We start from the raw sequence: 57,671 nt of genomic DNA on the forward strand, positions 1-57,671 counted from the left end.
GACGCGGTCTGCGCCGCCGTGCGGGGCTGGCCCGAGCAGGACGTGGCGGACACCGTCCGCGACAACCGGGACTCCGCGCCGTACGTGCCCAAGGCGGTGGTGGTCCACGACGACGACGACTGGTACGACGACCAGCGCCCGAAGACCCCGTGGGCCGAGACCGTCCTGTACGAGCTGCACGTGCGCGGCTTCACCATGAAGCACCCGGGCGTGCCGCGCGAACTCCGCGGCACCTACGCCGGGTTGGCCCACCCGGCGGCCATCGGCCACCTGGTCGACCTGGGCGTCACCGCGGTCGAGCTGCTGCCGGTGCACCAGTACGCCGACGAGGACCACCTCCAGCAGCGCGGGCTGACCAACTACTGGGGCTACAACACCCTCGGCTTCTTCGCCCCGCACGCCGGCTACGCCGCCACCGGCAGCCGCGGCCAGCAGGTCGGCGAGTTCAAGCGGATGGTCCGGGCGCTGCACGCGGCCGGCATCGAGGTGATCCTCGACGTGGTCTACAACCACACCGCCGAGAGCGGGGTGATGGGCCCCTCGCTCTCGCTGCGCGGCATCGACAACGCCGGGTACTACCGGCTGGACCGCAGCCGCCGCGGCTACGCCGACTACACCGGCTGCGGCAACACCCTGGACACCCGCCAGCCGCACACCGTCCGGCTGATCACCGACTCGCTGCGCTACTGGGTCACCGAGATGGGCGTGGACGGCTTCCGCTTCGACCTGGCCGCCGCCCTGGCCCGCGGCTCGGACGGGGTGGAGATGCACCACCCCTTCCTCGGCGCCGTCTCCCAGGACCCGCTGCTCAGCCGGGTGAAGCTGATCGCCGAGCCCTGGGACGTCGGCCCGGGCGGCTACCAGGTCGGCGGCTTCCCGCCGCTGTGGGCCGAGTGGAACGACAAGTACCGGGACGCCGTCCGGGACTTCTGGCGCGGCGCCCGCCTCGACGTCCGCGAGCTGGGCTACCGGCTCTCCGGCTCCTCCGACCTCTACCAGCGCGGCGGCCGCCGCCCGTACGCCTCGGTCAACTTCGTCACCGCGCACGACGGCTTCACCCTGCGCGACCTGGTCTCCTACGACCACAAGCACAACGAGGCCAACGGCGAGCAGAACCGGGACGGCACCGACGACAACCGCTCCTGGAACTGCGGCGTGGAGGGCGAGACCACCGACCCGGCCGTCCGCTCCCTGCGGCTGCGCCAGCTCCGCAACATGATGAGCACCCTGCTGCTCTCCACCGGCGTGCCGATGATCACCGCCGGGGACGAGCTGGGCCGCACCCAGGGCGGCAACAACAACGCCTACTGCCAGGACAACGGGACCAGCTGGCTGGACTGGTCGCTGCTCGCCAGCCCCGAGTGGCGCGAACTCACCGCGCTCACCGGCCGGTTGATCCGGCTGCGGCGCAGACACCCGGTGCTGCGCCAGCGCGCCTTCTTCTCCGGCCGGGCGGCCGCCCCGGGTGGGCAGCGGGACCTGGTCTGGTTCAACGCGCGCGGCAAGGAGATGACCGAGGGCGACTGGTACGCCCCCGACGGGGTGCTCGGGATGCTGCTCTCCGGCTCCGCGATGTCCGAACGGGACGAGCACGGCTGCGAGTTGACCGACGACAGCTTCCTGCTGCTGCTCAACGGCGGCTCGGTCGACGTCCCCTTCACCCTGCCCGGCGACCCCTGGCCCTGCCGCTACGAGACGGTGGTGGACACCGCCCGCCCCGGGGACGGGGACCCGGGGCGGGGCGGGGCCGTCACGCTGGCCGCGCGCTCGCTCGTCCTGCTGCGCGCACCCGCCGACGGCCGCCGGGAGTGATCAGCCCTCGTGGTACTTCGGGCTGGTGCGGTGCCACTCGTGGTTGCCGCCCAGCCAGGCGTACACACCGGCCAGGTAGCGGGCCAGGGCCGGCGAGCCGGTCGGGACGAGCAGGGCCGCCTCGGCCTCGAAGGTCCGCACCAGCTCGTCGTGCACCTCGATGCTGCGCCGCACCGCCTCCTCCGTCGAGCACCCCTCCTCGGCGGCGACCAGGGTGGGCAGGTTGAAGTCGAGCGTGCCGGAGCGGCTCTCCTTCGCCATCGAGTACAGGTCGTTGACCAGCACACTGGCCAGCGAGGCGGTGGTGACCGCCCGGCGGACCCGGGGGTCGGCGTACTCGGCGGCCGGCAGCTCGTAGCCGCCGACCGGGTCGATCAGCGCGATGCAGGGCAGGAAGCTGTTCGGCTGACGGTTCACCAGGTACTGCCAGACCGGCGGCAGTCCACCGGTCATCCGCCAGGCCGCCTCGGCCCCGAAGGCGACGAAGATGGCCGCCAGCTCGTGCTTGAGCCGGGCCACCTGCTGCGGGGAGGCGTACCGGGCCAGGTGCTCCAGCGCGCTGCGCAACGCGACCAGCACCGGGTCCTCGCGCAGGCCGCGCTCCAGCCGGGGCGCGTACCGCAGCGGCAGGTGCGCCGGGTCGACGGCCGCGTTGGCCAGCAGCAGCCGGGCCCCGGCCAGCTCGGGGACGGCTCCGTCGGCCTCCTCGTCGCAGTAGTAGTCGTCCACCGCCCACTCGGCGAGCGCGCACTTGGCGGCCGCCAGCAGCCGGTCCGGGTCCTCGGTGTCGGGGTGGGTGAGCATCAGCAGCCGCCCGAAGTGCGCGGCCCGCAGCTTCTCCAGCCGGTCGGCGTAGATGCCGCAGTCGCCGGCCCAGGCGACCAGCCGCTCGTTCACCTCCTCGCCGAGCGCCGGGTCGTCCCGGACCGGCGGCGGGCAGTGCAGCGGCAGCCCGGGCCGGTCCGCGGCCCCGGGGGCGGGCGGCGGCCGGAACGCGCGGGCGGCCGAGGTCCCGAGCCCGGTCGGGCCGTTCAGCCGCGGCCGGGGCACCCCGCCGGGGCCGGGCGGGACGGGACTCGGGGCCGGACGGGCCAGGACCCCGGCGGCGACCGCCACCAGTTCGCCGACCGGGGCCCCGGCGAGCACCCGGGCCAGGGGGGACACCATCGCGGTACTCCTTCTTTCGCGCACCGGAGCGGCACGCTCCGAGGTGATCGAACCGCACCGGCCGGGGGCGCCCACAAGAGGCGGCCGTCGCGCGGCCTCCGCGCGGAGCGGCCCGCCCGCACCGTCCCGCCACGCCCCCTCCCAGCGGTGGCCGGTTCTCGCCGACAGGGCCGTAAAACCGGATGAGAAATGTCAGCGGATCGGCTTACCCTCTCGGCCGTGGCCGAGAAACAGCAGCTCAGTACCGTCGACACACCGTCACCTCCCGCCGCGCAGGCCCCGCCGAGACGGTCCACGGTGCGCTCGCTGCTGCGTCTGTGGCCGTACGCGAGGACCGCCCGCTGGCGGATCGCGGGCTCGGTCACCGCCGCCCTGCTCGCCTCCGGCAGCGTGCTGCTGGTGCCGCTGGTGCTCCAGCGGATCGTGGACGGGCCGATCGCCCACCGCGACATGTCCGCGCTCTGGCCGCTGGCCGGGCTGCTCCTGCTGCTGGGCTTCGCCGAGGCGGGGCTGTTCGGCGTCCGCCGGGTGATCGTGGCCCGTCCGCTCGCGGAGGTGGAGAGCGCGATGCGCGGCGACCTCTACGCCAAGCTCCAGCGGCTGCCGGTCTCCTTCCACGACCGCTGGCCGTCGGGTCAGCTGCTCTCCCGGGCCACCTCCGACATGTTCACCATGCGGCTGTTCCTCGCCTTCCCGCTGGTCTTCCTGATCGTCAACTCGCTGGTCTTCCTGACCGGTTCGGCGATGCTCTTCGTCCTGGACTGGCGGCTCGGGCTGATCATGCTGCTGCCGGTCGCCCCGCTGGTGCTGCTGACCAGCCACTTCGAGGGCCGGTACGCCGCCGCCGCGCGGCAGGCCCAGGACCAGACCGGCGACCTGGCCACCGTGATCGAGGAGTCGGTGCTCGGCATCCGCATCCTCAAGGCCTTCGGCCGCCACCGGACCATGGCCGAGCGCTTCAAGCGGCAGACCGAGGAGCTGCGCACCACCGAGATCCGCAAGGCCGACATGCTGGCCAACCTCTGGGCGGTCATCGTCGGCCTGCCCGAGGTCGCGCTCGGCATCGCGCTCGCGGTCGGCGCCGTCCTGGTCGCCGACGACCAGCTGACCGTCGGCACCCTGGTCGCCTTCCTCTCCATCGCGCTGGCCCTGCGCTGGCCGGTCGAGTCGCTCGGCTGGCTGCTGGCCTACGCCAACGAGGCCGCGACCGCCACCGACCGCTACTTCGAGGTGATGGACGAGCCCGAGGACGACCTCCCCGCCGCGGCCCCCGCTCCGCCGGCCGCCGAGGACCGGGGCATCCGCTTCTCCGGCGTCCGGTTCCGCTACCCCGACGCGCCCGCCGACTCCCCCGACCTGCTGGACGGGATCGACCTGCACGTACGGCCCGGCGAGACGATGGCCCTGGTCGGCTCCACCGGCTCCGGCAAGACCACCCTCACGGCCCTGCTCCCCCGGCTCTACGAGACCACCGGCGGCACCGTCACCCTGGACGGCCGGGACATCCGCTCGATCCCGCTGCCCGAGCTGCGCGAGCTGGTCAGCGTCGCCTTCGAGGAGCCCACCCTGTTCTCCGCCTCGGTCCGGGAGAACGTCCTGATGGGCCGTCCGGACGCCACCGAGCAGGAGCTGGCCACGGCGCTCGCCACCGCCCAGGCCGGCTTCGTCGACCGGCTGCCCGACGGCACCGCCACCGAGGTCGGCGAGCAGGGCCTGAGCCTCTCCGGCGGCCAGCGCCAGCGCCTGGCACTGGCCCGCGCCGTGGTCGGCGGCCCCGAGTTCCTGGTGCTCGACGACCCGCTCTCCGCACTCGACGTGCACACCGAGGCCCTGGTCGAACGCGCCCTGCGCCAGGTGCTGGCCGACACCACCGCCCTGGTGGTCGCGCACCGCCCCAGCACCGTGCTGCTCGCCGACCGGGTCGCGGTGCTGGCCGACGGCCGGATCGCCGACGTCGGCACCCACCAGGAGCTGCTGCACCGCTCCCCCGCCTACCGCGAGCTGATGACCGGTCAGGCCTCCGCCGACTCCGAAGCTCAGGAACGGAGCCTCGCCCGATGACCACCACCGTGCAGAGCCCGCCCGTCGAGGCCGAGGAGGAGCTGCCGCCGCCCTCCGACGACCAGGACATCCCCGTCCCGGCCGGCGCCCCCCGCAAGCTGCTCGGCGAGCTGCTCGGCCCGCACCGCCGCCGGATCGCCTTCGCCATGCTGGTGATCCTGCTCCAGCAGGCCGCCCTGCAGTCCGGCCCACTGCTGGTCGCCGTCGCCATCGACCGCGGCGTCCCCGCCCTGCGCGAGCACGACGCCGGCCCGCTGATCGCGGTGATCGCCGCCTACCTCGGCTGCGCCGCGCTCTCCACCGTGCTGCAGCGCGCCTTCATCCGGCTCAGCGGCCGGATCAACAACGACATCCTGCTCACCCTGCGCGGCCGGATCTTCCGCCACGCCCAGCGCCTCGGCCTGGACTTCCACGAGCGCTACACCTCGGGCCGGATCATCTCCCGCGCCACCAGCGACGTGGACGCCCTGCGCGAGCTGCTGGCCGAGGGCCTCCAGGAGCTGCTCACCGTCGGCCTCTCGGTGGTGTACATCTCCGCCGTCCTGGTGGTGATGGACTGGCGGCTCGGCCTGGCCGCGCTGCTCTCCTTCCTGCCGATGTACCTCACCGTCCGCTCCTTCCGCCGCCGCTCGCTCAAGGTCTACCGGCGCTCCCGGACGGCGGTCGCCTCGGTGATCGTCCGCTTCACCGAGACCATGAACGGCATCCGCCCGGTCCAGGCCTTCCGCCGCGAGGCCGCCAACCAGCGGGCCTTCGACCTGGTGAACCGTCAGTCCGCCCACGCCACCGCCGACGGCCTGCTGGAGATGGCCCGCTACGTCACCATCTCCCGCGCCACCGCCAACACCTGGATCACCGGCGTCGTCCTGCTCGGCGCCGTGCTGGCCGCCGACGGCGGCCTGGAGCTCGGCGTGCTCACCGCCTTCGTGCTCTACCTGCGCCGCCTGTACGACCCGCTGGACCAGCTGGCGATGTTCCTGAACAGCTACCAGTCCGCCGCCGCCGCACTGGAGAAGATCGCCGGCCTGCTGGCCCACGAGCCCAGCGTGGCCGAGCCCGCCGCCCCGCAGGCGCTGCCCGCCGCCGACGGCAAGGGCCGCGAGGTCGCCTTCCGGGGCGTCCGCTTCGCCTACCCCTCCGGCGCGGAGGTCCTCCCCCGCTTCGACCTGGTCCTCCCCGCCGGGCAGACCACCGCCGTGGTCGGCGCCACCGGCGCGGGCAAGTCCACGCTGGCCAAGCTGCTGGCCCGCTTCTACGACCCCAGCGAGGGCTCCGTCCGCCTCGACGGCGTCGACCTGCGCGACCTGCCCACCGAGGAGCTGCGCCGCGGAGTGGTGATGGTCACCCAGGAGTCCTTCCTCTTCTCCGGCACCGTCGCGGAGAACATCGCCATCGGCCGGCCCGGCGCCACCCGCGCCGAGGTCGAACAGGCCGCCCGGGAGATCGGGGCCCACGAGTTCATCGCCGCCCTGCCCGACGGCTACGACACCGACGTCCGCAAGCGCGGCGGCCGCATCTCGGCCGGCCAGCGCCAACTGGTCGCCTTCGCCCGGGCGCTGCTCGCCGATCCGGCGGTGCTGATCCTCGACGAGGCCACCTCCTCGCTGGACGTGCCGGGGGAACAGGCCGTCCAGCAGGCCATGCGGACCGTCCTGGCCGGACGGACGGCAGTGATCATCGCCCACCGCCTCTCCACCGTCGAGATCGCCGACCGCGTCCTGGTCCTCGACCAGGGCCGCATCGTCGAGGACGGCACCCCCGCCACCCTCATCTCCGGCCAGGGCCGCTTCGCCGACCTCCACCAGGCCTGGCGCGACAGCCTGGTCTAGGGACCGGCCTTCGGTGGGGCAGCGCTCCCGGGACGCGAGGAACGTACGGGGTGATGCCGGGGGCGCGGGGAACTGCGCGCGGGGGAACGGCAGCACCTGCAACTGGCTGACGGTGGGTCAGTTGCAGGTGAGCCGCCTTCCGACCCGCGCAGTTCCTCGCGCCCCTGGGGTCGCTGCCCTGCCGAAGCCCGGCCGATGCTCAGCCCAGGGGGTCGGCGAGGTTCCAGCCGGTCGCCAGGATCTCGTCGACCGCGGCCAGGGCCGCCGCGAGGCGTTCCGTGCGGGTGCCCGTCAGTTCGCGCCAGGGCACCGCCCCCGCGCCCAGCACCTCGCGGAAGCGCCCGGTCATCCACCCCCGCAGGTGCTCCCCGTCCCGCAGGCCGTCGTCGTCGAAGGGCACGCCCTCGTCCGAGGTGAGCAGGTACAGCGCCCGCGGCGGCAGCCCCCCGGCGAGGGCCCGCACCGGGTCCGTCACCGCCCCCACGTACCGCTCCTGCCAGACCGTCGTCGCCAGGGCGTCCGTGTCGCACACCAGCACCGGCCCCCCGTCCCGGGCCGCCCGGTCCTCCGCCTCGGTCTGGCGCCGGCAGACCAGTTCGAAGTCGGCGTCCGTCCACTCCAGGTCGAAGACCGTCGGCACCGGCCCGCCGGCCGCGGCCACCGCCCGCGCCACCGCGAGCTTCGCCACCGTCAGCTCCCGCCCGTACTCGGCGACCCAGCCGGTCCGGGCGTGCGGACCGCCGCGGGCCCGCAGTGCCGCGGCCAGGTCGCGGGAGAGCGTGGTGGTGCCGGTGGACTCGGCGCCGAGCACCACCACCCGCCGGGCCAGCCATCCCCGGACGGGCGGCTCCAGCTCTCCCCAGTGCGCCACCGGATCGGCCCGGACGGCGGTCCCCGAGACCGCGAAGGTCTCCCGGCCCACGTCCAGCACCACCGGCGCCGCCCCGAACCGCCGCGCCAGCTCCACCCCGTAGGGCTCCGAGCTGAACACCGCCTCGACCGGCCCGTCCCCCGCCGCCAGCGCCGAGCGCATCAGCGCGACGTGTCCGGCCCAGATCTCCTCGTCCTCGTAGTCCACCGGCAGGTTGTCGACCACCCCCGCCACCGTCGCCCCGGGATGGGCCGCCCGCAGCCAGGCCACCCGCTCGGCGAGCGGGATCGTCTCGACGTCCGCCGCCATCACCACCACCGTGAGCCGCTCGCAGGCGTCCGCGGCGGCCCGGACCAGGAAGTGGTGGCCGGCGTGCGGCGGGTAGAACTTGCCGATCACCAGGCCGTGACGGAACGTCATGCCGCCACCCCCACCGCGGGCTCCGGGGCGGCCGCGCGCCGCCAGCCGCGCAGCCCCGCCACGCACAGGCCGAGGAACAGCAGGTACACCACCGAGGTCAGGTAGAGCCCCTTCGCGGCGTACAGCGGGACGTACACCAGGTCGGCCGCGATCCAGAACCACCAGGTCTGCACCTTCTTGGTGTTCAGCAGCCACTGCGCCACCAGCGAGAGCGCGGTGGTCAGCGCGTCCCAGAACGGCGCGCTGCCGTGCGCCCACCCCAGCAGGGCGGCCAGCGCCGCGGTCACCGGGACCAGCAGCAGCCCCAGCAGCACCGTCTCCCGCGCCGAGGCGTACCGCACCTCGCGCCCGAGCCGCCGCTCCCCGCCGCGCACCCACTGCCACCAGCCGTGGGCGGCCAGGACCAGGAAGACCACCTGGAGCCCGGCGTCGGCGTACAGGCCGGCGCCCCAGAACAGCAGCAGGAAGAAGACGTTGTTGGCCATCCCGACCGGGAAGTTCCACACCTTCGCCCTGACGGTGAGCCAGACGCACACGGCGCCGGTGACGAATCCGAGTACCTCGGTCCAGGACATGACGACGACCCCTCCTGCTTAATGTCAGAGTGACGATAAGCGGGAGGGGTCAACCGCGCAAGGGATTTCAGCGCAGGACGCCGGTCTCCATCCCCGCCGTCTCCGCCGGGAGGGCGACCAGGCCGAGTTCGGCCGGGGAGGCGAGCAGGCGGTGGGAGGGGAGGACCCGGACCGTGTAGCCGAAGGGGCCGGTGCGGGAGAGTTCGAGGGTGCCCTCGTAGCGGTGGCGGCCGTCGAGGTCGGGGCCTCCGGTGGGCTTGAGGGCGAGGGTGACGGCGTCGGAGATGCCGTCGGTCTCGTCCACCCGGCCGGAGACGACCTGGACCTCGACGTCGGCGGCGTCCAGGGTGCCGAGCGCGACCTGCACCCGGACGGTCAGGGCGGACCCCAACTCCTGCGCCTCGGCCGAACCCTCGGCCTCCACGTGTTCGACCCGGACCGACGGCCAGGCCTCCCGGACGGCAGCCTTCCAGTCGGCCAGCTCCCGGGCGCCCAGGTGCCCGCCGGCGGCCAGCTCGCGCTGGGCCTCGGCGGCCGGGGCGTACAGCCGCTCGACGTACTCCCGGACCATCCGGCCGGCCAGCACCTTGGGCCCGAGGGTGACCAGGGTGTGCCGGACCATCGCGATCCAGCGGTGCGGCAGCCCGTCCGCGCCGCGGTCGTAGAACCGGGCCGCGACCTGGTGCTCGATCAGGTCGTAGAGGGCGGCCGACTCCAGGTCGTCCCGCCGCTCGGCCTCCGGGCTCTCCGGGTCGAGGGTGGCCGAGGCGCCGTCGGCGGTGGGGATCGCCCAGCCGTTCTCGCCGTCGTACCACTCGTCCCACCAACCGTCCAGGATGGAGAGGTTGAGGCAGCCGTTGAGGGCGGCCTTCATCCCGGAGGTGCCGCAGGCCTCCAGCGGGCGGAGCGGGTTGTTCAACCAGACGTCGCAGCCCGGGTAGAGGTGCCGGGCCATCGCCATGTCGTAGTCCGGCAGGAAGACGATCCGGTGCCGCACCTGCGGGTCGTCGGCGAAGTCCACCAGCTGCTGGATCAGCCGCTTGCCGCCCTCGTCGGCCGGGTGGGCCTTGCCCGCCACCACGATCTGCACCGGCGTGGTCGGGTGCAGCAGCAGGGAGCGCAGCCGCTCCTGGTCCCGCAGCATCAGGGTGAGCCGCTTGTAGGAGGGCACCCGGCGGGCGAAGCCGATGGTGAGCACGGACGGGTCGAGCACGGAGTCGACCCAGCCCAACTCGGCGTCGCCGGCTCCGCGCTGGCGCCAGGAGGCGCGCAGCCGGAGCCGGGCCTCCTCGACCAGCTGGCTGCGCAGGGTGCGGCGCAGCTCCCAGACCTCGGTGTTGCCGATCCGCTCCAGGCCGGTCCAGCGGCGGGCCTCGCCGGTGGCCATGGCCTCCTCGATCCGCTCCTGGCCGAGCTCCCCGGCGCCGAGCCGGACCACCGCGGGGTCGATCCAGGTGGGGGCGTGGACGCCGTTGGTGACCGAGGTGATCGGCACCTCGGTGGCGTCGAATCCCGGCCAGAGTCCGTTGAACATGCCCCGGCTGACCTCGCCGTGCAGGGTCGAGACGCCGTTGGCCCGCTGGGCCAGCCGCAGGCCCATGGCGGCCATGTTGAAGAGCTTGGGGTCGCCGCCGAGCCAGCTCTCCACCCCGAGCGCGAGCACCTGCTCGACGGGGACGCCGGGGAGTGCGGCGTCGCCGCTGAAGTGACGGGCCACCAGCTCCCGGTCGAAGCGGTCGATCCCGGCCGGGACGGGCGTGTGGGTGGTGAAGAGGGTCCCGGCGCGGACCGCCTCCAGGGCCGCGGAGAAGCCCAACTGCTCCGGCCCGTTGATCAGTTCGCGGATCCGCTCGACGCCGAGGAAGCCCGCGTGGCCCTCGTTGGTGTGGAACACCTCGGGCGCCGGGTGGCCGGTGAGCCGGCAGTACGTCCGGACCGCCCGGACGCCGCCGATGCCCAGCAGCATCTCCTGCAGCAGCCGGTGCTCGCTGCCGCCGCCGTAGAGGCGGTCGGTGACCTCGCGCTCGGCGGCGTTGTTGCACTCGATGTCGGAGTCGAGCAGCAGCAGCGGCACCCGGCCGACCTGGGCCTTCCAGATCTGCGCGGTGAGGCTGCGGCCGGCGGGGAGCGCGAGCTCGACCCGGCAGGGGGTGCCGTCGGGCCCGCGGAGCAGGCTGACGGCCAGCTCGTCCGGGTCGAGCAGGGGGTAGCGCTCCTGCTGCCACCCCTCGCGGGAGAGCGACTGACGGAAGTAGCCGTGCCGGTAGAACAGGCCGACGCCGACCACCGGGACGCCCAGGTCGCTGGCGGCCTTGAGGTGGTCCCCGGCCAGGATGCCGAGGCCGCCGGAGTACTGCGGGAGCGCGGCGGCGATGCCGTACTCCGGCGAGAAGTACGCGATCGCGGCGGGCAGCGCGCCGGCGCCGTCGCCGGCCGCCGGGGCGGACTGGTACCAGCGCGGTCCGGTCAGGTAGTCGCGGAGCTCGTCGGCGAGGTCGTTCAGCCGGCGTAGGAAGCGGCGGTCGGCGGCCAGTGCCGCCAACCGGTCCGCCGGCACCTCGCCGAGCAGCCGCACGGGGTCCTCACCGACCGCGGCCCAGACCTCCGGATCGACGGAGCGGAAGAGCTCCCTCGTCTCCGGGTGCCAGGACCAGCGGAGGTTGAGCGCGAGCTCGTGCAGCGGCTGGAGTTGTTCGGGCAGGACGGTGCGCACGGTGAATCTGCGGATTGCCTTCACGGCGTGCAGCCTAGACCCGGCGGGCGAGCTGAAGGTCCGTCAACTGACGTATTGGGCACCCGGATGGACCATTGATGAGATCGCAGCGGGCGCATTCGGCGGCATAGGGGCGCACGGGGGCGCATTCAATTCCGCGCCCGCCCCGGGGGCACGTGAACACTCCGCAACGCGCGCGTTTCCGCTGGCCGATTCACCCCTGCATACCGTCCGAAATCACCCGCTTACCCATCCGTAGGTCTTGCCGAGGGTGCCAGGATGGACAAAAGTCGGAGCTGCGGCGGGGAGTGCGATCCGGGTGGCGCCTCCTCTGCCTGCTTCACGTCCGGAAACCCTCCTTGCCGACGATCTTTCAATTTCCTTAGCCCATTCGGTCTGTGTGCTCGTGATCAGGCGTGTCCTCGTACACCTGCCCGTCGTTCTCGGTTGGGTTGGGTCGCACGGGAGCGCGCCCGATGCGACGCGCGCCGGGACGCGCGCGGGCAGGTCTCCGGAGCAGGTCCTCTCTCACCCACGCAGTCCCCCCTCGGGCAGGAGTCAGGCATGCACGGTGACACGCGGGATCAACCGACTCACGGCGCGGCGGCCCTCGAACCGCCGTCGGAACCGGAGCTCCCCGCCCCTCGGACGGCCCGCAAGGGCACCACCCCGCGCAGGACCACCACCACGAAGACCGGCGCCACCCCGAAGACCGCGGCCACGAAGACCGCGACCACCACCACGAAGACCGCCGCCAAGACCGCCGCCGCCAAGAAGACCACCGCCCCCCGGAAGACCACCGCCCGCAAGACGACAGAGAGCACCACCGTGATCGGCCGCATCCCCGTCCTGGACGTCTCCCCCCAGATCGACGCCGGGCGCCGCCCGGCCAAGGCGGTGGTGGGCGAACGGTTCCAGGTGACCGCCACCGTCTTCCGCGAGGGCCACGAGGCGGTCAACGCCAACGTGGTGCTCCGCGACCCGCGCGGCCGCAGCGCCCCGTGGACCCCGATGGAGGAACTCGCCCCGGGCACCGACCGCTGGGGCGCCCACGTCACCCCCACCGCGCCGGGCCGCTGGTCCTACCTGGTGGAGGCCTGGGGCGACCCGGTGGCCCACTGGCGCCGGACCGCCGGCATCAAGCTCCCCGCCGGGATCGACACCGCGGTGGTCCTGGAGGAGGGCGCCGCCCTGCTGGAGCGCGCCGCCGCCGGTGTCCCCAAGAAGGAGGGCCGGGCGCACGTGCTGGCCGCCGCCGACGCGCTGCGCGACACCGAGCTCTCCCCGCTCTCCCGGCTGGCCGCCGCGCTGGCCCCCGAGGTCACCGCCCTGCTGGAGCGCTACCCGCTGCGCGAACTGATCAGCTCCACCCGGCCGTTGCCGCTCCAGGTGGACCGGGAGCGGGCGCTCTACGGCTCCTGGTACGAGTTCTTCCCCCGCTCCGAGGGCGCCTTGGTCGACCCGGACGGCAACCACCCGCCGGTCTCCGGCACCTTCCGCACCGCCGCCGAACGGCTCCCGGCGGTGGCCGCGATGGGCTTCGACGTGCTCTACCTGCCGCCCGTCCACCCGATCGGCCGGGCCTACCGCAAGGGCCCCGACAACTCCCTGACGGCGGGTCGGCACGACGTCGGCTCCCCCTGGGCGATCGGCTCCCCCGAGGGCGGGCACGACGCGGTCCACCCCGACCTCGGCACCATCGAGGACTTCGACTTCTTCGTCGCCGAGGCCAACGCGCTCGGCATCGAGGTCGCCCTGGACTTCGCCCTCCAGTGCTCCCCGGACCACCCCTGGGTCAACAAGCACCCCGAGTGGTTCAGCCACCGCGCCGACGGCACCATCGCCTACGCCGAGAACCCGCCGAAGAAGTACCAGGACATCTACCCGATCGCCTTCGACCAGGACTTCGACGGCCTGGTCAAGGAGACCCTGCGGGTCCTGCGGCACTGGATGGCCCACGGCGTCCGGATCTTCCGCGTCGACAACCCGCACACCAAGCCGGTGCTGTTCTGGGAGAAGGTGCTCGGCGACATCGCCCGCACCGACCCCGACGTGGTCTTCCTGGCCGAGGCCTTCACCCGCCCGGCGATGATGCACACCCTGGGGAAGGTCGGCTTCCACCAGTCCTACACCTACTTCACCTGGCGCGAGACCAAGGACGAACTCACCGAGTACCTCACCGAACTGACCGGTGACGCCGCCTCCTACATGCGCCCCAACTTCTTCGCCAACACCCCGGACATCCTGCCCGGCCACCTCCAGGACGGCGGCCCCGCCGCCTTCGCCCTGCGCGCCGTCCTCGCCGCCACCCTCGCCCCGAGCTGGGGGATCTACGCGGGCTTCGAGCACTACGAGAACCAGCCCGCCAAGCCCGGCTCCGAGGAGTACGCGAGCTCCGAGAAGTACGAGCTGCGCCCGCGCGACTGGTCCCGCACCGACACCCTCACTCCCCTCATCACCACCCTCAACCAGCTGAGGCGCCGTCACCCCGCGCTCCAGCAGCTGCGCGACATCACCTTCCACCCCACCGACAACGACGCCCTGATCGCCTACTCGAAGACCGCCACCACCGAGGACGGTCTCACCGACCACGTCCTCACCGTGGTCAACCTCGATCCCCACCACCCCCAGGAAGCCACCGTCACCCTCCCCTGGGACGGCCCGCTCGCCGTCCACGACGAACTGACCGGAGCCTCCTGGACCTGGCACCGCCACAACTACGTCCGGCTCGACCCCACCACCGGGCCGGCCCACCTCCTCACGGTTCGGAGGAACCCTCAGTGACAGTGAACGATCCCGTGCCCGACACCTTCGCCGAGACCTCGCCGGGTGACCGCGACCCGGAGTGGTTCAAGCGGGCGGTGTTCTACGAGGTCCTGGTGCGCTCCTTCCAGGACAGCAACGGGGACGGGGTGGGCGATCTCAAGGGCCTCACCTCGAAGCTGGACTACCTGCAGTGGCTCGGCGTGGACTGCCTCTGGCTGCCGCCGTTCTTCGCCTCGCCGCTCAGGGACGGCGGGTACGACGTGGCCGACTACAAGTCGGTGCTGCCGGAGTTCGGCGACCTGGCCGACTTCGTGGAGTTCGTCGACGCGGCGCACAAGCGCGGCATGCGGGTGATCATCGACTTCGTGATGAACCACACCAGCGACCAGCACCCGTGGTTCCAGGAGTCCCGCCGCGACCCGGACGGGCCGTACGGCGACTTCTACATGTGGGCCGACGACGACAAGCAGTACCCGGACGCGCGGATCATCTTCGTCGACACCGAGACCTCCAACTGGACCTACGACCCGGTGCGCAAGCAGTACTTCTGGCACCGGTTCTTCTCCCACCAGCCGGACCTGAACTACGACAACCCCCGGGTCCAGGAGGAGATGATCGCGGGGCTGCGGTTCTGGCTGGACCTCGGGATCGACGGGTTCCGGCTGGACGCGGTGCCGTACCTGTTCGCCCGCGAGGGGACCAACTGCGAGAACCTCCCGGAGACCCACGAGTTCCTGCGCCGGGTCCGCAAGGAGATCGACGCGGACTACCCGGACACCGTGCTGCTGGCCGAGGCCAACCAGTGGCCGGAGGACGTCGTCGACTACTTCGGGGACTTCTCCTCCGGCGGCGACGAGTGCCACATGGCCTTCCACTTCCCGGTGATGCCGCGGATCTTCATGGCGGTCCGCCGGGAGTCGCGCTACCCGGTCTCGGAGATCCTGGCCAAGACCCCGACCATCCCCGGCAACTGCCAGTGGGGGATCTTCCTGCGCAACCACGACGAGCTGACCCTGGAGATGGTCACCGACGAGGAGCGCGACTACATGTACGCGGAGTACGCCAAGGACCCGCGGATGCGGGCCAACGTGGGCATCCGCCGCCGGCTCTCCCCGCTGCTGGAGAACGACCGCAACCAGGTCGAGCTGTTCACCGCCCTGCTGCTCTCGCTGCCCGGCTCGCCGGTCCTCTACTACGGGGACGAGATCGGCATGGGCGACAACATCTGGCTCGGCGACCGGGACGGCGTCCGCACCCCGATGCAGTGGACCCCGGACCGCAACGCGGGTTTCTCCTCGGCCGACCCGGGCAGGCTCAGTCTGCCGCCCATCATGGACCCGGTGTACGGCTATCAGGTGACCAACGTCGAGGCGCAGCAGAGCAGTTCGAGCTCGCTGCTGCACTGGACGCGTCGCATGATCGAGATCCGCAAGCTCAATCCGGCGTTCGGCCTCGGCAGCTACACCGAACTGCCCTCCAGCAATCCCGCGGTCCTGGCCTTCGTGCGCGAGCACGAGGGTGACCTGGTCATGTGCGTGAACAACTTCTCGCGGTTCGCGCAGCCGACCGAGTTGGATCTGCGGCGGTACGGGGGACGCTACCCGGTGGAGCTGATCGGCGGTGTGCGCTTCCCGTCCATCGGCGAGTGGCCGTACCTGCTGACCCTGGCCGGGCACGGCTTCTACTGGTTCCAGCTGCGCAACCCTCGCAAGCAGTGAAGTAACGATCAGTCAGTTCACATGCCACAGGCCCCGGGGGCGCGAAGCACGATCTCGCGCCCCCGGGCTCCGCTCTGCACCACCGCGTACGGAGAACAGCCCAACGGCCACCCACACTATGGCGTGACACCCGAGCCAGGCTCGCGTGCCGTCGCCGCCGCGCCGCCGAAATCCGGAAGACTGACGGACCCGGCCAGACCCGTCGGGCAGTCGGCCCGCTTCCGGGGAAAGGGAGTCATGTCCGAAACCTCCCGTTCTCAGGCCCACCTGCACCAAGATCCGTCCGGAGCGGCCACCGCCCCGGTCGGAGCGCGGAGCACCGGGGTCCGGAGAACCGCTGTCGGGGTCAGCGAGCTGGTCCAGTCCGCCCTGCCGCTGATCGCGGCCTGGCTGCCCGGCCAGCGCTGGTACGCGGGCAAGGGGCGCGCGATCACCGGGCTCACGCCCTTGGTCGGCACCCCGCTCCAGGTCGGCGACCCGGCCCTGCTCCACCTGCTGCTGCGGGTCGAGTACGCGGGCGACGACTCGCCCGGCGAGATCTACCAGCTGATGCTCGGGATCCGTTCCCAGCACTCCCTGGGCCTGCCGCCGACCGCCGTGCTCGGGCGGCTGACCGGCGGCCAGCACGACGGCGCCGCGCTCTACGACGCGGTGCACGACCCGGAGCTGACGGGCCGTCTGCTGGAGCACCTGGCCACCGGTGACCGGTTCGGCGCGCTGTCGTTCCGCCGCACCCCGGGCCCGGGCCTGCCCGCCCACCTGCCCGGCCGGGCCTCCACCGCCGAGCAGTCCAACAGCTCGGTGATCTACGGCACCGAGTTCATCCTCAAGCTGTTCCGCCGGATCAGCCCCGGCACCAACCCGGACCTGGAGCTCTCGCTCGCGCTCTCCCGGGCCGGCTCCACCCGGATCCCCCGGGTGGCCGCCTGGTTCGAGAGCCGGATGGAGGGGGCCGAACCGGCCACCCTCGGCCTGCTCCAGCGCTACCTGCCGGACGCCGAGGACGGCTGGGTGCTCGCCCTGGACCAGGTCGGCCGGCTCAAGGGCGACCCCTCCCCCGGCAACTTCGCGATCGAGGCGCACCGGCTCGGCCGGGCCACCGCCGAGGTCCACCGGGTGCTGGCCCGCTCCATGCCGGTGGCCCGCCTGGACCGCGCCCAGACCAGCCTGCTGGCCGCCCAGATGGCCGACCGGCTGGACCGGGCGGTCACCGCCGTGCCCGGCCTGGCCCGGTACCGCACCGCGCTGCGGGCCGCCTTCCGCGCCCTGACGGCGGATCACCTGGACGGCCTCTCGGTCCAGCGCATCCACGGCGACCTGCACCTGGGCCAGGCGATGCGCACCCCGCACGGCTGGGTCCTGCTGGACTTCGAGGGCGAGCCCGCGAAGCCGCTGGCCGAGCGCAGGCTCCCGCAGCCGGCGCTGCGCGACGTGGCCGCCATGCTGCGCTCCTTCGACTACGCCGCGGCCCACCTGCTGGCCGGCACCCCGGCCGACCCGGAGCTGGCCCACCTGGCCGCCGCCTGGGCCGGGCGCAACCGCACCGCGTACTGCGCGGGCTACACCGCCGGCGGCGGGACGGACCCGCACTCGGCGCCGGAGCTGATGCGCGCGCTGGAGATCGACAAGGCGGTCTACGAGGTGGTCTACGAGGCCCGGCACCGGCCGAGCTGGCTCCCCATCCCGCTGGCCGCCATCAACCGCCTGGCCCTCACCGTCTGACGCCGCGTCCGCCCCTCCCCCGCTTCCCCCGCTTCCCCCTTCTCCACCGCTCGGCCCCGCTCAGCCCCGCCCCGACGATCCGCCCGACCCCCCGCAGGAGGACCCCGCCGTGACCCCGCCCGGCCAGAAGCGCGACCGCAGCACACCCGTGCCCGCCACCTTCCTGCCCGAGCGGCCCGGCGATCCGGCCCACCGCCGCGTCAAGCCCCGCCCCGGGCGCACCCACCCGCCGGCCCCGCCCCGCCCCGTCGCGGTCACGGCGGAGCCGACGGCACTCACCCCGGAGCCCTCACCGGAGCCCTCGCCCGAGCCCGCCACCACAGCGCCCGCCCGCCGCGCGGAGACCGCGCTGCGGCTGCCCGAGGCCCCGCTGCCCCCCGGCGAGATCGACCGGCTGCTCTCCGGCGAGCACCACGACCCGCACTCCCTGCTCGGCGCCCACCTCACCACCGAGGGCGTGACGATCCGGGTGCTGCGCCCGTTCGCCGAACGCGTGGTGGTGCTCACCGGGCAGGGGCCGGTGGAGCTGACCCACCTCCAGCGCGGCCTGTTCACCGGCCTGCTGACGGGCCTTCCGGAGATCCCGGCGTACTCGCTCCGGGTGAGCTACCCCGGCGGCGAGCCGCTGGAGCAGCAGGACGGCTACCGGCTGCCGCCCACCCTGGGCGAGCTGGACCTGCACCTGATCCGGGAGGGCCGGCACGAGCAGCTCTGGCGGGCGCTCGGCAGCCAGGTCCGCACGGTGGCCGGGATCGCCGGCACCGCCTTCGCGGTCTGGGCCCCGAACGCCACCGGCGTGCGGGTGATCGGCGACTTCAACCACTGGGACGGCACCGGCCACCCGATGCGCTCGCTGGGCTCCTCCGGGGTCTGGGAGCTCTTCGTGCCGGGGCTGGCCGAGGGCACCACGTACAAGTACGAGATCCACACCCGGCACGGCCAGGTGCTGGAGAAGGCCGACCCGCTGGCCCGGGCCACCCAGGTGCCGCCGGCCACCGCCTCGGTGGTGACCAGCTCGGCGTACGAGTGGGACGACCGGGAGTGGATGGCCCGCCGGGAGCGCACGGTGCACCACCGGGCCCCGATGTCGGTCTACGAGCTCCACCTCGCCTCCTGGCGGCCGGAGTTGACCACCTACCGCGAGCTGGCCGCCGAACTCCCCGGCTACCTGAAGGACCTGGGCTTCACCCACGTGGAGTTCATGCCGGTGATGGAGCACCCCTTCGGGGGCTCCTGGGGCTACCAGGTGACCGGCTTCTACGCGCCGACCTCCCGGCTGGGCTCCCCCGACGACTTCCGCTTCCTGGTGGACACCCTGCACCGGCACGGCATCGGCGTGATCGTCGACTGGGTGCCCGCGCACTTCCCCAAGGACGCCTTCGCGCTGGCCCGCTTCGACGGCGAGCCGCTCTACGAGCCGGCCGACCCGCTGCGCGCCGAGCACCCGGACTGGGGCACCCTGGAGTTCGACTACGCCCGCACCGAGGTGCGCAACTTCCTGGTGGCCAACGCGGTCTACTGGTGCGAGGAGTTCCACGTCGACGGCCTGCGGGTGGACGCGGTGGCCTCGATGCTCTACCTCGACTACTCCCGCGAGGGCGGTGCCTGGACCCCGAACCAGTACGGCGGGCGGGAGAACCTGGACGCCGTCGCCTTCCTCCAGGAGATGAACGCCACCGTCTACCGGCGCTGCCCCGGCGTGGTCACCATCGCCGAGGAGTCCACCGCCTGGGACGGCGTCACCCGGCCCACCGACTCCGGCGGCCTGGGCTTCGGCCTGAAGTGGAACATGGGCTGGATGCACGACTCCCTGGTCTACATGTCCAAGGAGCCGGTGCACCGCAAGCACCACCACGACGAGATCACCTTCTCCCTGGTGTACGCCTGGTCGGAGAACTACGTGCTGCCGATCTCGCACGACGAGGTGGTGCACGGCAAGCGCGCCCTGGTCTCCAAGATGCCCGGCGACTGGTGGCAGCAGCGGGCCAACCACCGGGCCTACCTGGGCTTCATGTGGGCCCACCCGGGCAAGCAACTGCTGTTCATGGGACAGGAGTTCGCCCAGGGCGCGGAGTGGAGCCACGAGGACGGCCCGCAGTGGTGGGTGCTCGCCGAGGACTGGCCGGCCGCCGGGGACCACCTCGGCGTGCGCCGCCTGGTGGCCGACCTCAACCACACCTACCTGGCCACCCCCGCCCTCTGGGAGCAGGACACCACCCCGGACGGGTTCCGCTGGCTGGACGGCGGCGCGGCCGAGGACAACCTGCTCTCCTTCGTCCGCCACGCCGCCGACGGCACCCCGCTGGTCGCGGTCTGCAACTTCTCCCCCGTGGTCCGCCACGGCCACCGCGTCGGCCTGCCCCAGCTCCCGGGCCGCGAGCAGCTCTGGGAAGAGGTGCTCAACACCGACGCCGAGCAGTACGGCGGCAGCGGCATCGCCAACTCCCACCCCGTCAAGTCCGAGGCCACCCCCTGGAACGGCCAGCCCCGCAGCACGGAACTGGTCCTTCCCCCGCTCTCCACCATCTGGCTCCGCCCGGCCTGACCGTGCCCGCCCGACGCGCACCGACGTCCCCCGGACCGAGCCTGCCGCCGCCACCCGGGCGTCGGCGGGCTCGGACGGCTTCGGCTGACCGGCCGTCAGGGCCCTGTGGCCCGACGGTCCGGTGACCTTCGTCCCTTGCCTCCGACGGGTGTGCGCACATGCGGACGTCCCTCACCAGTGCGAATGTATGGTCGATGTGACCGCTGACTGAGGGACGACCGAAACGGAGCTGCCAGGTGGCGCGCAGCGTGTACGTGACCGGGATCGACCGGGGGGACGGCCGTCAGGCGGTCGAACTCGGGGTCATGGAACTGCTCACCCGTCAGGTGGACCGGGTCGGGGTCTTCCGGCCGCTGGTCCACGCGAACGCGCCCGGCGAGGCCGGGTCGGACCACGTGGTGGAGCTGCTGCGCGACCGGTACCGGCTGGACCTGCCGACCAACGAGCTCTACGGCCTGACCTACGAGGAGGCCGCCGCCCTGCAGGCCGCCCAGGGCCAGGACGAGCTGGTCTCCGCCCTGGTCGAGCGCTTCCACGCGCTGGAGCGCCGCTGCCAGGCCGTACTGGTGCTGGGCACCGACTTCGCGGACACCAACATCCCGGACGAGCTCGCCTTCAACGCCCGCCTCGCCAACGAGTTCGGCGCCTGGGTGCTGCCGGTGGTCGGCGGCCACGACGAGGACCCGACGGCGGTCATCGCCGAGGTGCGCAACGCCCACCGGGCCTACCGCGACCTGGGTTGCTCGGTGCTGGCGATGATCGCCAACCGGGTGGCCCCCGGCGCCAAGCAGCAGATCCAGCGGGTGCTGGCCGAGAAGCTCTCCGTCCCGTCCTACGTGCTCCCGGAGGAGCCCGCCCTGGCCGCCCCCACGGTGGCCCAGCTGGTCGAGGCGACCGGCGCCGAGGTGCTGCTCGGCGACGCGGCCGGGCTGGCCCGGGACGTCCGCGGCTTCGTCTTCGGCGGCGCCATGCTGCCGACCTTCCTGAACGCGCTGACCGACGGCGCCCTGGTGGTCACCCCCGGGGACCGGGCCGACCTGGTGATCGGCTCGCTGGCCGCGCACGCGGCGGGCGCCCCGCCGATCGCCGGCGTGCTGCTGACCCTCGGTCAGCACCCCGGGCCTAACGTGATGGCGCTGGCCGGCCGGCTGGCCCCCGGCACCCCGGTGGCCGTGGTCCCCGAGGGCAGCTGGCTGACCGCCGCCGCCCTCACCCACCTGGAGGGCCGGATCGGCCCGGCCAGCCCGCGGAAGGCCGAGATCGCCCTCGGACTCTTCGAACTCCACGTGGACACCGCCGAGTTGACCAAGCGGATCGAGCTCGGCAAGTCCGAGCGGGTCACCCCGATGATGTTCGAGCACGAGCTGCTGGAGCGGGCCAGGTCGGCCCGCCGGCACGTGGTGCTCCCCGAGGGCACCGAGGAGCGGGTGCTGCGCGCCGCCGAGGTGCTGCTGCGCCGCAACATCTGCGACCTCACCCTGCTGGGCCAGCCGGACGAGGTGCGCCGCAAGGCGGCCGCGCTCGGCATCGCCGTCCCCGCCGAGACTCCGCACACCGAGACCGGGGAGCGCGACGGCGCCCGGCTGCGGATCGTCGACCCGGCCACCAGCCCGCTGCGCCAGCAGTTCGCCGAGCTCTACGCCAAGCTGCGCGCCCACAAGGGCATGACGGTGGAGCTGGCCCTGGACGTGGTCACCGACGTCTCCTACTTCGGCACCCTGATGGTCCAGGAGGGCATCGCCGACGGCATGGTCTCCGGCGCGGTGCACTCCACCGCGGCCACCATCCGCCCGGCCTTCGAGGTGATCAAGACCTCGCCCGGCGCGGCGATCGTCTCCTCGGTCTTCTTCATGTGCCTGGCCGACAAGGTGCTGGTCTACGGCGACTGCGCGGTCAACCCCGACCCGGACGCCCAGCAGCTGGCCGACATCGCCATCCAGGCGGCCGGCACCGCGGCCCAGTTCGGCGTGGAGCCCCGGGTCGCGATGCTCTCCTACTCCACCGGCACCTCCGGCTCCGGCGTGGACGTGGACAAGGTCCGCAAGGCCACCGAGCTGGTCCGCGAGCTGCGCCCGGACATCCTGGTCGAGGGCCCGATCCAGTACGACGCGGCGGTCGACCCGAACGTGGCCGCCACCAAGCTGCCCGGCTCCGAGGTCGCCGGACGGGCCACCGTGCTGATCTTCCCCGACCTCAACACGGGCAACAACACCTACAAGGCCGTGCAGCGCTCGGCCGGGGCCGTGGCCGTCGGCCCGGTCCTCCAGGGCCTGCGCAAGCCGGTCAACGACCTGTCCCGGGGGGCGCTGGTCCAGGACATCGTGAACACCGTCGCCATCACCGCCATCCAGGCCCAGGGCCAGGGACAGGCGCAGAACCAAGGAGCCGCCTCGTGACCGGAGCCACCCGGGTACTCGTCCTCAACGCCGGGTCCTCCTCGGTCAAGTACCAGCTGATCGACATGGTGGACGGCTCCCGGCTGGCCTCCGGCCTGGTCGAGCGGATCGGCGAGAGCGGCGGCCGCCTGGTGCACGCCCCGCACGGCCGGGAGAAGCGCGAGGTCTCGGCGCTGTTCGCCGACCACGCCGCCGCGCTCAAGGCGGTCGCCGAGGAGCTGACCGCCGACGGCCTCGGCCTGGACTCCCCCGAGCTGGCCGCGATCGGCCACCGGGTGGTGCACGGCGGGCTGCGGTTCACCGAGCCGACCCTGGTCACCGAGGAGGTGCTGGCCGAGATCCGCCGGCTGATCCCGGTCGCCCCGCTGCACAACCCCGCCAACATCACCGGCATCGAGGTGGCCCGGGCGCTGCGCCCCGACCTCCCGCAGGTCGCGGTCTTCGACACCGCCTTCCACGCCACCATGCCGGAGTACGCGGCCCGCTACGCGATCGACCGGAAGACCGCCGACGAGCACCGGGTGCGCCGCTACGGCTTCCACGGCACCTCGCACCAGTACGTCTCCCGGGCCACCGCCCGGCTGCTCGGCAAGGATCCGGCCGAGGTCAACGTGATCGTGCTGCACCTGGGCAACGGCGGCTCGGTCTCGGCCGTCTCCGGCGGGGTCTGCGTGGACACCTCGATGGGCCTGACTCCGCTGGAGGGCCTGGTGATGGGCACTCGTTCGGGTGACATCGACCCGGGCGTGGTCTTCCACCTGCACCGGGTGGGCGGCCTGAGCATCGATCAGATCGACGAGCTGCTGAACCGCCGCTCCGGCCTGCTGGGCCTGTGCGGGGACAACGACATGCGCGAGGTGATGCGCCGCGCCGAGGAGGGCGACGCCGAGGCGAAGCTGGCCTTCGACGCCTACGTGCACCGGCTGCGCAAGTACCTCGGCGGCTACTACGCCGTGCTCGGCCGGGTGGACGCGGTGGCCTTCACGGCCGGGGTGGGCGAGAACGCCGCCCCCGTCCGGGCGGCCGCCTGCGCCGGGCTGGAGGAGCTCGGCATCGCGGTGGACCCCGAGCTGAACGCGGTCCGCTCCGGCGAGGCCCGGGTGATCTCGCCCGAGTACTCCCGGGTCGCGGTGGCGGTGGTGCCGACCGACGAGGAGCTGGAAATCGCCAGGCAGTCCTTCGCTCTGGTACACCAAACCTGACGAACCATCAGCATCCCATCCCTCGGGACAGTTCGTTGACGATTCCTCAGCTTTCGGGCCGAATGCACCGATAACACGAACGGATAGACTGACCGATATGCGCCGAGCGAAAATTGTCTGCACCCTGGGTCCCGCCACGGACTCCTACGAACAGCTGAAGGCCATCGTCGAAGCGGGCATGAACGTCGCCCGACTGAACATGAGCCACGGCTCCCACGCCGAGCACGAGGAGCGGTACCGCAAGGTCCGCCAGGTGTCCCAGGACACCGGTCGCACCATCGGCATCCTCGCCGACCTCCAGGGCCCGAAGATCCGCCTGGCGACCTTCGCCAACGGCCCGGTCACGGTCGACAACGGTGACGAGTTCACCATCACCACCGAGGACGTGCCGGGCGACCAGCACATCTGCGGCACCACCTACAAGGGCCTGCCCGGCGACGTGAAGCCCGGCGACCCGGTCCTGATCAACGACGGCGTCATCGCCCTGGAGGTCGTCAGCGTCGACGGCCCCCGCGTGAAGACCGTGGTCGTCGAGGGCGGCGTGCTCTCGAACAACAAGGGGATCAACCTCCCCGGCGCGGCGGTCAACGTGCCGGCCCTGTCCGAGAAGGACAAGGAGGACCTGCGCTTCGCCCTGGAGCTCGGCGTCGACATGGTCGCGCTGTCCTTCGTGCGGAACGCGGCCGACATCGACGACGTGCACAAGGTCATGGACGAGGTCGGCATTCGTGTGCCGGTCATCGCCAAGATCGAGAAGCCGCAGGCGGTCGAGGCGATGGAGGAGATCGTCCTCGCCTTCGACGCCATCATGGTGGCCCGCGGCGACCTGGCGGTCGAGTACCCGCTGGAGAAGGTGCCGCTGGTCCAGAAGCAGCTGATCACCCTGGCCCGCCGCAACGCCAAGCCGGTCATCGTCGCCACCCAGATGATGGAGTCGATGATCCACGCCTCGCGGCCGACCCGCGCCGAGGTCTCGGACGTCGCCAACGCCATCCTGGACGGCGCGGACGCGATCATGCTCTCCGCCGAGTCCAGCGTCGGCAAGTACCCGGTCGAGACGGTCAAGACCATGAGCCGGATCGCCGAGACGGCCGAGGAGGAGCTGCTCGCGCAGGGCCTCCAGCCGCTCAACCCGGGCCGCAAGCCGCGCACCCAGGGCGGCTCGATCGCCCGCGCCGCCTGCGAGCTGGGTGACTTCCTCAACGCCAAGGCGCTGGTCGCGTTCACCAAGTCCGGTGACACCGCCCGCCGCCTGTCCCGCTACCGCTCGCCGATCCCGGTGATCGCCTTCACCCCGGACGCCGCGACCCGCGCCCAGCTCTCGCTGAGCTGGGGCGTCGAGGCGTACGTCACCGAGCAGGTGGACACCACCGACGCGATGGTCGCCCAGGTCGACCAGGAGCTGCTCGCCCTGAGCCGGCTGAACGAGGGCGACACCGTCATCGTCACCGCCGGCTCCCCGCCCGGCATCCCCGGCAACACCAACATGGTCCAGGTCCACCACCTGGGCACCCGCTCCTGACCCTGCGGGAACGCCGAACGGGCCGTCACCTCCTCGGAGGTGACGGCCCGTTCGCTTCGCGTCCTAGTAAGGCGTCTGGTCGTTGTAGAGCCGCATGCCGGGGATCTTCAGCGTGCCGCCGAACTGCCCGGCCTGCACGGCCTTGGCGTCCTTCAGCTTGAGGTCCAGCGGGATCGGGACGGTGCTGAGCATGTCCCAGAGCCAGCGCGGCAGGGTGTCCGGGGTGAGGGTGATCTCGCCCAGGTCGATCGGGATCGGCAGGCCGATCACCTCGGTGAGGTGGCCGGACAGGCTCTCCACGTACATGGTGACCGGGCCCTGGCGCATCGTCGAGGTGGTGCCCGGTCCGCCCTTCACGTGGAAGGTGTAGCCCGGCACCTCGATCGTCGACATGTCGAGGTTCTCGATGTCCACGGAGGCGGTGGTGAACTTGAGCACCCGCTTGGTGCCGGTCGGCGTCCGGACGTCGTAGACGCCGTTGAAGACCGAGCCGTGCAGGGCCAGCAGGGTGGAGCGCAGCGTCCAGTTCTGCTCCGGCACCACGTGCCCGGGGCCGGCCGCCAGCGCCTTCGCCGAACGGGTGTCCACCGCGCAGTTGGGGTCGGCCGAGGGGCTCGCCGAACCGCTCGGCGCGGCACCGGGCTTGGCCTTCTCGGCGGACTTCGCGGACGGGCTCGCCGCCGCCTTGGCCGAGGGGGCCGAGGAGGGCTGCGCGGCCGGGGACTGCGGGGCCGCGCTCGTGCCGGTGCGCGACTGCGGGGTCCCGGCGGCCGGGGTCGGCGTGGCCGGCTGACCCGGGCCGGTCGCCGGGGTCGGCGTGGCCTGGGCCGGCTTCGGGGGCTGCGCCGGGGTCGGGGTCGGGCTCGGCGACTTCGGCGTGAAGACGCCGAGCAGGTCGTCGATCAGCCCGGCCTGGGACACCTTCGCGGTGCCGGAACCGCCCAGCGCGACCGCGTTGCTGACGGTCCGTCCGCCGCCCGTGAGGCTCGCCGCGGTCGGCGAGGCGGACGGAGCGGACGGGGCCGACGGGCTCGCGGGCGCGGAGGGCACCGTGCTGGGCAGGCCGGGGCCGGGGAGCGGGGTCAGCTCGCTCTTCGGGACCGGGGTCTCCTCCAGGATGGCGTCCGGCGCGGTGGCCGCACCGCAGGAGGTCTTCGGCTCGGCCTGCGCCAGGGTCGGGATCGCGCCCATCAGCAGCGCGGTCGGCACCGCGGCCAGCGCGAACGCGCGGCCCCGCAGCCGCCCGGTGCGGCGCGGCGCGGCGTGCCGGGGGCCGGGCACCGAGGCCGCGCCCGGCTCGACTGCGTCGGTCACCGCTGCTCCCCCTGCTCGGGCTGCGCCGGCTGCTCCAAGGCGGTGCGCTGGACGGGAAGCGCCTCGGTCTGCGCGGCCTGGTCGGTCTGCTCGGGAGCGGCCTGGAACTGCGCGACCTGCTGCCCGTCGGCCGGGTACTCCGTGAACTCGGCGCCGATCACCGGCGGTTCGGCCTCGTTCGGCGCCCAGGAGACCAGCAGGCCGCCGGCCACCAGGCCGAGGATCAGGCCGAGTCCGAAGCCGCCCAGGTTGGACATCGGGATGGAGACCAGCGCGAGGATGGTGGTGGCGACCCCGGCGAAGACCCGGACGACCGGCTGGAACCAGCCGGTGAGGCCGAGCGCGATCATCAGCAGGCCGATGACCAGCGAGCCGGCGCCGGCCGTGGTGGCCATCTGCACCGTCATCCCGTTGAGGTTGAGGCTGTGGTACGGCAGGTACAGGATCGGCACACCGGCGATCATGGCCAGCAGACCGCCCCAGAAGGGCCTGGAGCGGCGCCAGTTGCGGAACCCGGTCCGTGCACGGTTGAACGGGCTCCCGGCCTCCGGCCAGGACTGGGCAGTTGCGCTGGACACGATGCAACTCCTCGACGGGATCTACGAGGTGGAAGAGCGAGATGGTGCGGCCGGGGACGGCGAAGGCCGGCCCCGGCCTGGTGGACCGTCGTGCGACGGTCCGTCCGACTACTGCGCGGCCGCGTTCGGGTCGAGCACGGAACCGGTCTTCGGCTCCTCGTAGAAGCACTCCTTGCCCTTGCCGTTGCTGCCCAGGAACAGGTCGAGCGACAGGCCGCGAAGCTTGAAGGTGCCGGCCGAGGTGGCGTAGGCGGTCTGCTTCACGTTGGTGAGCTTGGCGGTCTTGGCGGCCTGCGAGAAGCCGATCGCGCCGGCCGGCTTGCCGGTGCCGAGCGCGCTCTTCCAGTCCTTGGTGGCGGTGCCGTCGAGGGTGGAGGCGTCCTGGCCGATGTTGATGTTCCCGAACTCCGCGTCACCACGCAGGCTGTCCAGGTCGATCAGCAGGTTCTCGGCCTCGACCTGACGGTTCACGTCGTCGCTGTTGCCGGCCTCGAGGCGCATGGTGACCTCGGGCAGCTTCAGACCGAGCAGGCTCGGGGTGGTGACCACCGACTGGCACATGTTCTTGAGGCGGGCCTTGTCGAACGCCGAGATGGCGACCGGGTGGACCTTGCCGTTGACCTCGGCGTCGAAGGAACCGAACTGGGCGAACTTCTCACCGTTCAGCTCGTCGACGGTGACCTTGAAGCGCTGCCCGGAGACGGCGAACGAGGCCGCGAGGGCACTGTTGGCGATGCCCACGCCGATCGCGGCGGTGGCCGCGATGCTGGGGACCATCACGAGCGCGAAGCGCTTCCAGCGGGTCTTGCCGAAAGTCTGGGACATGCGTGTCCTCCTTCTGGGACGCACATCTCCTGGCCGTGCCGGGCCACCCGTGCCCGGCGCCGACCTGGGATGGGAGAGAGCTGCGTCCTCGGTAGCGGCGACAACCAACGACCGCACGGATGTGCAGCCGAAGAAGGACAGGAACCGCGTGTGGGATCTGCGGATACCCCCCTGCCCTCCGACCGCCGGCGGGGACCGGCGGCGGCCCGGCGGGGACCTCTGGAGAGAGGACCGGGCGTCGCCGATCGTGCTTGAATCCCAGGCGAAGTACAAGAGGTGCGTTACTGACGGGTAATCCAACATCAGCACCCGTTGATCATGGAATCCAAGGCGCCATCACGGACAGTGACACCAGCCCGCCCGACCGGGGGCTTCATCCAGTGGAAACAGGGACGAAACACCCCCCATCGTCACCAGAGGTGACGAGTGGGGGGTGTGGTCAAGATTTGATAAACGCCTGTGGATTCCTGCGCAATGTCGCCAAATCTCCCACGGCACCGCAGGTCACACGCCGTGCCAGGGTCGTGCTCAGAACAGCACCCGGGCCAGCGCGGTGCGCGCCCTGACGACCCTCTCGTCCTCGGCGCCGATCACCTCGAACAGCTCCAGCAGCCGGAGCCGGGCGGTGTCCCGGTCCTCGCCGAAGGTGCGGCCCACGGTGTCCACCAGGCGCCCGAAGGCGTCCTCGACGTGACCGCCCACCAGGTCCAGGTCGGCCGCGTCCAGCTGGGCCGCCACGTCCTTGGGACCGGCGGCGGCCGCCGTGCGGACCACCTGCGGGTCCAACTTCTCGACCCGGTGCAGGAGTTCGGCCTGTGCCAGGCCGAGCTTGGCCTCGGTGTTCCCCGGCTGGTCGGTCAGCACGTTCTTGTACGCCTGGATCGCGCCGCCCAGATCACCGCGGTCCAGCGCGTCGTGCGCGGCGGACAGCGCCGGGTCCTCCGGGCGGACCGGCGCGACGGGGGCGCCGTCCGCGGAGACCGCGCCGCCGACGATGCCGAAGCGCTGCTCGGCGACGGCGATCAGCTGGTCCAGCACCTTGCGGACGTTGGCCTCGTTCTCGGCGCCCTGGAAGAGCGGCACCAACTGGCCCGCCACCACGGCCATCACGGCCGGGATGCCCTGAATGCCGAACTGCTGGGCGATCAGCTGGTTGGCGTCGACGTCGATCTTGGCGAGCACGATCCGGCCGGCGTACTCCTCGGCCAGGCGCTCCAGGATCGGGCTGAGCTGCTTGCACGGCCCGCACCACTCGGCCCAGAAGTCCACCACCACCGGGACCTCGGCGGAGCGCTGCACCACCTCGGCCTCGAAGGTGTCCTCGCTGACGTCGATGACCAGCGGGTAGGCGGCGGAGGCGGAGTCGTCCGCACCCCCGGCCGCCGCTTGGCGGGCCCGCTCGGCCCGGACCTGCTCGGCCTTCTGCGCGGCCTCACCGGCCGCCTTCACTGCGGCGAGGTCGACCGCACCACGCAGGGCGGAGCTGTTGAGACGCGAATTCGGTGACTGCATGGCACCATCCTCCCCCGTCCGCGCCCCCGACGTGTGCCAACCGCCGGGAAAAGGCCCGGTGGAACTGCCGGTCGCCCGGCACCGCCGGGCGGTCCCCCCGGCGTCGGCGGGAGTCGCCTCCCGGCGTAGTCGAAGGAGGGCCGGCGCGGATCCCCACCCGCGCCCCGCGTCCGCCCGATCCCTGGGCCGGACGCGTGGTTGTCGCTCTATTCGCTACGAGTCGTAGCGTATCTGCTCACCGGGCCGGTGCCGCAAGCCCTTCCGGGCCGGTGGGGACGTGAGCTGCCCCACTTTCCCCCGGCCTGCGGATGCCGCTCCGGCCAGTCTGTCGCTACCGTGTGCAGGCCAAGTTACTTGCAGGTAAACCGTAGGAGGCTCGGTGGCCCCCACCACCCGGCAGCCCGCCCCGGAACCGGACGCGGCCCTCACCGCGGACAACGCTCCGGCCCTCGCTCCCGCTCCCGCGCACCCGCGCGGCAAGGGGCGGCCGCGCAGCGCCGCCGCCGACACCGCCATCCTCGACGCGACCAGGGCCGCCCTCGCCGAGCTCGGCTGGGGCGGGCTCACCATGGGCCACGTGGCGGCCCGGGCCGGCGTCGCCAAGACCACCCTCTACCGGCGCTGGCCCTCCAAGAACGAACTGGTGGTCGACGCCGTCGCCAGCCTCTTCGACGACCTGGAGGTCGCCGACCTCGGCAGCCTGCGGGCCGACATCGAGGCGGTGGTCTTCCGCTTCGCCGAGCTCCTCGCCCGCCCCGAGACCCAGGCCGCCCTGCTCGCCCTGTTCGCCGAGGGCACCCGCGACCCGCTGCTGCGGCGGCGCATCCGCGAGCGGATCGTCGACCCGCAGAAGCACCTGGTCCAGCAGGGCCGGCTCAACGCCCAGCGCCGCGGCGAACTCGGACCGGACCTGGACGAGGCCACCGCCTGCGAGGAGATCGCCATCATCTTCGACACCATCGCCGGCACCGTCGAACACCGCATGCTGGTCAGCGGCGAACCCGTCACCCCGGACTGGGTGCACCGCTTCACCACCCTGCTCCTCAACCCCCTCCCGGGCCTGCTGGGCGGCTGAGGCGGCGGCGCCGAGGACGCCCGGGGCACCCGGGCCGCCGGTCATACCGTGGTACGACCCCGCGGTCGGCTCCCCGGTATGACGACGGGTCAGGTGGTCGCCGGGCAGGGTGGGTCCCGTCAGCCGGACCGACCGAGAAGGTGCCCACGATGCCGTCCACGACCCTCGCCCACCCCCGCCACCTCGCCACCGACGCCCTCCGGGCCGGCCTCGCGCTGCCCACCGGGCTGCTCCGGACCGCCCGGGCCGGGCGGGGAGCCGGCCGGCCCCTGGCACGGAGCGTGCTCGGGCTGCCGCTGGACCTGACGGCCCTGGTCCTGGTCGCCTACGCGGTCTTCAACACCGTGCGGAACTTCGGGTACCCGCTCTGGTACGGGGACACCGACTACCACCAGGCCTGGGGCGGGCCGACGATGGCCGGCGTCTGGGCGGTGCACGCCCTCGGCTGGGCCGCCTGCCTCTACGTGCTGGCGCGCTGGCCGCTGCGGTGGATCCGGCGCGGGCAGCGCGCGCTGGACTCCCGGCTGGGCTGAGCGACCGCGCCCCGGCGGCCGCCCTCCTGACGGCGGCTCGGGTGTGGCGGCGGCTCAAGCGTGGCGGCGGTTCGGCCCGGCGCGATTCAGACCTGGTAGCGGTCCGGGGCGAAGGCATCGAGGTGGGCGGCGACCCAGGCGGAGGTCTCCCGCAGGCCTTGGTCGAGGGTCACCCGGGGCTGCCAGCCGGTGAGTTCGCGGGCCAGGCGGTTGTCGGAGAGCAGCCGCTCGACCTCGCTGCCGCCGGGCCGCAGCCGGCCCGGGTCGGTGACCACCTCGGCCTCGCGGCCCGAGGCGGCGATCAGCCGGTGGGCGAGGTCGCCGATGGAGATCTCCCGACCGGTGCCGAGGTTGAGCACCCGGCCCAGCGCCGCCTCGGACCGCGCCGCCGCCAGGAAGCCCTCCGCGGTGTCGGTGGCGAAGGTGAAGTCCCGGGTCGGGGTGGTCGAGCCGAGCCTGATCTGCCGGGCACCGGAGTGGAGTTGGGCCAGGATGGTGGGGATCACCGCCCGGGCGGACTGCCGCGGGCCGTAGGTGTTGAACGGCCGGACCACCGTCACCGGCAGCTCGAAGGAGTGCCAGTGCGCGAGCGCCGCCATGTCGGCGCCGATCTTCGAGGCGGAGTACGGCGACTGCGGCTGCAGCGGGTGCTCCTCGGTGATCGGCACCGTCCGCGCCGTGCCGTACACCTCGCTGGTGGAGGTGTGCACCATCCGGGCCCCGTGCCGCAGGCAGGCCGCCGCGACGTTCTGGGTGCCGACCACGTTGGTCTGCACGTACGCCTCGGGCGCCTGGTAGCTGTACGGGATGCCGATCAGCGCGGCCAGGTGGAAGACGGTGTCGCAGCCCGCCACCGCGTCCTGCACCCGCCCCGGGTCGCGGACGTCCCCGGCGAGCATCTCCACCTGACCACCGCTCAGGTGGCGCGCCAGGTAACCGCGTTCGGCGTACGGCTTGTAGTGCACCAGCGCCCGCACCGACGCACCGCGCGCCACCAGCAGGTCGACCAGCGTCGAGCCGATGAAGCCCTCCGCGCCGGTGACCAGCACGCGCCGTCCGGTCCAGTCCGTCCAGTCGTTCATGCGACCCTCCTCAGGTCTCGGTGGTGTCCGCGGACGGTCCGCAGCACCTTGGCCGCCAGCAGGTCCGCCGCCTCGGCGTGCGTCCCCGGGTCGGCGGCCCGGCCCATCGCGGCCAGCCGGGCCGGATCGGCCAGCAGCGGGCCGGCCAGCTCGGCCAGCCGCCCGGCGGTGCACTCGGCGTCGGGCAGCAGCAGGCCGGCCCCGGCGTCGGTGAGCACCCGGGCGTTGTGGGTCTGGTGGTCGTGCGGAGCGTGCGGGTAGGGCACCAGCACGGCCGGGACGCCGGTGCCGGCCAGCTCCGCCACGGTGGCCGAGCCGGCCCGGCAGACCACCAGGTCGGCGGCGGCGTAGGCGAGGTCCATCCGGTCCAGGTACGGGACGGCCTCCGCGACCGGGTTCCCCGCCAGGCTCGAACGGGCCCGGGCCAGCGCCGCCGGGCCGGTCTTGACGAGCAGTCGGACGTCGTCCCGGCCGCGCCAGAGCTCGGCCAGGCCGAGCGCCGCCTCGGTGAGCCGGGCCGCACCGAGGCTGCCGCCGTTGAAGACCACCAGCCGGGCACCGGGCGGCACGCCGAGCCGCACCCGCGCCTCCGGTCGCAGCCCGGCCCGGTCGAGCCGGGCCAGCGATCCGGCCATCGGCATGCCGACCGTCTCGGCCTCGACGCCGGCCGGCAGGTGGGCCCGGGTGCGGTCGAAGGCCAGGGCGAGGTGCGGGGTGAGCCGGGCGGCGAAGCGGTTGGCCCGGCCGGGCACGGCGTTGGACTCGTGCACCACGCTGGGCAGTCCGGCCATCCGGGCCCCGAGGATCACCGGCGCACTCGGGTAGCCGCCCATGCCCACCGCGATCTGCGCTCCCTGGGCGCGCAGGATCTCCCGGCACTGCGCGCCGGAGCGCAGCAGAGCGGCCGGGAGCAGGTAGCGGCGCAGCCCGAGCGAGGCGTCGAAGGGGATCATGTCCACCGTGTGCAGCCGGTACCCGGCGGCGGGGATCAGGGTGGTCTCCAGGCCGCGCTCGGTGCCGACGAAGGAGATCTCCGCCTCCGGCCTGGCCCGGCGCAGCGCCTCGGCGAGCGCCAGGCCCGGGTAGATGTGGCCACCCGTGCCGCCCGCTCCGATCACCACCGACAAGCTCTGTTCTGTCATGGCCGAGGAGCCTGACGGGGCGTCGTAAGAGAGTTCTAATAGCCCGGTTTGCCATGCTTGTCCCCATGAGCAGCAGCCCGAGGATCCTGGTGGTGGACGACGACCCGGAGGTGCGGGCCGCCGTCGAGGACGGTCTCGCGGTGGCCGGGTACACCACCCGGGGCGCACCGGACGGCCTGGCCGCCCTGGCCGAGCTGGGCGGCTGGGAGCCGGACGCGCTGGTGCTGGACGTGATGATGCCCGGGCTGGACGGCCTGGCGGTCTGCCGGCGGCTGCGCGCCCTCGGCGACCGGACGCCGATCCTGGTGCTCACCGCGAAGGACTCGGTCAGCGACCGGGTGGACGGGCTGGACGCGGGCGCCGACGACTACCTGGCCAAGCCGTTCGCGCTGGACGAGCTGACCGCCCGGCTGCGCGCGCTGCTGCGCCGGGCCGCCCCGGAGGCGACGGACGGGGCGCTGACCCACGGCGACCTGACACTGGATCCGGTGAGCCGGACCGGCCGGCGCGGGGGGCGGCCGCTGGAGTTCACCCGCACCGAGTCGGCCCTGCTGGAGCTGCTGCTGCTCCACCCGGGCCAGGCCCTGCCGCGCGAGCTGGTGATGGAGCGGGTCTGGGGCGCGGACTTCGGGCCGGATTCCAACTCCCTGGCGGTGTACGTTGGTTACCTGCGCCGGAAGCTGGAGGCGGGTGGCGAGCCGAGACTCGTGCACACGGTGCACGGGGTCGGCTACCGCCTCGGTGACGCATGAGCGAGCACGCCCGCTGGCGCAGCCGCCGCCCGCTGCGCACCCGGCTGGCGCTGGCCACCTCGGCGGCGGTGGCCCTGGTCGCGCTGGGCGTGTGCGCCGCCGCCTTCGTGGTGATCCGCTACGAGCTGGTGCACCAACTGGACCTGACGCTCACCCAGCACGCCACCCTGGTGAAGCAGCAGCAGCGCGGGCAGCCCCCGCAGGTGCTGCACGGCGAGTGCGGCTACCTGGCCGCCCCGCCCTGCACCCAGATCGTCCCGGCCGACCCGGGCCGGGACCCGTCGGCGCCCTGGCTGCTGCCGGTCACCGGGGCGACCCGGCAGGTGGCGGCGGGGCGGCGGGCGGCGTACTTCACCGCCGTCACCGTGGACGGGCACCCGGCGCGGATGCTCACCACGCCCTACGAGGCCGAGCCGGGCCGGGCCGTCCAGGTGGCGCTGCGCTCCGACACGGTGGAGCAGGGCGTGCGCCAGGCCGGGGAGCTGCTCGCGGCGGTGGCCGGGGCCGGGGTGCTGCTGGCCGGTGGGCTCGGCTACGCGGTGGCCCGGACCGGGCTGGCCCCGGTGGCCCGGCTGACCTCGACCGCCGAGCGGATCGCCGCCACCCGGGACGCCACCGTCCGGATCGAGCTGCCCGAGGGCCGCGGCGAGGACGAAGTCACCCGGCTGGCACGGGCGTTCAACACCATGCTGGGCGAGCTGGAGCAGTCGGTGACGGCCCGGCGGCGGCTGGTCGCGGACGCCTCGCACGAGCTGCGCACCCCGCTCACGGCACTGCGCACCAACGCCGAACTGCTGGGCCGGGTCGAGCGGTTGACGCCCGAGCAGCGGCAGCGGGCGGCCGCCGGGCTGCAGCGGCAGCTGCGGGAGGTGACCGGCCTGGTGAACGACCTGATCGAGCTGGCCAGGGACGAGGAGCCGCAGGCCCTGGTGGAGACCGTCCGCCTCGACCTGCTGGTGGCGCACTGCGTGGAGACCGCCCGGGGCCACTGGCCCGCCGTGCGCTTCGAGGCCGCCCTGGCCGCCGACGTGACGATCCCGGGCGTCCCGGCCCGGCTGGTGCGGCTGGCGGGGAACCTGCTGGACAACGCGGCCAAGTTCAGCCCGCCCGGCGGCCCGGTCGAAGTGACCCTCACCGAGCGGGAGTTGACGGTGCGGGACCACGGCCCGGGGATCTCCCCGGAGGACCTCCCGCACGTCTTCGACCGCTTCTACCGGGCCCCGTCCGCCCGCGCCCTGCCCGGCTCGGGCCTCGGCCTGGCGATGGCCCGGCAGATCGCCCGGGCCCACGGCCTGGAGCTGGACGCGGAGCGGGCCCCCGGCGGCGGCGCGCTCTTCCGCGTGCGCCTCGGCCGCCGGGGGCCCGGGTGAGGGTCCGTCAGAACCGCGCGGTCTCCTGGTAGATGCCCCACTCGCCGCGCAGCGCGTTGCAGATCTCGCCCAGGGTGGCCTCGGCCCGGATCGCGTCGAGCATCGGCGGGATCATGTTCTCCCCGGAACGGGCGGCCGCCAGCATGGCGTCCAGCCCGGCCCGCACCGCGGCCTCGTCACGCGCGTCCTTGCGGGCGCCGAGCACCCGGACCTGCTCGCGCTCGACCTCGTGGCTGACCCGGAGGATCTCCAGTTCGGGAGTGACGCTGCGCGGGTGGCAGTTGACGCCGACCACGCGCTTGTCGCCCTTCTCCAGCGACTGCTGGTACTGGAAGGCGGCCTCGGCGATCTCACCGGTGAACCAGCCGTCCTCGATGCCGCGCAGGATGCCGGAGGTGATCGGCCCGATCGGGTGGTCGGCCGTCCCCTTGTCGAGGATGCGCTGGAAGATCTCCTCCGCCTGCGCCTCGATCCGGTCGGTCAGCGCCTCCACGTACCAGGAACCGCCCAGCGGGTCGGCCACGTTGGCGACGCCGGTCTCCTCCATCAGCACCTGCTGGGTGCGCAGCGCGATCTCGGCGGCCTGCTCGCTGGGCAGCGCCAGCGTCTCGTCCAGCGCGTTGGTGTGCAGCGACTGGGTGCCGCCGAGCACGGCGGAGAGCGCCTCGACGGCGGTGCGCACCACGTTGTTGTACGGCTGCTGGGCGGTCAGCGAGACGCCCGCCGTCTGGGTGTGGAAGCGCAGCCACTGCGCCTTCTCGGTCTTCGCGCCGTAGCGGTCGCGCATCCACCGGGCCCAGATCCGGCGCGCGGCGCGGAACTTGGCGATCTCCTCGAAGAAGTCCAGGTGCGCGTCGAAGAAGAACGACAGGCCGGGGGCGAAGACGTCCACGTCCAGACCCCGGGAGAGGCCGAGCTCGACGTAGCCGAAGCCGTCGGCCAGGGTGTAGGCGAGCTCCTGCGCGGCCGTCGCCCCGGCCTCGCGGATGTGGTAGCCGGAGACCGAGAGCGGCTTGTAGGCCGGGATGCCGGTGGCGCAGTACTCCATCAGGTCGCCGATCAGGCGCAGGTGCGGCTCGGGGGCGAAGAGCCACTCCTTCTGGGCGATGTACTCCTTGAAGATGTCGGTCTGCAGCGTGCCGTTGAGCACCGAGGGGTCGACGCCCTGGCGCTCGGCCGCCACCAGGTACATGCAGAAGACCGGCACGGCCGGGCCGCTGATGGTCATCGAGGTGGTGACGTCGCCGAGCGGGATGCCGTCGAACAGCACCTCCATGTCGGCGGCCGAGTCGATCGCCACGCCGCAGTGGCCGACCTCGCCGAGCGACTTGGCGTCGTCGGAGTCGTAGCCCATCAGGGTCGGCATGTCGAAGGCGACCGAGAGCCCGCCGCCGCCGGCCTCCAGGATCATCCGGTAGCGCTCGTTGGTCTGCTGCGCGTTCCCGAAGCCGGCGAACTGACGGATCGTCCAGGTGCGGCCGCGGTAGCCGGTGGCGTGCAGACCGCGGGTGAACGGGTACTCGCCCGGCCAGCCGATCCGCTCGAAGCCCTCCACGGGCTGGCCGGGGGCCGGGCCGTAGACCGGCTCGACCTGGTCACCGCTGAGCGTGGTGAAGTCCGCGTCCCGCTTCCGGGCCTTGTCGTAGCGCTGCTGCCAGCGCTGCCGGCCTGCCTCGATGTCCTCGGCGTCCACGTCAGGACTCCACTCAACTCACGGCCGCCGCCCTTGTGGGGCAGGGCACAGCTTCGGCTTGTCCCGACAATTTACTCGGACGTCCTAGTAAATGTCGATGGCTGCCGATGAGCGGGGCCGGGCTGTGTCGGGTCAGGCCTGCGCGGGCTGCTCGGTCACGATCAGCGGGGCGATCTCGCGCGAGACCTTGCGCTCGACGAAGAAGGCGGCGGTCGGGATGGTCCCGGCCAGCAGCACCCAGGCCAGCTTGCCCATCGGCCACTTGGCCTTGGAGCCCAGGTCGAAGGCGAACACCAGGTAGACCACGTAGAGCCACCCGTGCGCGATGCTGACCACCGAGGTGAACGAGGCCGCGGCGGAGCTGTCCAGCGCGTACTTCCCGACCATGCCGAGGGTCAGCAGGATCAGGAGGACGCCGGTGACGTAGGCCAGGGCCCGGTAGCGGGTCAGCACACTCTGCTTCATGGCATCGAGGGTAGCCGCCCTCACGGGCACCGATCCGCGGGGGTCGGCCCGGGCGCTCAGCCCTGGAAGTCGCCGGCCGCGACCCGCAGCGGGAGCAGCACCTCGAAGATCTTCCGGCACTGCTCCTCGCTGTAGCCCTCCAGGCCGAAGTCCATCGCCATCAGCTCCCGGGTGGCCTGCTCGACCACCTCGCGGCCCCGGTCGGTGATCGAGGCCAGCACGCCGCGGCCGTCCAGCGGATTGGGGCGCCGGGCCACCAGACCGGCCCGCTCCAGCCGGTCCACGGTGTTGGTCACGCTGGTCGGATGGACCATCAGCCGCTCGCCGATCTTGGAGAGCGAGAGCTCGCCGGTCCGGCTGAAGGTCAGCAGCACCAGTGCCTCGTACCGGGCGAAGGTCAGCCCGTACGGCTTGACCACCGCGTCCACCCGGCCGAGCAGGATCTGGTGGGCCCGCATCACCGAGGTGATCGCCGGCATCGCGGGCGCACCGCCCCACCGGTCGGTCCAGTGCGCCTCGGCGCGGGCGATCGGGTCGAAGTCGAGAGCTAGCGGCTTGGGCATCGCCCCACCGTACCCGCGAGTCGGCCCTCGGGTAGCGGCTGTCCACGATGGTGGACAGGGGTCACACCTGGCGGGGTCCCGCCAGCGGGGCGGCCGGACCGCCACCGAGCGTGCAGCCGATCGCTACGGTGAGCAACTACCGTCAGGGGAACGGGAGTTGCTGGTTCTCACGGCCCGACGGCGGGCCGCGTCGCGGCTCTGCCCGCGAGCACGGAGGTTCCGTCCCGCTATGCCCCTTGTGTCCGGCGCCGCGATCCGGCCACCGCACGGCGGGGGCGCACTGGCGGGACCCGGCCAATACCCGGCGAAGACCTGTCATTTCACCTGATGGATTGTCATGCTTCTGGCCATCCCGTACGGCGCCGCCACCCCACCCTCATGGCCGGTGCCGCCCGCGACCGCGACCGCGGTCGGCCCCCACGGAAGGAACCCGTACGTGAAGCGAATGCTGACGGTCGGCGCCGCTCTCTCCGCCACCGCGATCCTCGCCAGTGCCATCCAGGTCAGCGCCGTCGCCCAGGCCGCGCCGGTCTCCGTGAGCAGCAAGGGTTCGACCCTCCAGCGCGCCGAACTCAAGGCACTGGCCCAGTCGTACGCCCCCGTGGTGGCCAAGGCGCTGGGCCTCGGCTCCTCGGAGGCGCTGGTCGCCAAGGACGCCGTGCTGGAGGCCGACGGCAGCAAGCACCTGCGCTTCGACCGGACCTACGCCGGCCTCGCCGTGCACGGCGGTGACCTGGTCGCCCACCTGAGCGCCAAGGGCAAGGTCGTCTCCGTGGACAAGGCCACCGAATCGGCCATCGCGCTGCCCAGCCTGACCCCGGCCGTCGCGGCCGACAGCGCCGCCAAGCAGGCCAAGGGCGCCGTGCAGGCCACCGTCGGCCAGACCATCGACGCGGACGAGGCCCCGCTGAAGTCGGTCACCGGCACCTCCGCCGCCAAGCTGACGGTCTGGGCCGTCTCCGGTGCCCCGCGCCTCGCCTACGAGACCGTGGTCGAGGGCGTGCGCGAGGGCGGCATCCCCTCCGCCCAGCTGCTGATCACCGACGCCGCCACCGGCGAGGTGCTCTCCACCCACGAGCAGTACGTGGCGGCCGCCGCCACCGGCTCGGGCAAGGGCGTGCACGTCGGCTCGGTCACCCTGACCACCAACTACACCGGCTCCACCTACGAGTTGAAGGACCCGACCCGGGGCAACACCCGGACCTCCGGCCTGGCCGGCGGCACCTCGGGCAACGGCACCCTGTTCACCGACGCCGACAACGTCTGGGGCAACGGGCTGGCCTCCAACACGCAGTCCGCCGCCGTGGACGCCCAGTACGGCGCGGTGGCCACCTGGGACTACTACAAGAACAGCTTCAACCGCCTCGGCATCCGCAACGACGGCGTCGGCGCGCTGAGCCGGGTGCACTACGGCAACGCGTACGTCAACGCGTTCTGGAGCGACAGCTGCTTCTGCATGACCTACGGCGACGGCACCAACAACACCAACCCGCTGACCGCCCTCGACGTCTCCGGCCACGAGATGACCCACGGCGTCACCTCCAACACGGCTGGCCTGGTGTACTCCGGCGAGTCCGGCGGCCTGAACGAGGCCACCTCGGACATCTTCGGCACCATGGTCGAGTGGTCCGCGGGCCTGTCCGTCGACCCGGGTGACTACCTGATCGGCGAGAAGATCAACATCTTCGGCAACGGCAAGCCGCTGCGCTACATGGACAAGCCCTCCCAGGACGGCAAGTCCAAGGACACCTGGTACTCGGGCATCGGCTCGATCGACGTCCACTACTCCTCGGGCGTCGCCAACCACTTCTTCTTCCTGCTGGCCGAGGGCAGCGGCGCCAAGGTGATCAACGGCGTCAGCTACAACAGCCCGACCTCCAACGGCTCCACCATCGTCGGCATCGGCCGGACCAAGGCCGCCGCGATCTGGTACAAGGCGCTGACCACTTACATGACCTCCACCACCAACTACAAGGGCGCCCGCACCGCGACCCTGAGCGCGGCCTCCTCGCTCTACGGGGCCAGCAGCACCGAGTACAAGACCGTCGCCGCCGCCTGGTCGGCGGTGGGCGTCAACTGACGCTCCCTCAACGGCACTCCGACGGCCGGCCCCCTCTCCGGGGGGCCGGCCGTCCGGCGTCTAGCAGGTACACCGTCAAAGCGACAAGACGCCGGTGGTGGCGAAGTCCCGCCACTGGCACTTCTGGTACGTACCAGAGTCCCGATTACCCGCAATGTGTCCGCAACACGGGGATTGGTCTGGACAGTTGCCGGATTTCGACGGCCGTTCAGCTTCCGTTCGGGTCGAAACTCCGTACCGCTGCCCTGATTTGACCGACATGTCCGCCATGTCAGGGCGTCGATCCGGCCATCACGGAGCGTGCGGAACTGGCGGGTGCTGGCCAACTCTCGACTGAGACCTGTCATTTCAGCACCTGCATTAGTCATGCTTCTCGCCAGCCCCGTACGGCACGGCCGCCCCACCACATCCGGCCGTGCCGCGTGACCGCACGGAGCAGCACGTCAGCACCCGTTCCGCCCCACAGGCCGCCAACCCCGGCGCCCCGGAGCGAGGTGCGACCGCGCACACGCGGTTGAACTTCGGAAGGAACCCGCACATGAAGCGCACGCTGACTGTCGGAGCCGCTCTCTCCGCCTCGGTGATCCTCGCCAGTGCCATCCAGGTCAGCGCCGTCGCGCAGGCCGCCCCCGTCCCGGCGAGCAGCAAGGGCGCCGTCACCGCCCAGCGCGCCGAGCTCAAGGCGCTGGCCCAGTCGTACGCGCCGGCCGTCGCCAAGGCCCTCGGCCTGGGCAAGGACGAGGCCCTGGTCGCCAAGGACGCCGTGGTGGACGCCGACGGTGCCCGGCACCTGCGCTTCGAGCGCACCTACGCCGGCCTGTCGGTGCTCGGTGGCGACCTGGTCGCCCACCTGAGCGCCAAGGGCAAGGTCCTCTCCGTGGACAAGGCCACCGAGGCCGCCATCGCGCTGCCCAGCCTGACCCCGGCCGTGCCGGCGGACAACGCCGCCAAGCAGGCCAAGGGCGCCGTGCAGGCCACCGTCGGCCTGACGGTGGACAAGGACGAGGCCCCGATCAAGCAGGTCACCGGCACCTCCGCCGCCAAGCTGATCGTCTGGGCCACCTCGGGCACCCCGCGCCTCGCCTACGAGACCGTGGTCGAGGGCGTGCGCGAGAACGACATCCCGTCCGCGCAGAAGCTGGTCACCGACGCCGCCACCGGCGAGGTGCTCTCCACCCACGAGCAGTACCTGGCCGCCGCGGCCACCGGCTCGGGCAAGGGCGTCTTCGTCGGCTCGGTCTCCCTGACCACCAACTACACCGGCTCGACGTACCAGCTGAAGGACCCGAGCCGCGGCAACATGTACACCACCACGCTCAACAACAAGACCTCGGGCAACGGCACCCTGCTGACCGACGCGGACAACGTCTGGGGCACCGGCACCGTCTCCAGCGCCCAGTCCGCCGCCGTGGACGCCCAGTTCGGCGCCGCGGCCACCTGGGACTACTACAAGAACTCCTTCGGCCGCCTCGGCATCCGCAACGACGGCGTCGGCGCCTACAGCCGCGTGCACTACGGCCGCAACTACGTCAACGCGTTCTGGGACGACGGCTGCTTCTGCATGACCTACGGCGACGGCGCCTCCAACACCCACCCGCTCACCGAGCTGGACGTGGCCGGCCACGAGATGACCCACGGCGTCACCTCCAACACCGCGGGCCTCAACTACGCGGGCGAGTCCGGCGGCCTGAACGAGGCCACCTCGGACATCTTCGGCACCATGGTCGAGTTCACCGCGAACATCGCCGCCGACAAGGGCGACTACCTGATCGGCGAGCTGATCAACATCAACGGTGACGGCACCCCGCTCCGTTACATGGACAAGCCCTCCAAGGACGGCGGCTCGGCCGACTACTGGTCCTCCGGCGTCGGCAACCTGGACGTCCACTACTCCTCGGGCGTGGCCAACCACTTCTTCTACCTGCTCTCCGAGGGCAGCGGCGCCAAGACCGTCAACGGCGTCAGCTACAACAGCCCGACCGCCAACGGCTCGACCCTGACCGGCATCGGCCGGACCAAGGCCGCGGCCATCTGGTACCGCGCGCTGACCGTGTACTGGACCTCCACCACCAACTACGCGGGCGCCCGCACCGGCACCCTCAAGGCGGCGGCGGACCTCTACGGCACCGGCAGCGCCGAGTACAACGCGGTGGCGGCCGCCTGGACCGGCGTCAACGTCAAGTGACGTCCCGTCAGCACCGCTAGTACCGCCTGAACGCGCGAAGGCCCGGTCCCTCCGGAGGGGAGGACCGGGCCTTCGTGTCGTTCCGGGCGGTCAGGCCGCGGCGGGCTGCCCGGCGGCCGGGTACTCGCCGCGCTCCTCCTTGGCCAGCATCCGCTCGGCCGCGAAGCCGCCGAAGGGCAGCACCGAGAGGACGAACAGCACGATGCCGCGCTTGGCGTCCCAGCGCTGCTTCTGCCAGGCCAGGGCCAGGAAGACCACGTAGAGGACGAAGAGCACGCCGTGCACCATGCCCATCACGGGCACCGCGTTGAAGTCGGTCGTCCGCTTCAGCAGCGAACAGATCAACAGCAGGATGAAGGACAGGCCCTCGGGGGCGGAGACCAGGCGCAGGCGGTGGACGGCACTGCTCTTCACGGTGGGTACCTCGTAACGTCGGCGGGCTTGTGAACCGGCGCACAAACCGGCCCCGCCATTATGACCCGCCCTTTACCTTCACCCGGACGGCGGGGCCCTCGTGTACCGGATCTGTACCAGTGGCCCCGGGGCCCCTCCCCCGGCGCGAACCGGACCGCTATCTTCAGCGCGTGGCACAGTTTCGACTCCAGGGCTCCAAAGTGCTCGCCGTCGACCTGGCGGGCGACTCGGTCAAGGCCCGCAACGGTTGCATGGTCGCGTACACCGGACAGATGAACTTCAAGAAGCTCAGTGGCGGTGGTGACGGCCTGCGCGGCATGGTCACCCGCCGGCTGACGGGCGAACAGATGGAGGTCATGGAGGTGAAGGGGCAGGGCACCTGCTACTTCGCCGACCGGGCCACCGAGATCAACCTCGTCCGGCTGAACGGCGAGACCCTCTACGTGGAGGCGGACAACCTCCTCTGCACCGAGGCGAGCCTCAGCACCGGCACCAGCTTCACCGGCCTCAACGGGATGGCCTCCGGCACCGGCCTGTTCACCACCAAGGTGGAGGGCCACGGCTGGGCGGCCGTCACCTCGAAGGGCCCGGCGGTCATCCTGCGGGTCTCCCAGGGGCTGCCGCTGCGGGTGGACCCGGGCGCGTACATCGCGCACACCGGGAACCTCAACCGGGCGCTGAAGTCGGGCGGCGGCTGGACCGCCAACCTGATCGGCGAGGGCGGCGGCGAGGCCGTGCAGGTCGAGTTCAACGGCGAGGGCCTGGTCTACGTCCAGCCCTCCGAGCGGCTCACCATCGGGGGCGACGTCTGATGCCGTTCACCAAGGTCAACTCCAAGCTGATCGAGGCCAAGGTCTTCCCCGGCCAGCGCATCCTCAGCCAGCGCGGCTCGATGATCGCCTACACCGGCGAGGTCTCCTTCACCCCCAACGTGATGGGCGGTCAGGGCGGTGTGATGGGCATGATCGGTCGCCGGGTGGCGAACGAGGACACCCCGCTGATGAACGTCGAGGGCCAGGGCTCGGTGCTCTTCGGCCACGGCGGCCACCACATCCAGATCATCGAACTCACCGGCGACACCCTGCTGGTGGAGGCCGACCGGCTGCTCGCCTTCGACGGCACGCTCCAGCAGTCCACCGTCTTCCTCGGCTCGCAGGGCGGGGTGATGGGCATGGTGCGCGGCCAGATGAGCGGCCAGGGCCTGTTCACCACCCAGCTCAGCGGCCAGGGTTCGGTCGCGGTGATGGCGCACGGCGGCTTCGTCGAGCTGCAGATCCAGCCGGGCCAGCCGGTGCACGTGGACCCGCAGGCCTACGTGGCGCACCGCGGCCAGGTGCAGAACAAGCTGTCCACCTCGCTGGGGTGGCGCGACATGGTGGGCCGCGGCTCCGGCGAGGCGTTCCAGCTGGAGCTCTCGGGCCACGGTGTGGTGTACGTCCAGGCGAGCGAGGAGAAGCTCTGATGTCCTACCCGCCGCAGCAGCCGTACCCCCCGCAGCAGCCCTACGGCCAGCAGCCGGGCTACCCGCCGCCGCCCCAGCAGCCGTACGGGCAGCAGCCGGGCTACCCCCAGCAGCAGCCCGGGTACCCGCCGCAGGCGCCCACCCAGCACATGCCGCAGCCCGGCCAGGGCATGCCGGAGCCGCCGCCGGTGCACGACGTGCACAGCCTGCCGGTGAACGACAACGTCAACCCGTACTGCTTCGCGGTCGAGCTGAACGGCCCCTACTACCTGCAGAAGGGGAAGATGATCGCCTACTACGGCGACGTCCGCTTCACGGGTGTGGGCCACGGCTCGATCGACCGCGCACTGGGGCGCAACTTCAACTCCCCGCTGCACGCCTCCGACTGGGTGGTGGCCGAGGGCCGGGGCAAGCTGCTGCTCGCCGACCGCGCCTTCGACCTGAACTCCTACGACCTGGAGAACGGCAACCTGACGGTCCGTTCGGGGAACCTGCTGGCCTTCGAGCCGACCCTCCAGCTCAAGCAGTCGATCATCCCGGGCTTCCTCACCCTGATCGGCACCGGCAAGTTCGTGGCCGCCTCCAACGGCCCGGTGCACTTCGTCGAGCCGCCGATCAAGGTGGACCCGCAGGCGCTGGTCGGCTGGGCCGACTGCCCGGCCCCCTGCCACCACTACGACCACGGCTACATGAGCGGCCTGCTCGGCGGGCTGCGCCAGCTGACCGGGATCGGCGGCGCCTCCGGCGAGGAGCACCAGTTCGAGTTCATCGGGGCCGGAACGGTGCTGATCCAGTCCAGCGAGACCCTGATGGCCGAGCGCTCGGTCGGCGTGGTGCACGCCGAGGCCGGCGTCCCCGGCGGCGGGTACGGTGTACCCCACCAGGCGGGGCACGGCGGGCAGCAGCTGCCCAACATCAACGTCCCGGGGCTGGGCAACCTGGGCGATCTCGGGCGGCGGTTCGGACTCTAGGGCCCGCCGTACGATTGTAGAACTTTGAACTATCTCGGTATGCTGTCTGCCATGGACGCCTCTACCGACACCCCCGCAGAGGTCTCCTCCCCGCCGGTGGCGGAGGAGGAGACCCCCTGGCTCACCGCCAAGGAGCAGCAGTTCTGGCGCGCCCACCTGGAGGTCAGCCACCTGCTCGAGTACCAGCTCGGCCGCGAACTGCAGCCCCACGGGCTGGCCAACAACGACTACGAGATCCTGGTCGTGCTCTCCGAATCCCCCGACCGGCGGATGCGGATGACCGACCTGGCCACCGCCACGCTGCAGTCCAAGAGCCGGCTCTCGCACCAGATCACCCGGATGGAGTCGGCCGGCCTGGTGCTCCGTCAGGAGTGTCCGGGCGACCGGCGCGGCCTCTTCGCCCACCTCACCGAGCACGGCTGGGACATCCTGCGCAAGGTCGCCCCCGACCACGTGCGCTCCGTCCGGCACCACTTCATCGACCGCTTCACCCCGGAGCAGATCGACGCCCTGTTCGCCGCCCTCGCCCCGGTCGCGGAGCACCTGCGCGGCCTCAAGGGCCGCAGCTGACCGGCGCCTGACACACCGTCGGCCGGACACCCCCCGGGTGTCCGGCCGACGCGCTTCTCAGGCCTCGGTGAGCCCGGCGACCAGCTCGTCGGCCGCACCGTACGGATCCAGCTCGCCGGCCGCCACGCGCTCCGCCAGTGCGGACAGGTGCCGGTCCCCGCGCAGGTCGCCGATCCTCGCCCGCAGCGCGGACAGCGCGATCGCCTCGACCTCGTCCGCAGCGCGGCGCCGCCGGCGGACCGTCAGCTCACCGCTCTCCGCCAGCCAGGCGCGATGCTTCTCCAGCGCCTCGACCACCTCGTCGATGCCCTCGCCGCGGGCCGCCACGGTCTTCACGATCGGCGGCCGCCAGTCCCCCGCCGCCCGGGCCTCGCCCAGGCCCAGCATGTGGTTCAGCTCCCGGGCGGTGGCGTCCGCGCCGTCCCGGTCGGCCTTGTTCACCACGAAGACGTCACCGATCTCCAGGATCCCGGCCTTGGCCGCCTGGATCCCGTCGCCCATCCCCGGGGCCAGCAGCACCACCGAGGTGTCCGCCTGCGCGGCGATCTCCACCTCGGACTGCCCGACCCCGACGGTCTCCACCAGGATCACCTCGCAGCCCGCCCCGTCCAGCACCCGCAGCGCCTGCGGAGCGGCCCAGGAGAGCCCGCCCAGGTGCCCCCGGGTGGCCATCGAGCGGATGAACACGTCCGGGTCGGTCGCGTGGTCCTGCATCCGCACCCGGTCGCCCAGCAGCGCCCCGCCGGAGAACGGCGAGGACGGGTCCACCGCGAGCACGCCGACCCGCTTGCCGAGCTTGCGGTACGCCGTCACCAGCGCCGAGGTGGAGGTCGACTTCCCCACCCCCGGCGACCCGGTCAGCCCCACCGTGTACGCCCGCCCGGTGTACGGCGCCAGGGCCGCCATCGCCTCGCGCAGCTGCGGCGCGGCGTTCTCCACCAGGGAGATCAACCGCGCCACGGCCCGCGGCCGGCCCTCCCGGGCCTGCTCGACCAGCGCCGCAACGTCGACCATGCACGTGCTCCTCGGAAAAGTGGGTGGTGCGGAAGGGCGGCGACCCGGGGGCGCGAGGCTCTGCCGATGTGCGGCTCCGCCGCGGGGCGCGAGTCGGAAGGCGGCTCACCTGCAACTGAGGCTCCATCAGCCAGTTGCACGTGCTGCCGTTCCCCTGCGCGCCCCGCGGCGGAGCCGCAGATCGGCAGGGCCCCGCGCCCCCGGCATGACCACGTACGCTCAGCCCTGCTGCGGCACCCGGACGATCAGGGCGTCGCCCTGGCCGCCGCCGCCGCAGAGGGCGGCCGCGCCGGTGCCGCCGCCGCGGCGCTGGAGCTCCAGCGCCAGGTGCAGCACCAGCCGGGCGCCGGACATCCCGATCGGGTGGCCCAGCGCGATCGCGCCGCCGTTGACGTTGACCTTGTCCTCGGAGACGCCGAGGTCCAGCATCGACTGGTACGCGACGGCGGCGAAGGCCTCGTTGATCTCGATCAGGTCGAGGTCCTCGACGCCGATGCCCTCCTTGGACAGGGCGTGGTTGATCGCGTTGGACGGCTGCGACTGCAGCGAGTTGTCCGGGCCCGCGACGTTGCCGTGGGCGCCGATCTCGGCGATCCAGCTCAGGCCCAGCTCCTCGGCCTTGGCCTTGCTCATCACGATCACCGCGGCGGCGCCGTCGGAGATCTGCGAGGCGGAGCCGGCCGTGATGGTGCCGTCCCTGGTGAAGGCCGGGCGGAGCTTGGCGAGGCCCTCGACGGTGGTGTCCGCGCGGATGCCCTCGTCCTGGGAGAACAGCACCGGGTCGCCCTTGCGCTGCGGGATCTCGACCGGGACGATCTCGGCCTCGAAGACGCCGTTCTTCTGGGCGGCGGCGGCGCGCTGGTGGGACTGCGCGGAGAGCCGGTCCTGGACCTCGCGCTCGATGCCCAGACGGGTGTTGTGCTTCTCGGTGGACTCGCCCATCGGGATGGACTCGTAGGCGTCGGTCAGGCCGTCGTGGGCCATCGAGTCGAGCATCTCGATCGCGCCGTACTTGAAGCCCTCGCGGGACTTCGGGAGCAGGTGCGGGGCGTTGGTCATGGACTCCTGGCCGCCGGCCACCACGATGTCGAACTCGCCCGCGCGGATCAGCTGGTCGGCCAGCGCGATGGCGTCCAGGCCGGAGAGGCAGACCTTGTTGACGGTCAGCGCCGGGACGTTCATCGGGATGCCGGCCTTGACGGCGGCCTGGCGGGCCGGGATCTGGCCGGCGCCGGCCTGGAGCACCTGGCCCATGATCACGTACTGGACCTGGTCCGGGGTCAGGCCCGCACGCTCCACCGCGGCCTTGATCGCGAAGCCGCCGAGATCGGCGCCGGAGAAGCCCTTGAGCGAACCGAGCAGCCGTCCCATGGGGGTCCGGGCACCGGCGACGATCACTGAAGTAGTCATGAGACGAGCCCCTTCGCGCGTCAGGCATGAGGGTGTGGGGATGCCGCCTCAATGTACTGAGCCGTAACCCGGGCGTCACCGGAGCCGAGGTGTGATCAGCGGCACGTGTCACCCATCGGTCAACACTGTGTCAGCACGGGCCGGTGAATTGTGAGCAGGCTCGCACGTGACGTGCTGGCGCTGCGTCAACTCGGTGCGCTGCACTGGTACCCACCTTCCAAACCCCTCACTCTCTCCCCCGGAGGCCAGCCGTGCTGACCCGCATCGACCACATCGGGATCGCCTGCTTCGACCTCGACAAGACGGTCGAGTTCTACCGCGCCACCTACGGCTTCGAGGTCTTCCACAGCGAGGTCAACGAGGAGCAGGGCGTCCGCGAGGCCATGCTCAAGATCAACGACACCTCGGACGGCGGCGCGTCCTACCTCCAGCTGCTGGAACCGACCCGCGAGGACTCCACCGTCGCCAAGTGGCTCGCGAAGAACGGCGAGGGCGTGCACCACATCGCCTTCGGCACCGCCGACGTGGACGGCGACGCGGCCGACATCAAGGCCAAGGGCGTCCGGGTGCTCTACGAGGAGCCGCGGATCGGCTCGATGGGCTCCCGGATCACCTTCCTGCACCCCAAGGACTGCGGCGGCGTGCTGACCGAGCTGGTCACCTCCGCCGAGGGCGGCGCGCACGAGGCCCACTGAGCCCGGGGCGGGGTCGTGCCCGTACGGCCCCGCACCGTCCACCAGGTGGCGACCCGTCGGTAACCTCCGAAAAGCGCACCGGGGCCATTCCCTCCGCAGGCCGTCCCACTACAATGCCCGGGTGCGCGGAGCTCCGGGGAGGACCGGTCCTGCGGGCACGGCCGATGACGGGGGCAGCCGAGGCTGGTCCCGGCTCAAGGGGAGTCCACCAACCGGGCGCGACGACACGGTCGCAGTTCGGATCTGTCACCATTCTCCACAGGCAAGAGTTCGCTCAGGAGTCCACCCGGACGGCGGAGCGCGGAACGACCGCGCGCCGGACGCCCCCGGGCTCCGACCGTGGCACCCGCCACGGCTGCAAGGACCAGCCGGAACGACCCCGCCACGGGGGTCGCGAGGGCCGGGTCGAGGACGCGACCAGGAGATGGATGGGACCGCGGAGTGCGGGGCTACGACCGCTACGAGGCTGACGATCACCTCTCCCAGTTCGAGGCCGAGTTGGATCGGGCTCGCAAGGAGCGGGACAAGACCGTCCAGCATGCCGAGGACCTCGCCTACCAGGTCGAGGTGCTCCGGGCCAAGCTGCACGAATCCCGTCGGCAGCTCGCCCAGCCGCGCGCCTTCGACTCCGTCTCCGGCCAGGCCGAGCAGATGCTCCGCAACGCCGAGATGCAGGCCCAGCAGCTCCGTGCCGAGGCCGAGCGCCAGCTGCACGAGTCCCAGCAGGCCACCCAGCGGCTGATGGCCGAGGCGGCCGAGCGCACCGCCCGCATCGAGGCGGAGTACAACGCCCGCCGCCGCCAGCTGGAGGAGGAGCTCGCCGAGCTCCGGCACAGCGCCGAACGGCACGTCAACGAGAACGTCGCCTGGGCCGAGCAGACCCGCTCCGGCACCGAGCAGGAGGCCCAGCGCCTGCTCCAGGACGCCCGCGCCGAGTGCGACCGGCTGGTCGCCGCCGCCCGGGCCGAGGCCGAGGCGCTGGCCGACCAGGCCCGCGCGCAGACCGCCGCCGACGTGGACGCCGCCCGCGGCGAGGCCCAGGCCGCCGCCGAGGCCGCCCTGCTGCGCGCCCAGAACGACGCCGAGCGCCTGCTCCGGGCCGCCTCCGAGCAGGCCCAGCAGGCCAACGCCCAGGCCGAGGCGGTGGCGGGCGAGGCCCAGCAGCAGCTGGCCGGCGCCCAGGCCGCCGCCGAACAGCGGCTCGTGGAGGCCCGGGCCGCCGCCGAGCGGGGGCTGGCCGAGGCCCAGGCCGCCGCCGAGCAGCGGCTGGACGAGGCCCAGGCCGAGATCAGCCAGCTCAAGCTGAAGGCCGCCGAGGACCAGCAACGCGCCACCGAGGCGCTGGGCACCGCCCAGGCCGAGATAGAGCGGCTGCGGGCCGAGGTGCTGGCCGAGGCCGAGCGCTCCCGCCAGGAGACCGCCGAGCTGCGGGCGCAGGCCGAGGCCGCCGCCGAGCAGCAGCTGGCCGAGGCGGAGGCCGCCGTCCAGCGGCTGGTCGCCGACGGCGAGGCCGCCTCCGACCAGCGCTCGCAGACCGCCAAGGCCGAGATCGCCCGGATGGTGGCCACCGCCACCAAGGAGACCGACCGGATCAAGGCCGAGGCCGCCACCGTCAAGGCCGAGGCCGAGGCCGCCCGGGCCGCCGCCGCCGAGGAGGGCGAGCGGCTGCGCGGCGCCGCCGAGTCGGTCGCGAACGAGCTGCGCTCCGAGGCCGAGGCGGCCATCGCCGAGCAGCGCGCCGAGGCCGAGCGGGCCGTCGCGGAGCAGCGCGCCGAGGCCGAGGCCGCCGTCGCCCGGCTGCACGAGGAGGCCCGCGAGGCCGGCCGGGCGGAGGGCGCCAAGGACGCGGCCCTGCACCTGGCCAAGGCCGCCAAGCAGGCCGAGGAGTCCGTCGCCCGGGCCGCCCGGGAGGCGGCCGAAGCCGTCGCGGCCGGCACCGCCGAGGCGGAGCGGCTGCGCACCGAGGCGGCCGAGGAGGCCGACCAGCTGCTGACGGAGGCTCAGGCCGCCGTCGAACAGGCGCAGAACGCCGCCCAGGAGGACGCCGCCGCGATCCGCGAGCAGCTCACCCGGGCGCACCAGGAGGCCGAGCGGCTGCGCGCCGAGGCCGAGGAGCTGCACGCCCGGGCCACCACCGAGGCGGAGCGGGTCGAGGGCGAGGCCCGGCGCCAGGCGGTGCTCCGGATCGAGGAGTCCGCGAAGACCGCCGAGGAGCTGCTCACCAAGGCCAAGGCCGACGCGGACGAGCTGCGGGCCGGGGCCGCCGCCGAGCTGGAGCGGCTGCGGGCCGAGGCCGAGGAGCGGGCCGCCGAGACCCAGGGCCGGGCCGAGCAGACCCTGACCCGGGCCCGCGAGGAGGCCCGCAAGGTCACCGCCACCGCCGAGCAGCGCGGCCAGGACGCACTGGCCGCAGCCAAGGCGGCGGCCGCCGAGAACCGTTCCGCCGCGGAGCGGGAGACCGCCGAACTCCGGCGCGAGGCCGTCGAGTTCGACCAGCGGGTGCGGGCCGAGGCGCAGGCCGCGGCCGAGGCGCTGGCTGCCGAGACCAGGGCCGCCGCCGAGGCCGCCCGCACCGAGGCCTCCGACTGGGCCGACGGCCACCGCGCCGAGGCCGAGACCTGGGCGGTCCGCCGCCGCGGCGAGGCCGAGACCGAGGCCGAGGCGCTGCGCGAGGAGAGCCGCCGCGAGCGGGCCCAGGCGCAGACCGCGCTGGACCGCGAGCAGACCGAGACCGCCGAACTGCTGGCCGCCGCCCGGGCCGACCGGGAGGCCGCCGCGCTCGAAGCGGACGAGCTCACCACGCGAACCGCCGCCGAGACCGCCGAACTCCGGACCACCGCCGAGGCGGAGACCACCGAGCTGCGCGAGCGCACCGCCCGGGAGAGCGCCGAGCTCACCGAGCGCACCGCCAGGGAGACCACCGAACTCACCGAGCGCACGGCCGCCGAGACCGACGCCCTGCGCGAGCGCACCACCGCCGAGACCGACGCCCTGCGCGCCGCGGTCGAGGCCGAGGTGGCCGCGCTGCGCACCGAGGCCGGCACCGAGACCACCGAGCTCCGCGAGCGCACCGCCGCCGAGGTGGCCGAGCAGTTGGCCGCCGCCGGGCGGGAGGCCGAGGAGCTGCGGGCCGAGGGTGCCCGGGAGTTGGCGCAGGCCCAGGAGGAGGCGGCCGCCGCCGTCACCGAGGTCGGCGTGCTGCGGGCCCTGGCCACCACCGAGCTGGCCGAGCTCCGCTCCAACGCCGAGAAGGAGGCCGCCGGGCTGGTCTCGGCCGCCGAGGACGAGGCCGCCGAGGTCCGGCAGTCCGTGGCCGGACTGCACGAAGCCGCCTCCCAGCAGATCGCCGAACTGCGCGCGGCCGCCGAGCGGGAGGCCGCCGACACCCGCGAGCTGGCCGAGCTGGAGACCGCCGAGCAGCGCGAGCTGGCCGCCACCGAGACGCAGGCGCTGCGCGCCGCCGTCGAGGCCGAGGTGGCCGCGCTGCGCTCCGACGCGGAGGAGGAGACCGCCGCGCTGCGCGAGCGGATCGCCGCCGAGCTCGCCGCCGACCGCGAGCGCACCGCCGACACCATCGCCCGGGACCGGGCCGAGGCCGAGGCCTACGACGAGCAGCTGCGCGCCGAGGCCCGCGCCGAGCGCCAGGACGCGCTGGAGTTCGGCGAGCGGACCAGGGCCGAGGCCGAGGAGGAGGCCCGCCGGACCACGGCGGAGGCCGAGCAGCGGGGCGCCGCGGCCGTCGCCGAGGCGGAGGACTTCGCGGCCGCGCTGCGGGCCGAGGCCGAGGAGTACGCCCTCGCCACCCGCACCCTGGCCGACGACTACGAGTCCGCCACCCGCGGCCGGGCCGACGCCTACGACGCGGAGACCCGCGAGGCCGCCGAGCAGTTCGACCGGGCCACCCGCGATCAGGCCAAGTCCGTGCTGGAGAAGGCCTTCGCGGACGCCGAGTCGCTCGGCGAGGACGCCCAGGCCACCGCCCTGGCCACCACCGCCGCCGCCGAGGAGCAGGCCGACGCGATGGTCGCGGCCGCCCGCAAGGAGGCCGAGCGGCTCACCGCGGCCGGCGAGGCGGCCGGCCAGGCCGAGGTGGAGCGCGCCCGCGCCGACGCGGACGCGCTGCTCTCCGAGGCCCGCCGGGACGCCACCGGCATCCGCGAGCGCGCCGAGGAGCTGCGCGAGCGCACCGACTCCGAGATCGAGGCCCTGCACGAGCGGGCCCGCAAGGAGAACGCGCAGGCCATGAAGTCGGCCGGCGAGCGGGTGGACGCGCTGGTGACGGCGGCTCAGGAACAGCTCACCGAGGCCGAGGAGCAGGCCACCACGGCCGTCGCCGAGGCCGAGGAGAAGGCGGCGAAGCTGGTCGCCGACGCCGAGGAGAAGGCCGCCGAGCTCACCTCGGAGGCCTCCGCCGAGGCCGGCAAGGTGCGCATCTCCGCCGTCCGCAAGGCGGAGGGCCTGCTCAAGGAGGCCGAGCAGAAGCTCGCCGCCTCCACCGAGCGGGCCGACAGGCTGCGCACCGACGCGGAGGCCGCGCTGGCCGCCGCCGAGGAGGAGGCGGAGCAGAAGCTGACGGCCGCTCAGGAGGAGGCCGAGCAGCAGCTGGAGGCCGCCTCCGACCAGGCCGAGAAGCGGCTGAAGCGCGCCGACGAGACCGCCGAGGAGCAGCTCGCGCTGGCGGCCGAGGAGGCCGAGCGGATGCTGGCCGAGGCGAAGGCCGAGGCGCAGCGCGTGACCGACGAGGGCCGCCGGGAGTTGGACGAACTGGTCCGCCGGCGCAAGGACATCAACACCGAGATCTCTCGGGTGCAGGACGTCCTGTCCGCGTTGGAGGCCTTCGAGGCGCCGTCACCGGTCGCCCAGACCAACGGGGGAAGCAGTGGCAAGAAGGACGGGGCGGCGAAGGCCGGTGCCGGTGTCGGTTCTCCCCGTTCGGGGGGCAATCGCACCGGCAGCGCACCACCCGATTGAGCGGACATTGTCCGTGGAACAACGGCGTTTCGCCGTAGACACTCCGATAACGTGTCAGGATTCCCTCAACCACCTCAGCGGTTAACGACAGGAAGCCCAGAACCCCATGAGCGACAGTCACTCCCCTCACGGCTTCGACCTGGTGCGCCGTGGGTACGAGCGTGCCCAGGTCGACGAGCGGATCACCAAGCTGGTGGCCGACCGCGACTCCGCCCTGACCAGGATCGGCGCGCTGGAGAAGCGCATCGAGGAGCTCCACCTGGAGACCCAGAGCGCGCAGGCCGCGGTCTCCGAGCAGGAGCCCTCGTACGCCGGCCTGGGTGCCCGGGTCGAGAAGATCCTCCGCCTCGCCGAGGAGGAGGCCAAGGACCTGCGCGACGAGGCGCACCGCGCCGCCGAGCAGCACCGCGAGCTGGCCGAGGCCGCCGCTCAGCAGGTCCGCACCGAGGCGGAGAACTACGCCAAGGACCGCAAGGCCAAGGCCGAGGACGAGGGTCTGCGGATCGTCGACAAGGCGAAGAGCGACAGCGCCCAGCTGCGCGCCGAGGCCAACAAGGACGCTCAGAACAAGCGCGAGGAGGCGGACGCCCTCTTCGAGGAGACCCGCACCAAGGCCGCCCAGGCCGCCCTCGAGTTCGAGACCAACCTGGCCAAGCGCCGCGAGCAGTCCGAGCGTGACCTGGCGGCCCGTCAGGCCAAGGCCGAGAAGCGCCTCGCCGAGATCGAGCACCGCGCCGAGCAGCTCCGCCTGGAGGCCGAGAAGCTCCGCACCGACGCCGAGCGCCGCGCCCGCCAGACCGTCGAGACGGCCCAGCGCCAGTCCGAGGACATCGTCGCCGACGCGAACGCCAAGGCCGACCGCATCCGCAGCGAATCCGAGCGCGAGCTCGCGGCCCTCACCAACCGCCGCGACTCGATCAACGCCCAGCTCACCAACGTCCGCGAGATGCTCGCCACCCTCACGGGTGCCGCCGTCGCGGCCGCCTCGCTGCCGACCGACGACTCCCTCGGCGTCCCGGCCCAGCAGTCCCGCTGACCCACCCTCAGGGCCCGCACACCCCCTCCGGGGAGGTCGTGCGGGCCCTTTGGCATGCGCGGCGACGCCCGGCAGGGCAGCGCCTCGGGGCCGAAGGCCCCAGGGGCGCGAGGAACTGCGCGAGTACGGAAGGCGGACCACCGCTAGGTCGGGGCAGGCGAGCCAGTTGCCCGTGCTGCCGTTCCCCCGCGCGCAGTTCCCCGCGCCCCCGGCATCACCACCTACGTCCTCGCGCCCCGTGGGCGGCCTTCTGACGGCCTGTCGGGTCAGCAGCGGCGGAGGAGGGCCCGGGCGGCGGCGTTGAAGCTCTCGGGGGCCTCCAGGGAGCTCAGGTGGCCGACGCCCGGGATGACGGTGAGTTCGGCGTCGGGGAGGGCCTCCGCGATGAGGCGGGCCTCGGCCAGCGGGGTGAGGGCGTCGTGCTCGCCGACCACCACCGCCGCCGGCACGTCCAGGGCCCGGAGGGCGGCCAGCGACTCGGGCCGGGCGGCCATCGCCCGCTGGGCCCAGGCCACTCCGGCGGGCGAGGCGGCGGCGATCATCTCCCGTACGTGGGAGGTGAGTTCGGGGTCCGTGCCGGGCCCGAGCAGCCCGTCCTCGATCTTCTCCTCGGCCAGCAGTGCCACGCTGTCCCGGGCCAGCACGGCCCCCGCGATCCGCTCCCGGTTGGCCTTGGCGGCGGGGGTGTCCACCGTCGCCTTGGTGTCGGCCAGCAGCAGTCCGGCGATCCGCTCGGGGTGGCGGCGGGCCAGCGCCATCGCGACGTAGCCGCCCATCGAGAGGCCGCCGAACACCGCCTGCTCCAGGCCCAGTTCGTCCAGCAGCTCCACCAGGTCGTCGGCCACGGTGTCGAGCGAGGGCGGCGCGTCGCCGACGGGAGTGGCGCCGAAGCCGCGCTGGTCGGGGGTGATCAGGGTGGCGACGTCGGCGAGCGGGGCGAGCTGGGCCTGCCACATCCGGGCCGAGAGCGGGAAGGCGTGCAGGAGCACCAGCGGCGTACCGACGCCGTGGGTGCCGTGAGCGGGGAGAGTCATGGTGCCCACCGTATGGCGGCACACCGACCGGCCGCAGCAGCGCGCTGCACTGTCCGCTTTGTCATAGCCTGACGGAGAGTGAGGGAGCGCAAATGATCGAATTGCACGAGCTGACGAAGCGTTACGGCGACACCGTCGCCGTGGACCGTCTGAGCTTCCAGGTCCCCCAGGGAGTGGTCACCGGCTTCCTCGGGCCGAACGGCGCGGGCAAGTCCACCACCATGCGGATGATCCTCGACCTGGACCGCCCGACCAGCGGCCGGGTCACCATCGACGGCAAGCGCTACGGGCAGCTCAGCGAGCCGCTCAAGTACATCGGCGCGCTGCTGGAGGCCAAGGCCGTGCACCCGGGCCGGACGGCGTACGACCACCTGCTCTGGCTGGCCCAGAGCAACCGCATCCCGCGCGCCCGGGTGGACGAGATGCTCGCGCTGGTCGGGCTGACCGCCGTGGCCCGCAAGCGCTCGCGCGGCTTCTCGCTCGGGATGGGGCAGCGGCTCGGCATCGCCTCCGCGCTGCTCGGCGACCCGGAGATCGTGATGTTCGACGAGCCGGTGAACGGGCTGGACCCCGAGGGCATCCTGTGGATCCGGAACCTGATGAAGGGTCTGGCCGCCGAGGGCCGCACCGTCTTCGTCTCCTCCCACCTGATGAGCGAGATGGCGCTGACCGCCGACCACCTGGTGGTGATCGGCCGCGGCCGGCTGCTGGCCAACCTCTCGATGGCGGAGTTCATCAAGCAGAACTCCCGCTCGGCGGTCCGGGTCCGCACCCCGCACGTGGAGCAGCTGCTCACCGCGCTGCACGGCGCCGGGCTGAACGCCACCCCCGGGCCGGACGGCGCCTACGAGATCGAGGACGGCGACCTCGCCCACATCGGCGAGCTGGCCGCCTCGCACGGGGTGACGCTGCACGAACTGAGCCCGCAGCAGGCCTCGTTGGAGGAAGCCTTCATGCAGATGACCGCCGACTCGGTGCAGTACCACGCCGGCGACGGCCGCGGCGGCGCCGCCCCCGAGCGCACCGCCGCCCCGCAGAGCGCCGCCTGGGGCGCCGGCTGGAAGGAGAACAGCTGATGGCGTCGTTCCCCGCCGTCCTGCAGTCCGAGTGGACCAAGATCCGCAGCGTCCGCTCCACCATCTGGACGCTCGCCCTGACCTTCCTGATCACCCTGGTGGTCGGCGGGCTGCTCTCGCTGGTCACCAAGTTGAACTTCGACGAGTTCACCCGGGGCTCCAGCACCCCCTTCGACGCCACCGGGACGGCCTTCTCCGGCATCCTGCTGGGCGAGTTGGCCATCATCGTGTTCGGGGTGCTGGCGGTCGGCAACGAGTACAGCACCGGCATGATCCGGGTCAGCCTGGCCGCCGTCCCGCAGCGGGGGACCCTGCTGCTCGGCAAGGCCGCGGTACTCGGCGCGCTGGCGCTGGCCGTCTCGCTGGCCACCGCCTTCATCACCTTCTTCGTCGGCCAGGCGGTGCTCGGCGACCACTCCACCACGATCGGCGCGCCGAACGTGCTGCGCGCGGTGATCGGGGCGGCGCTCTACCTGACCATGCTCTGCCTGTTCGCGGCCGGCGTGACCGCCATGCTGCACAACCAGACG

At 72.8% G+C, this 57,671-nt stretch carries 42 protein-coding genes (2 of these 42 cut by a window edge); 25 read left to right on the top strand and 17 right to left on the bottom strand.

The annotated features are described in order from the left end of the window. Nucleotides 1-1,812, top strand: the 3' portion of a protein-coding gene (gene glgX / locus ACWEPF_RS12735) for a glycogen debranching protein GlgX (RefSeq protein WP_345290180.1). It extends 384 nt beyond the left edge of the window; only the last 1,812 of its 2,196 coding nucleotides appear in the window; its start codon lies beyond the left edge, outside the window; its stop codon occupies nt 1,810-1,812. Here the strand turns inward: glgX and ACWEPF_RS12740 are convergent, their stop codons facing one another. Further along, complete coding sequence (locus ACWEPF_RS12740) at nt 1,813-2,979, bottom strand: family 2 encapsulin nanocompartment cargo protein terpene cyclase (protein WP_452172573.1); 1,167 nt, start codon at nt 2,977-2,979, stop codon at nt 1,813-1,815. Between the two features lie 219 nt (nt 2,980-3,198). Between ACWEPF_RS12740 and ACWEPF_RS12745 the strand changes: the two genes are divergently transcribed. Together ACWEPF_RS12745 and ACWEPF_RS12750 are read left to right on the top strand one after the other, a co-directional pair. Further along, entirely contained in the window at nt 3,199-5,040 is a 1,842-nt protein-coding gene (locus ACWEPF_RS12745) for an ABC transporter ATP-binding protein (RefSeq protein ID WP_452172574.1), read from the top strand. Continuing rightward, complete coding sequence (locus ACWEPF_RS12750) at nt 5,037-6,869, top strand: ABC transporter ATP-binding protein (protein WP_452172575.1); 1,833 nt, start codon at nt 5,037-5,039, stop codon at nt 6,867-6,869. Before ACWEPF_RS12745 ends, ACWEPF_RS12750 begins: the two co-directional genes overlap by 4 nt. Before the next feature lie 199 nt (nt 6,870-7,068). Here the strand turns inward: ACWEPF_RS12750 and ACWEPF_RS12755 are convergent, their stop codons facing one another. The 3 genes from ACWEPF_RS12755 to glgP form a co-directional block, all read right to left on the bottom strand. Continuing rightward, entirely contained in the window at nt 7,069-8,160 is a 1,092-nt protein-coding gene (locus ACWEPF_RS12755; protein ID WP_452172576.1) for an AAA family ATPase, read from the bottom strand. Then, nucleotides 8,157-8,735, bottom strand: a complete 579-nt coding sequence (gene pnuC / locus ACWEPF_RS12760) for a nicotinamide riboside transporter PnuC (protein ID WP_452172577.1) — start codon at nt 8,733-8,735, stop codon at nt 8,157-8,159. The genes ACWEPF_RS12755 and pnuC overlap by 4 nt, the downstream gene beginning before the upstream one ends. Nucleotides 8,736-8,802: 67 nt before the next feature. Then, nucleotides 8,803-11,472: an alpha-glucan family phosphorylase gene (gene glgP / locus ACWEPF_RS12765; protein WP_452172578.1), complete on the bottom strand. Its 2,670-nt coding sequence runs from the start codon at nt 11,470-11,472 to the stop codon at nt 8,803-8,805. 804 nt (nt 11,473-12,276) lie between these two features. Here glgP and ACWEPF_RS12770 point away from each other — a divergent pair. The 7 genes from ACWEPF_RS12770 to pyk all read left to right on the top strand — a co-directional run bounded on the left by ACWEPF_RS12770 (nt 12,277) and on the right by pyk (nt 25,319). Beyond that, entirely contained in the window at nt 12,277-14,232 is a 1,956-nt protein-coding gene (locus tag ACWEPF_RS12770) for an alpha-1,4-glucan--maltose-1-phosphate maltosyltransferase (protein ID WP_452172603.1), read from the top strand. Further along, nucleotides 14,229-15,932 carry a maltose alpha-D-glucosyltransferase gene (treS, locus tag ACWEPF_RS12775; protein WP_396296968.1) on the top strand — a complete coding sequence of 568 codons (1,704 nt, stop codon included), beginning with the start codon at nt 14,229-14,231 and terminating at the stop codon, nt 15,930-15,932. The genes ACWEPF_RS12770 and treS overlap by 4 nt, the downstream gene beginning before the upstream one ends. A 237-nt stretch (nt 15,933-16,169) precedes the next feature. Continuing rightward, nucleotides 16,170-17,654, top strand: coding sequence for a maltokinase N-terminal cap-like domain-containing protein (locus tag ACWEPF_RS12780; RefSeq protein ID WP_345290167.1), 1,485 nt, complete (start codon nt 16,170-16,172; stop codon nt 17,652-17,654). A 109-nt stretch (nt 17,655-17,763) separates the two neighbouring features. Continuing rightward, nucleotides 17,764-20,199, top strand: coding sequence for a 1,4-alpha-glucan branching enzyme (gene glgB / locus ACWEPF_RS12785; protein WP_452172579.1), 2,436 nt, complete (start codon nt 17,764-17,766; stop codon nt 20,197-20,199). Between the two features lie 236 nt (nt 20,200-20,435). Then, entirely contained in the window at nt 20,436-22,595 is a 2,160-nt protein-coding gene (gene pta / locus ACWEPF_RS12790) for a phosphate acetyltransferase (protein ID WP_452172580.1), read from the top strand. Next, nucleotides 22,592-23,797: an acetate kinase gene (locus tag ACWEPF_RS12795; RefSeq protein ID WP_449795571.1), complete on the top strand. Its 1,206-nt coding sequence runs from the start codon at nt 22,592-22,594 to the stop codon at nt 23,795-23,797. Before pta ends, ACWEPF_RS12795 begins: the two co-directional genes overlap by 4 nt. Nucleotides 23,798-23,894: 97 nt before the next feature. Beyond that, nucleotides 23,895-25,319, top strand: a complete 1,425-nt coding sequence (pyk, locus tag ACWEPF_RS12800) for a pyruvate kinase (protein ID WP_345290162.1) — start codon at nt 23,895-23,897, stop codon at nt 25,317-25,319. Nucleotides 25,320-25,382: 63 nt separating this feature from the next. Here the strand turns inward: pyk and ACWEPF_RS12805 are convergent, their stop codons facing one another. The 4 genes from ACWEPF_RS12805 to trxA all read right to left on the bottom strand — a co-directional run bounded on the left by ACWEPF_RS12805 (nt 25,383) and on the right by trxA (nt 29,548). Further along, on the bottom strand, nt 25,383-26,633 hold the full coding sequence (locus ACWEPF_RS12805; protein ID WP_452172581.1) for a hypothetical protein: 1,251 nt from the start codon (nt 26,631-26,633) through the stop codon (nt 25,383-25,385). After that, nucleotides 26,630-27,211 carry a DUF6114 domain-containing protein gene (locus tag ACWEPF_RS12810; protein ID WP_452172582.1) on the bottom strand — a complete coding sequence of 194 codons (582 nt, stop codon included), beginning with the start codon at nt 27,209-27,211 and terminating at the stop codon, nt 26,630-26,632. Before ACWEPF_RS12810 ends, ACWEPF_RS12805 begins: the two co-directional genes overlap by 4 nt. Before the next feature lie 108 nt (nt 27,212-27,319). Then, complete coding sequence (locus ACWEPF_RS12815; protein ID WP_345290158.1) at nt 27,320-28,036, bottom strand: DUF6230 family protein; 717 nt, start codon at nt 28,034-28,036, stop codon at nt 27,320-27,322. Nucleotides 28,037-28,564: 528 nt separating this feature from the next. Next, a complete protein-coding gene (gene trxA / locus ACWEPF_RS12820) occupies nt 28,565-29,548 on the bottom strand; it encodes a thioredoxin (protein WP_449795574.1) in 984 nt (327 codons plus the stop codon). A gap of 379 nt (nt 29,549-29,927) precedes the next feature. Here trxA and ACWEPF_RS12825 point away from each other — a divergent pair, with 379 nt between their 5' ends. Beyond that, entirely contained in the window at nt 29,928-30,623 is a 696-nt protein-coding gene (locus ACWEPF_RS12825; protein ID WP_380150121.1) for a TetR/AcrR family transcriptional regulator, read from the top strand. Nucleotides 30,624-30,772: 149 nt separating this feature from the next. After that, nucleotides 30,773-31,156 carry a hypothetical protein gene (locus ACWEPF_RS12830; RefSeq protein WP_345283605.1) on the top strand — a complete coding sequence of 128 codons (384 nt, stop codon included), beginning with the start codon at nt 30,773-30,775 and terminating at the stop codon, nt 31,154-31,156. Nucleotides 31,157-31,242: 86 nt separating this feature from the next. Here ACWEPF_RS12830 and ACWEPF_RS12835 read toward each other — a convergent pair whose 3' ends face one another. Both ACWEPF_RS12835 and ACWEPF_RS12840 read right to left on the bottom strand, forming a co-directional pair. Further along, nucleotides 31,243-32,238 (bottom strand): SDR family NAD(P)-dependent oxidoreductase, encoded by a 996-nt coding sequence (locus tag ACWEPF_RS12835; protein ID WP_452172583.1) that lies wholly within the window; start codon nt 32,236-32,238, stop codon nt 31,243-31,245. Beyond that, the gene (locus ACWEPF_RS12840; RefSeq protein WP_452172584.1) at nt 32,235-33,380 is read right to left on the bottom strand and encodes a UDP-N-acetylglucosamine--N-acetylmuramyl-(pentapeptide) pyrophosphoryl-undecaprenol N-acetylglucosamine transferase; all 1,146 of its coding nucleotides are present in this window, start codon (nt 33,378-33,380) and stop codon (nt 32,235-32,237) included. The genes ACWEPF_RS12835 and ACWEPF_RS12840 overlap by 4 nt, the downstream gene beginning before the upstream one ends. 65 nt (nt 33,381-33,445) lie before the next feature. Between ACWEPF_RS12840 and ACWEPF_RS12845 the strand changes: the two genes are divergently transcribed. Together ACWEPF_RS12845 and ACWEPF_RS12850 are read left to right on the top strand one after the other, a co-directional pair. Next, nucleotides 33,446-34,132, top strand: coding sequence for a response regulator transcription factor (locus ACWEPF_RS12845; protein WP_452172585.1), 687 nt, complete (start codon nt 33,446-33,448; stop codon nt 34,130-34,132). Continuing rightward, the gene (locus ACWEPF_RS12850; RefSeq protein ID WP_452172586.1) at nt 34,129-35,502 is read left to right on the top strand and encodes a sensor histidine kinase; all 1,374 of its coding nucleotides are present in this window, start codon (nt 34,129-34,131) and stop codon (nt 35,500-35,502) included. Before ACWEPF_RS12845 ends, ACWEPF_RS12850 begins: the two co-directional genes overlap by 4 nt. A gap of 7 nt (nt 35,503-35,509) precedes the next feature. On the opposite strand, the gene ACWEPF_RS12855 is transcribed toward ACWEPF_RS12850, so the two are convergent. The 3 genes from ACWEPF_RS12855 to ACWEPF_RS12865 all read right to left on the bottom strand — a co-directional run bounded on the left by ACWEPF_RS12855 (nt 35,510) and on the right by ACWEPF_RS12865 (nt 38,223). Further along, entirely contained in the window at nt 35,510-37,195 is a 1,686-nt protein-coding gene (locus ACWEPF_RS12855) for an acyl-CoA mutase large subunit family protein (RefSeq protein WP_345290150.1), read from the bottom strand. A gap of 132 nt (nt 37,196-37,327) precedes the next feature. Continuing rightward, nucleotides 37,328-37,660, bottom strand: a complete 333-nt coding sequence (locus ACWEPF_RS12860) for a DUF3817 domain-containing protein (RefSeq protein ID WP_345290149.1) — start codon at nt 37,658-37,660, stop codon at nt 37,328-37,330. A 56-nt stretch (nt 37,661-37,716) separates the two neighbouring features. After that, nucleotides 37,717-38,223 (bottom strand): MarR family transcriptional regulator, encoded by a 507-nt coding sequence (locus ACWEPF_RS12865; protein WP_345290148.1) that lies wholly within the window; start codon nt 38,221-38,223, stop codon nt 37,717-37,719. Nucleotides 38,224-38,668: 445 nt separating this feature from the next. Between ACWEPF_RS12865 and ACWEPF_RS12870 the strand changes: the two genes are divergently transcribed. Further along, on the top strand, nt 38,669-40,303 hold the full coding sequence (locus ACWEPF_RS12870; protein WP_452172604.1) for a M4 family metallopeptidase: 1,635 nt from the start codon (nt 38,669-38,671) through the stop codon (nt 40,301-40,303). A gap of 538 nt (nt 40,304-40,841) precedes the next feature. Beyond that, a complete protein-coding gene (locus ACWEPF_RS12875) occupies nt 40,842-42,488 on the top strand; it encodes a M4 family metallopeptidase (RefSeq protein WP_452172587.1) in 1,647 nt (548 codons plus the stop codon). A gap of 90 nt (nt 42,489-42,578) precedes the next feature. Here the strand turns inward: ACWEPF_RS12875 and ACWEPF_RS12880 are convergent, their stop codons facing one another. After that, nucleotides 42,579-42,902 (bottom strand): DUF3817 domain-containing protein, encoded by a 324-nt coding sequence (locus tag ACWEPF_RS12880; protein WP_345290145.1) that lies wholly within the window; start codon nt 42,900-42,902, stop codon nt 42,579-42,581. A 170-nt stretch (nt 42,903-43,072) separates the two neighbouring features. Between ACWEPF_RS12880 and ACWEPF_RS12885 the strand changes: the two genes are divergently transcribed. The 4 genes from ACWEPF_RS12885 (at nt 43,073) to ACWEPF_RS12900 (ending at nt 45,905) form a co-directional block, all read left to right on the top strand. Then, nucleotides 43,073-43,714 carry an AIM24 family protein gene (locus ACWEPF_RS12885; protein WP_345290144.1) on the top strand — a complete coding sequence of 214 codons (642 nt, stop codon included), beginning with the start codon at nt 43,073-43,075 and terminating at the stop codon, nt 43,712-43,714. After that, a complete protein-coding gene (locus tag ACWEPF_RS12890; RefSeq protein ID WP_345290143.1) occupies nt 43,714-44,364 on the top strand; it encodes an AIM24 family protein in 651 nt (216 codons plus the stop codon). The genes ACWEPF_RS12885 and ACWEPF_RS12890 overlap by 1 nt, the downstream gene beginning before the upstream one ends. Nucleotides 44,365-44,513: 149 nt before the next feature. After that, on the top strand, nt 44,514-45,335 hold the full coding sequence (locus ACWEPF_RS12895) for an AIM24 family protein (protein ID WP_452172605.1): 822 nt from the start codon (nt 44,514-44,516) through the stop codon (nt 45,333-45,335). Between the two features lie 51 nt (nt 45,336-45,386). Next, nucleotides 45,387-45,905 carry a MarR family winged helix-turn-helix transcriptional regulator gene (locus ACWEPF_RS12900; protein WP_345290142.1) on the top strand — a complete coding sequence of 173 codons (519 nt, stop codon included), beginning with the start codon at nt 45,387-45,389 and terminating at the stop codon, nt 45,903-45,905. Nucleotides 45,906-45,962: 57 nt separating this feature from the next. On the opposite strand, the gene meaB is transcribed toward ACWEPF_RS12900, so the two are convergent. Both meaB and ACWEPF_RS12910 read right to left on the bottom strand, forming a co-directional pair. Then, nucleotides 45,963-46,919, bottom strand: coding sequence for a methylmalonyl Co-A mutase-associated GTPase MeaB (gene meaB / locus ACWEPF_RS12905; protein WP_345290141.1), 957 nt, complete (start codon nt 46,917-46,919; stop codon nt 45,963-45,965). 219 nt (nt 46,920-47,138) lie between these two features. Beyond that, nucleotides 47,139-48,329 carry an acetyl-CoA C-acetyltransferase gene (locus tag ACWEPF_RS12910; RefSeq protein ID WP_452172588.1) on the bottom strand — a complete coding sequence of 397 codons (1,191 nt, stop codon included), beginning with the start codon at nt 48,327-48,329 and terminating at the stop codon, nt 47,139-47,141. Nucleotides 48,330-48,580: 251 nt separating this feature from the next. On the opposite strand from ACWEPF_RS12910, the gene mce reads away from it, so the two are divergent. The 3 genes from mce to ACWEPF_RS12925 all read left to right on the top strand — a co-directional run bounded on the left by mce (nt 48,581) and on the right by ACWEPF_RS12925 (nt 55,031). Then, nucleotides 48,581-49,024 (top strand): methylmalonyl-CoA epimerase, encoded by a 444-nt coding sequence (mce, locus tag ACWEPF_RS12915; protein ID WP_345290138.1) that lies wholly within the window; start codon nt 48,581-48,583, stop codon nt 49,022-49,024. Nucleotides 49,025-49,465: 441 nt separating this feature from the next. Next, nucleotides 49,466-53,995 carry a hypothetical protein gene (locus ACWEPF_RS12920; RefSeq protein ID WP_452172589.1) on the top strand — a complete coding sequence of 1,510 codons (4,530 nt, stop codon included), beginning with the start codon at nt 49,466-49,468 and terminating at the stop codon, nt 53,993-53,995. Nucleotides 53,996-54,101: 106 nt separating this feature from the next. Then, on the top strand, nt 54,102-55,031 hold the full coding sequence (locus tag ACWEPF_RS12925; RefSeq protein ID WP_345290136.1) for a coiled-coil domain-containing protein: 930 nt from the start codon (nt 54,102-54,104) through the stop codon (nt 55,029-55,031). Between the two features lie 266 nt (nt 55,032-55,297). On the opposite strand, the gene ACWEPF_RS12930 is transcribed toward ACWEPF_RS12925, so the two are convergent. Then, nucleotides 55,298-56,065 (bottom strand): alpha/beta fold hydrolase, encoded by a 768-nt coding sequence (locus tag ACWEPF_RS12930; protein ID WP_452172590.1) that lies wholly within the window; start codon nt 56,063-56,065, stop codon nt 55,298-55,300. A 92-nt stretch (nt 56,066-56,157) separates the two neighbouring features. Between ACWEPF_RS12930 and ACWEPF_RS12935 the strand changes: the two genes are divergently transcribed. Together ACWEPF_RS12935 and ACWEPF_RS12940 are read left to right on the top strand one after the other, a co-directional pair. Continuing rightward, nucleotides 56,158-57,141: an ABC transporter ATP-binding protein gene (locus tag ACWEPF_RS12935; RefSeq protein ID WP_452172591.1), complete on the top strand. Its 984-nt coding sequence runs from the start codon at nt 56,158-56,160 to the stop codon at nt 57,139-57,141. Continuing rightward, nucleotides 57,141-57,671: the 5' portion of an ABC transporter permease subunit gene (locus tag ACWEPF_RS12940; RefSeq protein WP_345290132.1), read on the top strand. Its footprint extends 237 nt past the window's final position; 531 of the gene's 768 nt are visible here — the first part of the coding sequence; the start codon lies at nt 57,141-57,143; its stop codon lies off the right edge, out of view. The genes ACWEPF_RS12935 and ACWEPF_RS12940 overlap by 1 nt, the downstream gene beginning before the upstream one ends.

Source organism: Kitasatospora sp. NPDC004289 (assembly GCF_053602875.1).

Bases quoted from the DNA above. Each gene is read 5' to 3' on its own strand.
- pnuC (WP_452172577.1), bottom strand. From the start codon at position 8,735: ATGTCCTGGACCGAGGTACTCGGATTCGTCACCGGCGCCGTGTGCGTC.
- ACWEPF_RS12910 (WP_452172588.1), bottom strand. From the start codon at position 48,329: ATGACTACTTCAGTGATCGTCGCCGGTGCCCGGACCCCCATGGGACGG.
- ACWEPF_RS12890 (WP_345290143.1), top strand. From the start codon at position 43,714: ATGCCGTTCACCAAGGTCAACTCCAAGCTGATCGAGGCCAAGGTCTTC.
- ACWEPF_RS12895 (WP_452172605.1), top strand. From the start codon at position 44,514: ATGCCGCAGCCCGGCCAGGGCATGCCGGAGCCGCCGCCGGTGCACGAC.
- ACWEPF_RS12835 (WP_452172583.1), bottom strand. From the start codon at position 32,238: ATGAACGACTGGACGGACTGGACCGGACGGCGCGTGCTGGTCACCGGC.
- pyk (WP_345290162.1), top strand. From the start codon at position 23,895: ATGCGCCGAGCGAAAATTGTCTGCACCCTGGGTCCCGCCACGGACTCC.
- ACWEPF_RS12845 (WP_452172585.1), top strand. From the start codon at position 33,446: ATGAGCAGCAGCCCGAGGATCCTGGTGGTGGACGACGACCCGGAGGTG.
- ACWEPF_RS12740 (WP_452172573.1), bottom strand. From the start codon at position 2,979: ATGGTGTCCCCCCTGGCCCGGGTGCTCGCCGGGGCCCCGGTCGGCGAA.
- meaB (WP_345290141.1), bottom strand. From the start codon at position 46,919: ATGGTCGACGTTGCGGCGCTGGTCGAGCAGGCCCGGGAGGGCCGGCCG.
- ACWEPF_RS12875 (WP_452172587.1), top strand. From the start codon at position 40,842: ATGAAGCGCACGCTGACTGTCGGAGCCGCTCTCTCCGCCTCGGTGATC.
- ACWEPF_RS12865 (WP_345290148.1), bottom strand. From the start codon at position 38,223: ATGCCCAAGCCGCTAGCTCTCGACTTCGACCCGATCGCCCGCGCCGAG.
- ACWEPF_RS12755 (WP_452172576.1), bottom strand. From the start codon at position 8,160: ATGACGTTCCGTCACGGCCTGGTGATCGGCAAGTTCTACCCGCCGCAC.
- ACWEPF_RS12840 (WP_452172584.1), bottom strand. From the start codon at position 33,380: ATGACAGAACAGAGCTTGTCGGTGGTGATCGGAGCGGGCGGCACGGGT.
- ACWEPF_RS12900 (WP_345290142.1), top strand. From the start codon at position 45,387: ATGGACGCCTCTACCGACACCCCCGCAGAGGTCTCCTCCCCGCCGGTG.
- trxA (WP_449795574.1), bottom strand. From the start codon at position 29,548: ATGCAGTCACCGAATTCGCGTCTCAACAGCTCCGCCCTGCGTGGTGCG.
- ACWEPF_RS12925 (WP_345290136.1), top strand. From the start codon at position 54,102: ATGAGCGACAGTCACTCCCCTCACGGCTTCGACCTGGTGCGCCGTGGG.
- ACWEPF_RS12815 (WP_345290158.1), bottom strand. From the start codon at position 28,036: ATGTCCCAGACTTTCGGCAAGACCCGCTGGAAGCGCTTCGCGCTCGTG.
- ACWEPF_RS12750 (WP_452172575.1), top strand. From the start codon at position 5,037: ATGACCACCACCGTGCAGAGCCCGCCCGTCGAGGCCGAGGAGGAGCTG.
- ACWEPF_RS12860 (WP_345290149.1), bottom strand. From the start codon at position 37,660: ATGAAGCAGAGTGTGCTGACCCGCTACCGGGCCCTGGCCTACGTCACC.
- ACWEPF_RS12780 (WP_345290167.1), top strand. From the start codon at position 16,170: ATGTCCGAAACCTCCCGTTCTCAGGCCCACCTGCACCAAGATCCGTCC.
- ACWEPF_RS12930 (WP_452172590.1), bottom strand. From the start codon at position 56,065: ATGACTCTCCCCGCTCACGGCACCCACGGCGTCGGTACGCCGCTGGTG.
- ACWEPF_RS12870 (WP_452172604.1), top strand. From the start codon at position 38,669: ATGCTGACGGTCGGCGCCGCTCTCTCCGCCACCGCGATCCTCGCCAGT.
- ACWEPF_RS12850 (WP_452172586.1), top strand. From the start codon at position 34,129: ATGAGCGAGCACGCCCGCTGGCGCAGCCGCCGCCCGCTGCGCACCCGG.
- ACWEPF_RS12935 (WP_452172591.1), top strand. From the start codon at position 56,158: ATGATCGAATTGCACGAGCTGACGAAGCGTTACGGCGACACCGTCGCC.
- ACWEPF_RS12830 (WP_345283605.1), top strand. From the start codon at position 30,773: ATGCCGTCCACGACCCTCGCCCACCCCCGCCACCTCGCCACCGACGCC.